Below are 56,115 nucleotides of genomic sequence, written 5' to 3'. Positions count from 1 at the left end.
TCCAGCAGTTCATCAGAGGCCAGTCGTTCACGGGCCAGTGACTCGGTTCTGCGTGCTTCACGCTGTGCCAAAGCGGCGGTGTCACAGAGGGCGCTGGCATGAATTTCGCGGGCCTTGAGGGTGGCAGCCACTTCATCCATGCGTGCCTTGATATCGCGGTTCCAGAGTTCCAGCAGGGCTTGCCCCTGTTCCACGTGATCGCCTTCGTCAACCAAAAGGCGCTCGACGCGACCACCCTGAGGCATCGACAGGCGGGAGCGGCGACAGGCACGCACGGTGCCGGCACGGCTGTTGGCGGCGAGCTGTTCCACAACGCCGGTTTCAACGGTGGTCAGTGAGACTTCAATGGGCTTGGGCCGGTTGAACCAGTAAAAGGCCATGCCGGCAAGGATTAACAATAACAGGAAGGTGAGCAGCTTTTTCATCCGGCGGGGCTCCTTGTGTCACGGATGCAGTATAGGCAACTCAGCTGCGGTGACGCATGTCGGTTCGGTGCAGCTCAAGGCCATGGTCGCGGCAGCGCGCATAGTTTTCGCGGGTTGCGGCCAACACCTCGGGGGTCTGAATAACGATCTCGACAATGCGTTCGAATTCGAATGCGGTATCGGGAAGTCTGCCAGACAGGTTGATAAAGACTTCACGGTGATTCGGCAGCTGCTCTCCCCAGCCGATCTCGATCGGTGAGGCGGGCAGTCCACCCAGCAGAACATGGGGGACGAAACTCTGTGGACGTGCGGTCCACAACTGCTGGTCCAGCTGGCGTGCCGCTGTCTCATGCTCGGTACTGATGAACACACGCATACCGAGCCCGAGAATTTTTTCGCACAGGCGGCACAGAAAGGCCGCCCGGCTTTCGGGCTCGGTGTCCGGCAGAATGTAATAGTCTGCGCGGGACACGCTTATTCCCCGTGGTCGTGGTCGTGCTCGTCAATCTCGACCTGCTCGGCCAAATCCAGCAGGTACTGACACAGCATGGGCACGCAGCGTCCGGTTGCGCCCTTCTCCTTGCCGTTGCTGTTCCAGGCAACACCGGCGATATCCAGGTGAGCCCAGTTGTACTCCTTGGTAAAGCGGGACAGGAAGCAGGCTGCGGTGATGGTGCCTGCCGCTCGGCCACCGATGTTGGCGATATCAGCGAAGTTGGAGTCCAGCTGCTCCTGGAACTCATCCCACAGCGGCAGCGGCCAGCCGCGGTCGGCTGCATAGTCACCGGCTTCCAGCAGTGCGGAGGCGAGTTCCTCGTTGTTGGACAGTACACCGGTAGCCTGATGGCCCAGGGCGATGATGCAGGCACCGGTCAGGGTGGCAATATCGACCACGGATTGAGGCTCGAAACGACCGGCATAGGTGAGTGCATCACACAGCACCAAACGGCCTTCGGCATCGGTGTTGAGAATCTCAACGGTCTGTCCGGACATGGTGGTGACGATGTCACCCGGCTTGGTGGCCTTGCTGCCGGGCATGTTCTCGGCGGCGGCAATGATACCAACTACGTTGATCGGCAGCTGCATCTCGGCCAGCGCTTCCATGGTACCGAGTACGCTGGCCGCACCGCACATGTCGAACTTCATCTCGTCCATGCCGGCGCCCGGCTTCAGGCTGATGCCGCCAGTGTCAAAGGTGATGCCCTTGCCGACCAGTGCATGGGGCTTTTCATCGTCCTCGCCGCCACGGTATTCGATTACGATCAGCTGTGAAGGCTGGGCGCTGCCTTTGCCAACAGCCAGCAGTGCGTTCATGCCCAGCTCGGCCATCTGCTCTTCATCCAGCACATTGACCTGCAATTCCTCGAACTCTTCCGCCAGTGCTTGTGCCCGCTCGGCCAGATAGACAGGTGTGCAGATGTTACCCGGCAGGTTGCCCACTTCGCGGGCTGTATCAACGCCGTTGGCGATGGCCACGCCATCGAGCAGGGCGCCTTCACCCAGTTCGATGTCCTCTTCGTCAAGCTTGATCATGATCTGTTCAAGCTTGATCGGATCGGCTTTCTTGCTCTTGGTCTCATCGTACTGATAGAAATCAGCCGAGATCCATTCCACCAGCTGACGGGTTTCGCGGTACACATCGTCCTGTTCGCTGGCGCAGCCATCGAGTGCAAACAGTACTGAGCCGATGCCCGATTTTTTCAGGGTGGCGGTGATGCCCTTGATCAGCTTGCGGTAATGACGATCCTTGCGCTCCTCAGGCTTGCCCAAACCCACCAGCAGGACACGATTGGCCTTGATGCCCGGTACCTTGAACAGCAGCAGCTGTTCACCGGCCTTGCCACTGATGTCGCTACTGTTGATCAGGTCGCTCAGGTAGCCGTTGGCAGCCGTGTCGATCGCCTCTGCGGAGGGGCAGAGTTTACCCTCGGCTTCCAGTGCAACTACGATGCATTCGGTTTCCAGTGTTTCGACACTGCCGTTGATAATCTCAAAATCCATGACGACTCCGTACAAGACATTGCAGACTGATTGGGTGATAATGCGGGGCTTGCTTGATGTCAGGCATCCCGGTGATGTAGCCGGTCCGGTGCCGAACGTTGTGCCGCGCAGTTCATAGCTAGATCCAACGCGCACTATAAACCATTTCTCCGATTGGAAACCATGGCGGTGAAAGGGAATCTGTTTTGATTATCTTCCGTTACCTCGCCCGTGAGGCGTTGATTTCAACTCTGGCTGTAACCTCTGTACTGCTGCTGATTATCACCAGTGCACGCCTGATTAAATATCTGGCCGATGCTGCGACCGGCAAGCTGGATGCAGCTTTTGTGTTCTGGGTCCTGCTTTGGCGTATTCCCGGTTTTCTCGAGCTTTTGCTGCCGCTGGGACTTTTTCTCGGCATTCTGCTGGCGTTCGGACGTCTCTATCTCGACAGCGAGATGGTGGTGTTGAGGGCCTGTGGCATCAGTCAAAAAAGGCTGGTGCTGTATGCACTTGGGCCGGCTTCGCTGGTGGCACTGCTGGTAGCGGTGATGACGCTCTGGCTTGCTCCCCTTGGGGCTACCAAGTCGGAAGAGATCTTCAGTATTCAGGAGTCCAGAAGCGAACTGGAACTGCTGACACCGGGCCGGTTCCAGTCTCAGACGGGCGGCCGGCAGGTCACCTATGCTGAATCGTTTGACAGCGAAAGCGGCCAGCTGCGCGAGGTGTTTATTGCGCAGCGAAACGAGAACGGCGAACCGGTGGTACTGTTGGCTGAGCAGGCTGAACGCGTCATTTTGCCGGAGTATGGTGGCCGCTTTCTGGTGCTGCAGCAGGGGTATCGCTTTGATGGTGTGCCCGGCTCAGCGGAGTATACCCGCACCGGTTACCGGGAGTACGGCATAAGCCTGCCCGAGGCAGAGTTGGCGCGTGAGGTGACGGAGCTGGATGCACAGCCGACGCTGGCTCTGGTAGACAGCGTGCAGCCGCGTGAACAGGCCCGGTTGCACTGGCGTCTGTCTTTGCCGGTGCTGGCCTTTATCGTGACACTGATTGCGGTGCCGATGAGCCGAACCAATCCACGTCAGGGCCGCTTTGCCAAACTGATTCCGTCCATTGTCTTGTACCTGCTCTATCTATCATTGCTGACCAGTGCGCGTTCAGCCGTTGAGGATGGTGAGGCTGGCGTGTGGCTGCTGTGGCTGGTGCATGCGATATTCCTGACACTGGCTGCCAATCTGATTCTGGCGGAGCGTTTCTGGGGCGCACAGATCAATCGTGTCCGGAAGCGTCTGCCGCATGTCAGTTGGAGGAAGTCTGCATGATGAAGCTTGAGTGGTACATTGCCCGTCATGTTATTGGCGCCATTCTGGCTGTATTGCTGGTGGTGGTCGGTCTAGACCTTGTCTCGGCGCTGCTGGATCAGCTGGATGATGTCGATGATCACTACACCTTTGTGGGTGTGCTTGAATACCTGATGTTGACTACTCCGCGCCGGATTTATGAGTTTATCCCCTTGAGCAGTCTGGTGGGTTGCCTGATTGGCCTGGGTATGCTGGCCAGTCACAGTGAACTCACCGTCATGCGAGCGGCAGGTTTTTCTACCCGACGCATTCTTGCTGCGGTGTTCAAGCCGGTGCTGGTGTTGGCGCTGTTCGCGCTGGTGTTGGGTCAGTTCATCGCGCCCTATACTGAGCAGCGTGCCCAGAGTCTCAAGGCGCTTGCACAGGCCGGTGGTGGTGCGCTGAGTTCACGCTATGGTATCTGGCACCGTGAAGATCGCCTCTTTATTCATATCAATGCGGTAGAACCGGGGGGCGTGATTCATGGTGTCACCCGCTATCGGTTTGATGAGTCCCGCCAACTGGCGGAGGCGAGCTATGCGCGAATTGGGCGCTATGAGTCCGAGCGGTGGCAGTTAGAGGATGTCAGCACGACCGAGTTCACCGAAGGGCGTACCCAAGCGTCGCAGCAGTCTCAAGAGTCATGGAAGAGTGGACTGACGCCTGATCTTCTGTCGGTGATCGTGGTTGAACCGGTGGATCTTCCGATCAGTGGCCTCTGGTCCTATTCGAGTTATCTTCAGGCCCAGGGGGTCAATGCGGATACCTATCTGCTGGCGTTCTGGACCAAGCTGTTACAGCCCCTGGCAATTTTGGCACTGGTGCTGATTGGTGTTTCATTCATTTTTGGTCCACTGCGCAGCGTGACGGTCGGCCAGCGGGTGATTGCCGGGGTTGTGTTCGGTTTACTGTTCAAATTTGCACAAGACCTGCTTGGTCCGGCCAGTACCGTGTTTGGCTTTCCGCCCTTCATCGCAGTAGTGCTGCCAGTGCTGCTGTGCATGGTGGCAGGTGGCTGGCTGCTGCGTCGAGCGGGTTAAACTTCAGATTGATTACGGTTTTTGTGGTGAGGGTTTGGGCAGCTGAACAATACAGCTGCCTGACCAGCGGTCATGCCAGCTCAGGCGCTCATCCGTGAACAGCATCCAGAGCAGTCCGATGCCGCACAGGCCCAGGGATGGGATGGCGCAGAGGAATCGCACCAGCGCCTTGCTCCAGCTCAGGCGGCCGCCTTCAAGTGTCTGAACCCGGAGGCGCCAGGCGAGCATGCCCAGTGTCTGTCCATTGCGGGTCCAGAAAAAGCCGAAAAACAGAAATGTGATACAAAACAGCGCCGAGTTGAACAGGGCAACCGCTGACGGTGAACTGGTCTGGGCGCTGATCGCTTCGCCATCGTTCAGCATGACACCGACCCCACCTACAATCATCCAGATCGCAATTACCAGCAATGCGTCATACACCATGGCCAGCAGGCGCTTGACCAGTGAGGCCGGGCGGGTGTCGGTAAACTCTTCAGCAAAGGGGCGGTGCATCGGCATGTCCGGATCCATCGGTTGGGTTGGCGACGGATTGTAGCACCAGGGCGGTATCAGGGTGAAACCCTGCCAGCGGTGCTGGCAGGGAGAGGGCATTACTTGAATGGCGTGACGAACTTGGCCTTGTAGCGCTCGGCCAGAGACTGGGCTTCCTCCAGTTGAGATTCATCCAGCTTCATCAACAGGCGAGCCTCGATGGCGCGGGCAGTGCCGTTGCCCATTTCGGCCGCGTTGTGCATCCAGGCGTAGGCCAGAATGTTGGTATCGATGCTGGTGTCCTGTCCATGACTGTTGGAGTAAAGCGTGCCCAGGAAGAACATGGCATCCATGTGGCCCTGCTCAGCCGCCTTGCGATACCACTGTTCGGCCTGAGCGTAGTCCTGCTCAACACCTGTGCCGAAGTTGTAGCTGCGGCCCAGGTTATGCCAGGCAGCCACTACATCCTGATCGGCGGCACTGCGATACCACTTGAGGGCTTCGTCATTGTCGCGGGCAACGCCCTGGCCGAACTCATACATTTCGCCGATACGGTTCTGGGCTTCGGCGTCACCATTCTGAGCCTGAGGCAACAGGCGATCAAATTCGACCTTGTATTCCCGGTTCTTCAATGCACGCAGGCTGTTGACGCTATCCAGGTGCCCTTGCCGGGCACCGCTTTCATAGTAGCGACGGGCCATATCGGTGTTTTTTTCAACACCCCAGCCGTTCTCGTACATCTGGCCCTGCAGGTTCAGTGCGGCCGGGTCCTGATTCTTGACCAGGCTTTCCAGTTCGGAAAGGGCTTTGGTGTAATCGCCGGCATCGATGGCGCGTTGGGCTGCGTCGACGCTGGCGGCAAGTGCTGATGTGGTGTGCAGGGAAAACAGCAGGCCTGCTGCTGCAAGAAGGGTAGATTTGTTCATTGAAGCCATGCCTTCATCATCGTTATTGATGCATTTCAGGAAGTCGTGTTGCAACGGCTTCCACCGAATCGGGTGTACAGACGGATACAACAGTTGTGGCTGGACTGATAGTACAAGATAATGCTTCTACTTGAGTACGAGTTGAAATTTGAACTTTCATCCGTATAAGCCACTTCTAATATTTTTATTGTACAGGAAAAGATTGCTCAGCGGCACCTGCCCTGAATCTTCTGCTGAACGCCTGACAGGAGCCCTAAATGCTGAAACGAATGACCATCAGGAGCAAACTGGTGCTGGGGTCGGTGCTGCCGATTATCGGTCTGCTCGTTATTGTGATCACTTCCTTGATTGAATTGAACAAGGCTAACCAGGGCATTGATCAGCTCTATGTGGACCGGATCGTACCGCTTGAACTGCTGAAAAACGTGTCGGATAACTATGCAGTTAACATCATTGATACGGTTAATAAGATCGACAAGAGTCTGATGAAGGCCGAAGACGGCTTGGCCGTTGTCATCCAGGCGCGAGAAAAAATCAAGCAGGACTGGCAACTCTACACTTCCACTGACCTGACCCCGCAGGAGCAAAAACTGGTACAGGAAGCCGATGGTCTGCTAAAGCGTGCGGACAGTGCGATCGAAAAACTGATTGAGCGTCTGAAAACACTCAGCGGACTGACTTACGGTGACATGTACGGTTTTAACGGGGATCTCTACGCCGATGTTGACCCGATCAGCGAAAAGGTGGCAACGCTGGTTGACCTGCAATTGAGTGAAGCAGATCAGATGCGTCAGGAATTGCGCCAAAGGTATGAACGTCAGCGCGTATTTCAGATCGGCTTGTCAGCTGCCGTTGTGGTAGTGCTGGCGTTGCTGGGCTTGCTGATTTACCGCTCCATTCGACAGCCGCTTGAGCATTTACAGGATGTAATGGATAACGTCGCCACCAATTCTGATCTGCGTCTGCGTGCCGAAATCGAGGGTGACAACGAACTCAGCCATATCGCTGGCAGCTTTAACAAGATGTTGGCCCAGATGCAAAGTCTGGTAGGCCATATCTCCGGTGCGACTACCCAATTGGCGGCTGCGGCTGAAGAGATGAGCAGTATCAGCAGTCACTCAAGCCAGACGATCAACAGCCAGCGTGCCGAGGTGGAACAGGTTGCGGCAGCCATGAACGAAATGGTGTCGACGGTACAGGAAGTGGCCGGCAGCGCCGAACGGGCGGATCAGGAAGCGCGATCTACGTATGACGAGGCCGATTCCGGTAACCGGGTTGTCGTGGATGCGGTTCGTGCGACCAGTGATCTGGTCGACCAGGTGCGCAAGGTTGCAGCGCAGATAGCCGTGGTGGAGCAGGACAGTGAAAGCATCGGCAGTGTGGTCGATGTGATTCGCGGTATTGCAGAACAGACCAATTTGCTGGCCCTGAATGCGGCCATCGAAGCGGCTCGTGCAGGTGATCAGGGACGGGGCTTCGCTGTGGTGGCGGATGAGGTTCGCTCACTGGCTCAGCGCACCCAGGAGTCAACCGAAGAGATTCAGCAGGTGATCGGCCGTCTCCAGGTTGGAACGCGTGATGCCGTTACGGCGATGAAAGTGAGCCAGGAACGTGCAGAACTGACCGGCGAGCAGGCCGAGAAAGCTGGTGAGGCGCTGCGCCGCATTTCAGTAGCGGTCAAGCGCATCACCGACCTGAACGCCCAGATCGCAAGTGCATCTGAGGAGCAGAGCAGCGTTGCCGAAGAGATCAACCGCTCTTTGGTGACCATCAACGACAGCGCTCAGGAATCCGCAGCCGGGGCAACCCAGACCGAGACTGCTAGCCATGAACTGTCACGGCTGGCAGCGGAACTACAAAGCATGACGGCGAAATTCCGTACCTGATGCTATTAGGCTCAGTCCCCGCGCTGGGGGCTGAGCAGCTCGATCATGTACCCATCAGGATCGCGCACAAATGCCAGAATCGTACCTGAAGTTGAGTTCTTCATCGGACCGGCTTCTCGCACCACCTGTCCTCCTTTTGCCTTGATCTGGTCACAGGCCTCGTACACATCATCCACTTCGATGGCGATATGACCATAGCCGGTGCCAAGGTCATACTGATCGGTGTCCCAGTTGTGGGTGAGTTCCAGAACGGTATTGTCAGCTTCGTCACCAAAGCCGACAAATGCCAGCGTGAAACGGCCTTCCGGGTAGTCCTTGCGGCGTAGCAGACGCATCCCTAGGACTTCAGTATAGAAGGAAAGCGATTTTTCCAGGTCAGTAACCCGGTACATGGTGTGCAGCATGCGCATCGGTACACCTCGTGTTTAAGAGTGGAACTGAATTAGAATCTCAAGTCTAACGCACCAGACTTGCGGCTTTCAGTCTATAGTGATTAATTATGTATATTCACAACAAGTGCCAAGGGGGCAAACAATGTTTCAGGATATGACAAAGCAGATGACCGAATCGATGGGACCTTTCCGTGATCTGGTGAACATCCAGACCAAAATGCTGGAGGAGCTGACCCGCCAGCAGATGGAGTGTACCAAGGCCTGCATCGAAGCAACCATGCAGCAGACCAGCGAACTGCAGAAGTGCAAGACGCCGAATGACCTGATTGAACTGCAGCAGGCCTATGCCAAGGAGCTGGAAGAAACCCTGCGAGCGGCCAATGAACAGAATCTTAAAGCCCTGACCTCAGCTCAGCAGGCGATGCAGCAGCTGGCACAAGGCTCCATGGATGCCATGACCGGCAATAAGAAGTAAGCTGTACCAGGCGTTATCAAGCAGCCCGCAGGGCTGCTTTTTCATTTATGTACAGGACATGGTCACCTTTCCACCTGAGCGCATATGGATACGCGCAGGCGGCTGATAATCGAGAATTGCTATGAGTACCCCCATCGGCCTGTTTTATGCCAGCACCACGGGCAACACTGAAATGATTGCAGAGCAGATTGCGGCGCTGCTGCCTGAACAAATTCATTTGCATGACATTGCGATCGAGGGTGTGGTCGAAATGGCACAGTATCAATACCTGATCATGGGTATCCCGACCTGGGACTTTGGTGAGTTGCAGGAGGACTGGGATGAGCATTGGCCTGCCTTGCAGGCACTGGATTTCAGCGGCAAGAAGATCGCCCTGTTCGGCCTGGGGGATCAGCTTGGCTACGGTGAGTGGTTTCTGGATGCAATGGGAGCGCTCAACGAGGTGTTGCAGGAAGCAGGTGGGGAAGTGGTTGTACCCTGGCCGGTAGACGGTTACCGGTTCGAGGCGTCAAAAGCTTTAACTCAAGACAAGCGCTACTTTGTGGGCCTGGCATTGGATGAGGACGGTGAGCATGGCTTGAGTGAAGAGCGAATCCGTACCTGGATGCCTCAGGTATTGGCCGCATTTGAGGCCTGACGGGCTCCCCGCCAGCGACAGATCAGGTACCAGAGCAGGCCAGATAGCTGCAGCAGTGTTGCCCCTGCCAGAGCCCAGCGAAAGGCCGTGGCGGGATAATGTTGGCCATCTTCGGATGGCCACAGACTGATCACCGCACCCATTCCCCATTGCACAATGAATGCACCCAGAAAAATGCCCAGGTTCAGGCTGGTGCTGACCCGTGCACTGATCGCAACCGGAAACTGCTGACTAAGGCCAGCGAACATCAGCGTACCTGACGTCCCGAAAAAGCCGAATGCCGCCCAGGCCAGCAGGTTGGCCTCACCGGGCTGAATCTGGATCCACAGCAACGCGAGCGTGAAGCACAGCATGCCGGTAAAACTGACACTGGGCGTGCTGATGCCCAGCCGGTTCAGGCGGCCGGTGATGAACCCCAGTAACAGAAATCCGGCTACCATGCTGGCGGCAGAGACAAACAGCACGCCGGCAGCGGCACTGGCGCTCAGGGCGCTGACTTGCTGCAGCCACAGGCCGGCCCAGAGAGACTGGGTCGCGATAAAGACCGACTGCGACAGCATGCTGGCCGGTGCCAGTTGATAGAAGGCTGGTGTGCGCACGACGGCCCAAGTCTGGCTCAGCAGGGCCACGATGCCCTCTGAAGGCCTTTTCATTGCCGTTTTGGGTATGCACCCGCGTACCAGGGCTGCGATCAGGATGCTGAACACGGCCGTCGCCATGAAAATGCCACGCCAGTCGGTGAATGTCAGGGCAAATTCGACAGGGGCGGTAGCCGTGAGCGCGCCGAGTCCGCCACTGGTCAACTGCAGGCCGTTGATTGCGGGAAGCTGATCCCGCTTGAGCCAGCTGGTATAGCACTTGAAGGCCGCCATCAGGCAGGCCGAGACACCGATGCCGATCAGGCCTCGCCCGATCCAAAGCATAAGGCTGCTTTCGGCCATTGCGAAAGTGAGACTGCCGGCGGCGGCGAACAACAGCAGGGCGGATGCTACATCTCGAGTCTGATAACGGTCCAGCAGAATGCCCAGCGGAATCTGGCAGGCTGCGAAGGTCAGAAAGTAGGCACTGGAAATAAGACCCAGAGTGGCAGCGCTGATACCCAGCTCAGCCATGATCTCGGGGGCGACCACAGCATTGATGACACGAAACAGGTAGGACAGCCAGTAGCCCAGTGCAAAGGGGATCAACAGTCGCAGGGTGAAAAGAGTGGAAGTCTGCATGAAACGTGCTGTCTGCCAAAAGACTCAAAGTATACCCCTTAAATCGGGAACTTGTTTGATTAGGTTGCGCTCATATAGAATTGCGTTCAGACCATCAATGAAAAGGGAAATCGATATGAAAAAGATCGCAATGCTTGGATTGGCAGGGGTTATGGCGCTGGGCAGCACGGCTGCGCTGGCGGCAGAAGCGGAAGACGCCATCAAATACCGTCAGGGCGTATTCAGCGCTGTTAAATGGCACTTCGGCACTATGGGTGAAGTGGTCAAGGGTAAACAGGATTACAACGCAGAAGACTTTGCACGCCGTGCAGATATTGTGGCTCAGCTGAGCAAGCTTCCGCTGGAAGGTTTTATTGCAGGTTCCTATGAAGGTGATACCGACGCTCTGCCGGCGATTGAGCAGAACTGGGACAAGTTTGAAGGTGGCATGAACATGTTTGCCGAGAAGGCTGATGCGCTGGCGGCTGCGGCCAAAACCGGTGACATGGACCAGATTCGTCCGGCTTTCGGTGAGGTGGGCAAGACCTGCAAGGGTTGCCACGACAACTTCAAGGACTGAACTGCAAGCGGTTAGAACTTGAATTGAAACAGGGCGCCTATGTGGCGCCCTGTTTGTATTCAAAGCAGGTTGAGCAGGTTCCAGACAATGGCAGCTGCAACGAGGGCCAGCAGCAGTCCACGCAGGAACGGGGCGAACGGGTAGCTTGGCGCATCTGCTGAGGCTGGCTTGCGCCCGTGCAACATGGCCTGAACCAGCTTCTCGCGCTTGAACAGTTGATGGTAAATGACGCCCAGCAGGTGCAGGCCGATGGCGATCAGCAGAATATCAAACAGCCACTTGTGCCAGCGAGTGATCTCCACACTCAGGTCGTAACTGATCAGGTGTACCAGCGGTCCTTCGGTAATAATCTCATCATTGGCAAAGAGCCCCGTACTCGCCTGGGCTGCAGCCAGTAGCAACAAAGCCACGACCATCCAGCCTCCCAGCGGGTTATGGCCCAGATGGTGCGGTTCGCGGCGTTGCAGCATCTGAAGGGCGTAGCGGGCCGTGGTGATCGGTGAGCGTACGAATTCGCTGAAGCGAGCATGGTGGCTGCCGGCAAAGCCCCACATCAGGCGGAACAGAACCAGCCCAAGCACCGTATAGCCGGCATACATGTGCCAGCTCATCCAGTTGCCGCCCTGTTCGCTGGTCCACCAAGCAAACAGAATACTTGCGGCCAGGGTCCAGTGAAACAGACGCACATAAATATCCCAGACGGGTTTCCTTTCCAGTTTGGCAGAGTGTTCGGTCATGTCAGAGTCCAGTTAACCAAAGGTGACAGAAAATGCTGGCCACATAACCCAGCAGGATGGCCCAGCTCCATTTCAGATGGCTCATGAAGGTATAGGTTCCCTGGGCCTGCCCCATTAAAGCCACGCCGGCGGCTGAGCCGATTGAAAGCAGCGATCCACCCGTGCCGACAGTCAGGGTCGCCAGTAGCCATTGATCAAGCGTCATCCCCGGGTCCATCGACAGTACGGCAAACATGATCGGGATATTATCCACCAGCGCTGACAGCAGACCGATCAGGCTGTTGGCCAAGGGTATTCCAAGACTGCCATACAGCAGCGTGGAAAAATCAGCCAGGTAGCCCAGTGTGGCCAGGCCGCCCACACACAAAACGATACCGTAAAAAAACATCAGAGTGTCCCAGGAGGCACGCTCAACTACTTTGAAAATATCAAACCGACGCACTACGCCGGTGTGGTCGCCACGCAGCATGCTGTGGTTGCTTGTGTTCTCGGCATGGTGGTGAGTGATATGACCCTGTTCACGAAAGACGGGGTCATGCAGGCTCAGGTAGTAGCCGTACAGTTTCAAGACACCAAGCCCGGTCATCATGCCCAGAACCGGTGGCAAGTGCAGCATGCTGTGTACCAGTACAGAGGCGATAATGGTACCGAGAAACATCAGCATGATGGTAACACCGCCCTTTTTCATGCGTTGATGGCGCTGGCTGCCGGCAGGACGTCCATTTTTAATGGCAAGGCTCATCAGGGCTGCCGGTATCAGCCAGTTCACCAGCGCCGGCAACAGTAGATACGAGAACTGAGTGAAAGAGACATGTCCCTGCTGCCAAACCATCAAGGTGGTAATGTCTCCAAATGGGCTGAAGGCACCACCGGCATTGGCGGCTACAACCACATTAATGCAGCCCACTGAAATAAAACGATAATTATGGTTGCCGACAGCCAGCACAACGGCACCCATCAGCAGGGCGGTTGAAAGGTTGTCGGCAATGGGGGATATGCAGAAGGTCAGTACGCCGGTGATCCAGTAGATACTGCGCAGTGAAAAACCGCGTGAAACCAGCCAGGTACGCAGGGCCTCGAATACACGCCGTTCTTCGAGCATATTCACGAAGGTCATGGCGGCTAGAAGAAACAGGAACAGTTCGGCATAGTCCAGAATATACAGCCTCAGCTCGGCCCCGGCGGTGACTTGATCTCCCTGCTGGCGATAGGCGAGCCCGACCAGTACCCAGATCAGGCCTGCCGCCACGATGACCGGCTTTGACTTGCGCAACGCAAGCCGCTCCTCCATGACCACGAAGACGTAGGCCAGCAGGAAGATCAGCAGTGCCAGATAACCATAGACACTGGCTGTCAGATCCAGAAGTTGAGGCGTTTCCTGCACACCTGCCTGAGCCTGCGATGACAGCAGCGCCATAAATGCCGTTGGCAGAAGATGTTTCCCTATCATGCGGCCCTCCTGAGTCGATCAGGCCATTCTTGCTGACCTTGGCATGCAAGTCGAGTATACAGGCAGAGATTGAGGAACTGTTGCACAATCGTTCAAACAGGGCCGAGGATCAGTTAGAATACCTCCCTTTTTCCAAGCAGCGAGTTTGTAGCCCCACCATGGAAATCAATCCGATTCTCAACAGTCTGAAAGAGTTCAGCGAGCGCACTCAGTCGCTGCGCGGCTACCTTGATTATGATGGCAAGCGTGAACGGCTTGAAGAGGTTGAGCGTGAGCTGGAAGATCCGGGTGTGTGGAACAATCCAGAAAATGCACAGCAACTTGGCCGTGAGCGCTCTGGTCTTGAATCGGTGGTGAAAACCATCGACGAGCTGACCATTGGTATCAGCGATGCCCGTGATCTGCTGGATATGGCGGTAGAAGAAGACGACGAAGATACTGTCGCCGAAGTTGAAGCAGATGTCGAGCGTCTGCGCTCCCAGTTGGAACAGCTTGAATTCCGCCGCATGTTCTCCGGTGAGGCCGATGCGAACAATGCCTTCCTGGAGATACAGGCCGGGTCAGGGGGAACCGAGGCACAGGACTGGGCCAACATGATGTTGCGCATGTACCTGCGCTGGGGCGAGAGCAGAGGCTTCAAGACCGAGTTGCTGGAAGTGTCCGGCGGTGAAGTTGCCGGCATCAAATCTGCCACTATCCGATTTGAGGGCGAATACGCCTATGGCTGGCTGAGAACCGAAACCGGTGTTCACCGTCTGGTGCGTAAATCGCCGTTCGACTCCGGTGGTCGACGCCACACCTCTTTCTCCTCGGTATTTGTCTCGCCGGAAATTGACGACAACGTGGACATTGAAATCAATCCGGCTGATCTGCGTGTGGATGTATACCGTGCATCCGGTGCCGGTGGTCAGCACGTTAACCGAACCGAGTCAGCCGTGCGTATTACCCATGAGCCTTCCGGCATTGTGGTGCAGAGTCAGTCGGCGCGTTCGCAGCACCAAAACCGTGATACCTGTATGAAGCAGCTGCGTGCCAAGCTCTACGAAATGGAGATGATGAAGCGTCGTGAAGCGGCACAGGAGCTGGAAGACTCCAAGGCTGATATCGGCTGGGGCAGTCAGATCCGTTCCTACGTGCTGGATGATCAACGCATCAAGGATCTGCGCACTGGCGTACAGACTTCCAACTGTGATCGCGTGCTTGACGGCGATCTGGATCAGTTTATCGAAGCCAGCCTCAAGGCCGGCTTGTAAGCATTCGTTTTAAGGTAACCCCGATGTCAGACAACAACGTGCAGCAAACCGTGCAGCAAGATGAAAACCGCCTGATCGCCGAGCGTCGCGAAAAACTCGCCGCCCTGCGTCAGGAAGGCAATGCCTTCCCCAATACCTTCCGCCGTGACAGCTACGCCGAAGATCTGCAGCAGGCGCATGGTGACAAGAGCAAGGAAGAGCTGGAGCAGGCCGGTATCCGGGTCGCCGTGGCGGGCCGTGTGATGCTCAATCGCGGCGCCTTTATGGTGTTGCAGGACATGAGTGGCCGTATTCAGCTGTACGTGAACAAGGAAGCGCGTGCCTTTGCCAAGACCGTCGACCTGGGGGATATCATCGGCGTCAGCGGCGTGCTGCACAAGTCCGGCAAGGGTGACCTGTATGTGGATATGGCTGAGTTTCAGCTGCTGACCAAGAGCCTGCGTCCGCTGCCCGACAAGTTCAAGGGGCTGCAGGACATGGAGATGCGCTATCGCCAGCGTTATGTCGACCTGATCATGAACGATCAGTCGCGCAAGGTGTTCGAGATGCGCTCGAAGATCGTCGCCGGCATTCGCAAGTACCTGATCGATCGACGTTTCATCGAAGCCGAAACGCCGATGCTGCACCCGATTCCTGGTGGTGCCACGGCGCGTCCGTTTACTACGCATCACAATGCGCTGGACCTGCAAATGTACCTGCGTATCGCACCGGAGCTGTATCTCAAGCGTCTGGTGGTGGGTGGTTTTGAACGCGTGTTCGAGATCAACCGCAACTTCCGTAATGAAGGGCTCTCGACCCGGCATAACCCTGAGTTCACCATGATCGAGTTCTATCAGGCCTATGCCGATTACAACGATCTGATGGACCTGACCGAAGACATGCTGCGTACTGTGGCCCAGGATGTATTGGGTACCACAGTGGTGGTCAACACTGTGCGTAACGAAGAAGGCGAAGTGCTGGAAACCTTCGAGTACGACATGGGCAAACCGTTTACCCGCATGAGCGTGTTCGATTCCATTCTGCACTTTAATCCGGAGATTACCGCCGAAGCACTGGCCGATGATGCGGCTGCTCGCCAGATCGCCGAGCGCATGGATATTGATGTTAAGGACAGCTGGGGGTTGGGCAAGGTACAGATCGAAATTTTCGAGAAGACTGTCGAACACCGCCTGCATCAACCGACCTTTATCACTGAGTACCCGACTGAAGTCAGCCCGCTGGCGCGTTGCAATGACAACAACCCGCACGTGACCGACCGATTCGAGTTCTTCGTGGCCGGCCGTGAACTGGCCAACGGCTTCTCGGAGCTGAACGATGCCGAAGATCAGGCCGAGCGTTTCCGCAAGCAGGTGGAAGAGAAGGATGCCGGTGACGATGAAGCGATGCACTATGATGCCGACTACATCAACGCTCTGGAATATGGTTTGCCGCCGACAGCGGGAGAGGGGATCGGTATCGACCGTCTGGTGATGCTGTTTACCGATTCAGCCTCCATTCGTGACGTGTTGCTGTTCCCGGCCATGCGTCCGCGTGGATGAGAACTGAAGGTGGGCAGTGAGTTATCCACAGGGCCACTTTAAAGTGGCCCTGTTTGTTTACGGCGTGAATTTTCGGGAGACCCCCATGGCACTGGACAAGGCACCCAGCTGGCAGCCCTGGCTGCAGCAGGAGTTTGAACAGCCCTATATGCAGACCTTAAAACGGTTTCTGCAGTCAGAGAAGGCTGCCCACAAAGTCATTTTTCCGCACTCCAGTGACTGGTTCCATGCGCTGGAAGCCACTCCGCTTGATCGCGTAAAAGTGGTGATTATTGGTCAGGACCCCTATCATCAGCCTGGACAGGCTCACGGCCTGTGCTTCTCGGTAAAGCCGGGTGTGCGCATTCCGCCTTCGCTGGTGAATATCTACAAAGAGTTGCAGTCCGACCTGGGTATTGAACCGGTCAACCACGGTTACCTGGAGCATTGGGCGCAGCAGGGTGTATTGTTGCTGAATGCGGTTCTGACCGTAGAGCAGAGTAATGCCAACGCGCATCAGGGCAAGGGTTGGGAGCAGTTTACCGACCGTGTCATCGAACTGGTGAACGCGCGGTGCGAGCATGTGGTGTTCATGCTCTGGGGCAGTTATGCACAGAAGAAGGGGGCCCGTATCGATCAGAACAAACACCGGGTGCTCAAGGCTCCGCATCCCTCACCACTTTCTGCCCATCGCGGTTTTCTGGGGTGTCGTCACTTCAGTCAGGCCAACCAATGGCTCTTGGAGCAGGGACGTGAGCCTATTGACTGGCAGTTGCCTTCATCCCCTGCGGCTTGACCTGAATGTGCTTCAGGCCCCGGGCTTTTAATATGGGGGACAATGCCAGAGTGAGCGGATCAGGACAGGGGGAGTATTGATCGAGTGTCTTAAGGGGTACAACTCAAACAGACCGGCTCCTTTGAGCCGATCCATTTGAAAGTTGTCATTGCTTAACGGCGTCGGGGCAGCATGGCCTTTATATCGCGATTCAGAGGCAAGCTGAAATCGTGGGAACCCAGGATAATGTTGTCGCTGGTACGCACCAATCGTACGTTAACATAAACGTAATTACCGCCCATGGCATAAGTGCCAAGCAGTACGGCTTGCGCATCGTGGGCTTCCACAAGGCTATTCAGTTTGCGTGAGAGAATCAGCTCTCCGGTACGCTCTTTGATAAAGAGGCTTTCGCGCATTTTGACTTCAATGACGGGCAGTCCCTTGCTGGTCAGCGCACTGGTAAACTGCTCGGTTAGCGCACGACCGAAAGTTGAAGACTGCTGAAGATCATCGATATCCGCAAAAGTTGCAGCCAGTAGAGGATCGTGGCTGTTGATGCCTGAGGATTTGCTGATCAACTGGTTGGATGCTTCACGTACTTCGCTGATCAGGTCAACTTCTGCGGAATGAGCTGAAGCTGTTGGCTGGCTGGTACTGCATCCTGCGGTGCCGAGCAGCATCACAGCTACCGCTCCCGCCGTCAGGTAGTGTTTGCAACGTTTAAGCATGTTGGGCTCCTCCCTGATTACCATTGATTGTTGACCTGAACGGTCTTGGTGGTTTTGGCGGGAACCTTGTAGTGATCGAAGTCACCCGGATTGATGTAGTAGATGCTTGAATTTGAGTAGACCACTTGATCAGACAGGGTAACCTGGGTGGTTATTACGACCTCTTGATTTGTCTCGCTGGTCCAACTGCCGCTGAACAGGTCTACAGCCCCTGCGGCCGGAATCAGCGCAAGAGCGGGCTCTGCCCAATGATTGAACGGAATTGTTGCAACGGCAATTCCTGCTGCCAGAGTCGTGATGGCGCCTTGAGGCGCACGGATGGGGCCACGGTCTTTGTGCTCTACCACTTGAACCTTGTAGCTGACCTCGGCAGCCTGGCTTGGGCTGGCTTTAATGTATGCGCCTTTGGAGACCAGTTGGCTGGTCAGCAGGTTGTCAAACGCCGTGCTGAAAGGTGTTGCCGTATCGGCACCTTTTATATAAAGCGGCTGGCTTTTGATCATGTCACTCTGGATCAGCATGTCAGCCTGGTGCTGTGCAAGCACATCCCAATGATGGGCTGCCTGCATTTTCTGCTGCTCAGTGATGGGGTAAGTGGTGGCGATGGGCGCCTGAGATGTGTGAGTGCCAAAGCATCCTGCAAGCAAAGTGCTGCCGATGCCCAGGAGGCATACCTTCCGAAGCATGGTGAGTTCCTTTATTTAGTGAGTCCAGAGCAAAGGATAGCGTAAAATTTACTCAGGAAATAAGCTCGTTCCGTAAAAAAACCAGATTTAAGGTTTTGTGAATCTGTTCAGTACAGTGTGAGAATAACAAAAAACTGTTTTATACACTTGGGTGTACATCAATAAACGTGATGCACGCCCAAGTTTGGAGTTGTACTGATCAGCGCTTGCTTTGGAATAAAGCTGGATCCAGCTCGTAAGGCAGCGGTAGCAGTTGGAGCAGTGGCCCCTCGGGGTTACCCAGATGCAGTGGCTGATTTTCAGCCTGATCCTTGGCGATGACAGCCAGCAGCCTGTAACCGCCTGGAATATGGGCTGCACGCACGACTTGACCCACATTGTCTTTCTGTTCAGAAGCCAGTGTATCGCCCGGACTGGGGGCGTCTTTGCAGTGGACCTCAGCAAGGTACATCGGTTTTTTTAGCTGGCCGCGATGCTGCAGGCGGGTGACGATCTCCTGTCCGGTGTAGCACCCTTTGGTGAAACTGACGCCGTTAATGGCTTGCAGATTTGTCATCTGGGGAATGAATGCCTCAGAGGTGACAGGTGCCAGCTCGGGTACGCCCGCATCAATTTCAAGAAGTTCCCAGTCATTGCGCTGTGCAGGGCTGGCGCTCTGCTCTACCAGTTCCAGCACTTGTGGCATCAGCCGGGTTTCAAACCAGCATTCACGCCGGGCTCCGGGGCGCTCCGTGACCAGCAGGTGTGCAATCCCGAAGGCGTTACTCAAGCGGTCGCCAATCTCGGATGCGTTGGGGCCCTGCAGCCCTATGCCGATCAGGTCTTCTTCCAGCTCGGCCTCTGCCTTGGAGAAAACAATGTATTTCTTGAGCAGTGTGAGGGCATTTTCAGCCATGTCGGTTCGAATACGCAGCCAATAGCCCGAGTCGCTGGCACGCATCACCTGATACAGGCTGTGCATGTGGCCCTTGATATTGCAATGAGCACCAGGCAAGGCCCCCATACGGTCCACTTCGCTCAGGTCACAGGTCAGCTGTCCCTGAAGGAACTTGTGAGCATCAGGTCCTTTCACTGAAATAATGCTGTAGTCGGTCAGGGGCACATAATGGGTACTGTGCTCGGCAGACGGCACCTTGATCAGTCTGTTGCCTTCCAGTTCGAACTCCGGCTGCTTGAGCCGATTAACCCAATGTGTATTCATGCTTTTCTCCGTTGCGACCTGATCTGGTTGCAGTGTAATGCATCGGCCAGCGCCTATCAGCCGACAATTGGCAGGGCTATTGGTTCTGCGTTGCCTGACCCAATTGCTCACCCATGCGAACCGCGCTGCCGGCCTTGAGTGTGTCCTGCCAGTTCATGCTGTCTTTGGGGAACAGTAGAATGACGGTTGATCCCAGCTTGAATCGGCCCATCTCGGCACCCTTTTCAAGCTGTGGCGGGGTGGTCGAATCAAATCGGTCCAGTCTCAATGGCTGACGTGGAAGCGGTGCGACTTGCCCGTTCCAGACGGTTTCGATACCGGCTACGATCATAGCGCCCACCAGCACCATTGCCATGGGGCCCAGTTCAGTTTCAAAGATGGCTACCAGGCGCTCATTACGGGCAAAGAGGTTATCGACACCCTCGGCCGTAGTGCCATTGACCGAGTATAGATCACCCGGAATATAGACCGTTTCCTTCAGCGTCCCCGTCAGTGGCATGTGTACACGGTGATAATCACGCGGTGACAGATAGATGGTTGCGAACTCGCCATTGATGAAGGGTTCGGCGCGCCTTGCATCCCCGCCCAGCAGGGTTGTCAGGGCATAGCCGCGTCCCTTGGCCTGAAAAATGCGGCCATGCTCAATCTTGCCCAGCTGACTGATGGCGCCATCGGCTGGTGACAGCACGGCGCCCGGTGTTGTGTCCAGAATACGCGCATCGGGTTTCAGGGCGCGTGTAAAAAAAGCATTGAAGTGTTCGTATGCTTCAGGATCGGGCTGCAAGGCCTCACTCATGTCTACGCCGTAGCGTTTGCGGAACCAGTTGATAAACAGGTTCTTGAACCAGGGGGTGCGGCACTCGGCGAGGCGCCCGACCAGTCGCGACAGCAGATGCTGTGGCAGGAGGTGTTGCAGCAGAATAAACAATGTATCTTTCAACGCGAATTTCACTTATGCAGTAGTGGATTGTTCAACGGGCAGTTCGGGGCGGTTGCCCCATTCAAACCATGAGCCGTCGTAGCAGGAAAGCTGTTGCATGCCCAGCCAGGTGCCGACCAGCCAAGTGAGGCCCGAGCGTCGATGGGTCTGGCAATGGGTCACGACGGGTTGGTCAAGGCTGATGCCAGCCTGTTGCAGCAGCTGCTTCAGTTCGGCTACGGGCTTTAGCCGCGGCACTGGGCCAGGCTGCACTAGATCGGTCCACTCCAGATGGCGTGCCCCCGGTATATGTCCGCCCTTGAGGGCATTGACCACTTTTTCACCGGAAAATTCGGCAGCCGAGCGAGCATCCCACACGGTCAACCGCTCCTGTTCCAGAGCGGCCACAATGTCCTGAGCGCTCATGAGCAGTTCGGGACGGCTGAAACTGACCTGGCGTATGGCTGGGGTTGGGATATTGGCCGATGTCTCCAGCTCAAGGCCAGCTGCCTGCCAGGCGGGCAGTTGCCCGTTCAAAACCGATGCGTGGCTGTGACCGATGCAGTTAAGTGTCCAGACCAATCGTCCAGCCCAGGGGCCCATCTGGTCATCATAGGCAACGACCTGGGTTTCGGGGCGGATGCCAAGCTCTGAGCACAGATCGGTAAGCTGCTCTTCGGTCGGTATCAGGTTGGGGACGGGGCCAGCACCGCGCAAAAGTTTGGCCGCATCCAGCCGAACAGCGCTGGGTACATGGCCCCGATCGTAATGTTCCTGGCTGGAAAGGTCGATGATCAGCAGGTCAGGGTGGCTCAGTTGAGCCTGTAACGCCAGCGGCTCAATCACCAGAGGGAGTGTCAGCATAGTATGGACGACCGTTCGGATGTGATGGAGTTGATCATAACGAAGCCTGCGATAAGTCTCAAAGGCTCTGCCTATAGATGTTTCAGCGCAAGGGTTGCCGCGGCGCAGAGCTGGCGGAATTGCTCATACTGGAACTCCGACAGATGCTCGGCATCATCGCCGTCATCGGCATACAGTATCGCCAGCGGCTCGCCCTTGTGGAAAACAGACATCAGTAAATAATCACCGCTGTGTGCCGCCTCAATAAAGGGATCCGGCAGCATCGGGCGCAGGGTTTTGCGTTTGGCTCTGTCCAGCCATATGCCGGCAGGCTTGTCGGTCAGGCGCTTGAACAGGCTCGGAATTTCGATGTCGATTATGAGCTGGTTAATCGCAGCCGTATCAGCTATCCCCAGCGTGCGAGCACAGTGTAAAAGCCGTTTTTTAGGGTTGATCAGCAACAGGGCGATGCGACCAAGACCGAGGCCCTGGTGTAACCCCCGCAGCAACGCCTGCAGTATGTGTGCCGGCTTGGTATAGAGTGAGTAGCCATCCTGAAGACGCTGCAGGATCTGTGTGTAGAGACCCTCACTCGCATGAGTGGTGACTGCGGGGCGCTCACGTGTATGGTGCTCTTTGCGGGGCGGCTCGGGTTTCTTGAGCACGGGTTTCTCGGGTGGCGGGTAATGCTGCTTAAGTTGTTGCAGTTCCCGGCTCTCGATCAGCCCCGAGAGGGTTTCTTCAGAGGGAAGAAAAAGCATCTGTGCTGCCGGGCTCAGGGTTCCGGGTATATGATACTGGCGTGAGGCCTCGGCACAGGTCTGGTGCAACTGTGCGACCAGTCTGTCGCGTGGCCAGCTCAGAAAGTCAGCGGCGATGTCGTAGAGGCGAAGAGTTTTCTTGCTTTGCCAGCCGCGGGTGCTGGTCAGAGCCAGCCAGTTGCCCAGTTTGACCGGGAAAAAGCGCTCCTGAGTCAGCTGATTGATTTCGCGTTGCTCCAGTTGGCCCAGTCTGGGGTCTTTCAAGGCGCGACGATGCAGCAGCTGCAGGTCGGAACGCGATGGGGAGGTATCGTGGTCCAGCGCAGCCAGGGTAAGCTCTGGCAGGCCCCAGTGTTTTGCCAACTCGGCACTGAGTGCCTGTACCGTGCAACCAAACACATCCTGCTCTGCCAGTGCAACATCCACTTTTTCCAGCAGTACCTTTTTCTGATATTCATGCTTGTGTAGCGGCGCATGCAGCCACAGCAGCCAGTGGCCAAAGCCATACAGCAGAGCAGCCAGCCGTACCTCCTCGACGAAAGGCAATCCGCGTTGTCGGCACAGTTCGGCTGCCTGGCTGGAGGCGTGCAGGCTGTCGGCGATGGCACGGAAGTACATTTTTTGCTGCATGTTGCGTGGGCTGATTTTGAGGCTTTGCAGGCCCTCTGCCAGCAAGGCTAGTTGATCGAGCCCCACTGAGTTGACAGCGTGGTCGATGCTGGTAACGCTTGAGCCCTTGGCTGCATGTAATTTTTGCGCAATGCGCGTGACCTGAAGGCTCAGTACTGGGTCGGAACGGATCAGTTGCGACAACTGTCGCAGCGTTGTGTTGTCATCTTGCAGCAGGCGCTGGAATCGGGTCAGTATGCTGACCCGGACCGGCAGGGTGCGTTCGGCCAGATACTCAGTCCAGGCTTCGGATCCGTAGAGGCATGGGGTGCTGCTCATGACTGTGCCGAGCCCTCCATTGTTCAGCGGTTGTCCTGCATGGAATTGAGAATCTGGCGGTAGCTGTTGAAGCGCTGCTCACTGATACTGCCGTTATCGACCGCTTCAAGGAATGCGCACCCCGGCTCCTGCTCGTGCCGGCAGTCTCTGAAGCGACAGTGCCCCTGCAGATCCGCCAATTCACGAAAGCCGCTGAGCACCTGATCTTCAGTCATGTGCCAGAGGCCGAATTCGCGGATGCCGGGTGAGTCAATCAGGTCCCCGCCATCCGGGAAGTGGAACAGCCGTGCAGTGGTGGTAGTGTGCTTACCCTTGCGGGACTGTTCTGAAAGCGCGCCGACACGCAGATCGGCACCGGGAAGCAGGCTGTTGATCAGGGATGATTTGCCCACGCCGGACTGGCCTACAAACACGCTGATGTGATCGGCCAGCAGGGCCTTCAATTCATCCAGGCCATGGCTGCTGGCCGTCGATGCCTGCAGCGTGCGGTAGCCGAGTGAACGGTACTGCTCCAGCAGAGGCTCAAGCCGCTGGCGGTTCTCGTCATTGAGCAGATCGGCCTTGTTCAGCAGCAGCACCGGCTCAATGTCGCTGGCCTCGGCCGCAACCAGATAGCGATCAATCAGGTTTGCATGCGCATAAGGCTCCACGGCGATAACAATGACGATAAAGTCGATGTTGGCAGCGACCGGTTTCAATTCGCCATGGTTGTTGGGGCGCAGCAGTTCACTGTGACGATCAAGTGCGGCCACTACAACACCGCTGTCAGGGGATCGACGCCAGATGACGCGGTCGCCTGTGACCAGTTGGCCCAGATGGGTACGCAGATGGCAACGCAGGATCTCGCCCTTGCTCTCACCCTCAAGTGCCTCCACATCGACCTGGCGGCCAAAGTGGGAAATGATCAGACCATGCTGCTCAGGGCCCAGTTCGCCCCCTTCCAGTTGATCCTCAATCAGGGCGTCTTTACGCTCTGCGCGGGCAGCTCGTTCAGACTGAATCTTGTCGATGCGCCAAGCCTGGCGACGATTAACCTTGCGTTTTCCCATCCTGCGGGTATCACTCGCTCACAGCTTTATTCATTGACGTGCTAAGGTATTCTAATCCGAGAAAAATTGACAGTCTTGCCAGGGGAGAAAGGGTGCATGGCGCTGAAGGAAAATCTGGTTTGGGTGGATCTGGAAATGACCGGCCTGAATCCGGACACAGACCGGATCATTGAAATGGCTGCCATCGTGACGGATGCGGATCTGAATCTGATTGCGGAGGGGCCGGTGATCGCGGTACACCAGCCAGACGCCGTATTGTCGCGCATGGATGAGTGGTGTACTCGCCAGCATGGCCAGTCCGGGCTGACTGACAGGGTGCGTGCCAGCACTATATCCGAGGCCGAGGCGGAACAGCAGATGCTGGCATTTCTGCTGCAATACAGTGAAAAGGGTGCATCACCCATGTGCGGTAACAGTATTGGTCAGGATCGCCGCTTTCTCTGGCGTCATATGCCTGAACTGGAGGCTTTCTTCCATTACCGAAACCTTGATGTGAGCACGATCAAGGAGCTGGCCAAGCGCTGGAAGCCTGGCATTCTGGATGGCTTCAAAAAGCAGGGTGCGCATTTGGCGCTTGATGATATCCGCGAGTCGATCGAAGAGCTGCGCCACTATCGTCGGCATTTCTTCCGCCTTTGATGTCGGGGCTGTGGTCGATCTACTCGGGCAAGCGGCCTGCGCCGGGGTGATCGAGCAGCGGCAGCGAGCGTGGTGCATGGCGTTCGCTCAGCTGCTGCAGGGCCCAGTCGATATGTTCGATCAGCATCTCTGAAGCTGTTGCTCGGCGGTTGCGCAGCGCTTCCATGACAGCGTCACTTCCATTGCTGTTGCCCAGCGCAACCGCCAGATTTCGCTGCCAGCCTTCATAACCGGTACGGCGAATCGCCGACCCCTCAGTACGTTTCAGGAAAGTGGCCTCGTCCCAAAGAAACAGTTCCAGCAGCGATGCCGTGTCGAGTCCGTGACGGGGCTGAAAGTCAGGTTCGCTGGAGCGGCGGGCAAAGCGGTTCCAGGGGCAGATCAGCTGGCAGTCGTCACAGCCAAAAATACGATTGCCCATCAGGGGGCGCAGCTCGTGCGGGATGCTGCCCTTGTGCTCAATGGTCAGATACGAAATACAGCGGCGGGCATCCAGTACGTAAGGTTCGGGAAAGGCGTTTGTTGGGCAGACATCCAGACAGGCACGGCAGCGGCCACAGTGCTGCTCTGTCTCAGGTGCGTCCACAGGCAGAGGCAGGTCGATGAACAGCTCCCCCAGCAGGAACCATGAACCTGCATGGCGATTGAGCAGCAGAGTGTGTTTGCCGATCCAGCCCAGCCCGGCATTGCGAGCCAGCGGCCGCTCCAGCACCGGGGCACTGTCCACAAAGGGTCTGAACTGTACTTCGATTCCCTCTATCTGGCTGTTAAACCACTGGCCCAGCTGCTTCAGCCGCTTGCGCATCAGTTTGTGATAGTCGCGCCCAAGCGTGTAGCGGGCGATGTAAGCCTTGTCAGGGTTGCGCAATACGCCGGTGATCGGGGCTTCTGTCGGCAGATAATTCATTCGCAGCATGATGATGCGGCGTGTGCCTGGCAGCAGCAATGTTGGATCGAAGCGCTTGTCCAGGTTTTCGTTCAGGTACGCCATATCGGCCTGGTAGCCTGCTTCAAGCCATCGCGTGTAGGACTCACTTTCGGCACTGGCGTCGGGCAGGGTAATCGCACAATCGTGAAACCCCAGTTCTCGGGCCTTTTCTTTAAGGGCCAGGCTGAGCTGTTGCAGTTGTGCGGTTGTATAGTCAGACATGGGGAACCGGTTGCCATGGCACTCAGTCCATCCACTATAATGAACTGATAACAAAAAGGAGTTCGTGAATCATGAGCAGATCAGACCTGCCCGGTGCATTATACACGGCTGCCCAGAGTCGTGCCCTGGATCGAACCGCAATAGAGCAGTTCGCTGTCCCCGGTTTTCGGCTGATGCAGCGAGCAGGTCATGCCGCCTTTGCCGAACTGTTGGGGCGCTGGCCGGGAGTGCGCAGTCTGACCATCGTCTGTGGTACCGGGAATAATGGTGGCGACGGCTTGATTATGGCTGGTCTGGCCTGGCAACAGGGCATTCAGGTTCAACTGCTGGTGCTGGCGGAAGATTACGTTGATCGTTTGCAGGGTGAGGCGCTGGACGCCTGGCGCTGGGCGGACGCGGTGGGTGTGCAGTTGCAGTGCTGGCGGCCTGGCATGGAATTGGCCGGTGAAGTGCTGGTAGATGCGCTTCTGGGGACTGGTATCAGCGGTGAAGTCACTGGAGAAGCAGCTGAGTTGATTACACATATCAATCGAAGTCATCGGCCCGTACTGTCGGTGGATATTCCTTCAGGCCTCTGCAGTGATACCGGTGCCGTATTGGGTGTGGCGGTCAGGGCAGATATGACGGTTACCTTTATTGCCCTCAAGCAAGGGCTGTTGACCCATGCCGGTGTGGACCATTGTGGTGAGCTTAAATTTGATGGGCTGCTGTTACCTGATGAAGTGTATGAGGAGATATCGCCCAGCGCTTTTCGTACCGATCGCGACGATCTGGCCAAACTGCTGCCGCCACGCAGACGGTCGTCGCATAAGGGGCTGTTTGGGCATGTGTTGGTAATCGGTGGCGATTACGGCATGGGCGGTGCTGCTTTGATGGCAGCTGAGGCCGCTGCGCGCAGTGGTGCGGGGCTGGTATCGCTGGCGACCCGGCCCGAGCATGTAACCGCGGCGCTGACCCGGGCACCGGAGGTGATGGCGTCAGGGGTCAACTCGGGACAAGACCTGCAGCCGCTGCTGGAGCGGCCTGATGTGCTGGTAGTAGGCCCTGGCCTTGGGCAAAGTGCGTGGGCCGATCAATTACTGCAAAAGGCACTTGCCAGTGGCAAGCCGCTGGTTCTGGATGCGGACGCACTCAATCTGTTACAGCAGCGCCAACATCTGCAGGCGGGTCGTCACGACTGGGTTCTCACCCCACATCCGGGGGAGGCGGCGCGCCTGTTGGGACAGGAAACCGCACAGGTGCAACAAAACCGTTTTGACGCAGTACGTGAGCTCCAGCAGCAGCTCGGTGGTACGATTGTACTGAAAGGAGCGGGTAGTCTCAGCTTTGATGGTGATGGCATGCACCTGTGCAGTGCCGGTAATCCGGGTATGGCCTGTGGTGGCATGGGGGATGTGCTCTCCGGTATCATCGGTGCCTTGCGGGCGCAGCGGCTCAGTGCCATCGATGCTGCGCGTGCCGGTGTGTATGTACATGCGCGTGCAGCTGACCTCTGTGCTTTGGAGCAGGGGGAGCGCGGGTTGCTTGCAACTGATCTGATCACCCGAGTAAGGCGTGTGCTCAGTGGGCTTGACTGAGGGTAACAAGGGGATGGAGTTTTTTCTGGCCGATGAAGCCGAAATGGTACGCTGTGGTGAACAGCTGGCTCAGGCCGTCGATGCTGGTGGTGTAGTCTTTTTGCATGGCGACCTGGGCATGGGGAAAACCACGTTCAGCCGTGGTGTGCTGCGTGGCTGCGGTCATCAGGGTTCGGTGAAAAGCCCGACCTACACGCTGGTCGAACCCTACGAAACGCCGGCAGGCCAGGTGTATCACTTTGATCTGTATCGCTTGGGTGACCCGGAAGAGCTGGAATATCTGGGTATCCGAGACTATTTTGCCAACGATGCTCTTTGCCTGATCGAATGGCCGGAAAAGGGGGCGGGGCTGCTGCCGACGCCGGATCTTGAGATCCAGATTACGGTTGATGGCATGGGGCGCAGGTTAAGTCTGGTGAGTAATACTCAAAAAGGGGCCGCTGTTGCCGATACACTATTGAAAATCCGCAATACGGATACGGGTTGATGAATACATTGCGCATACTGAGCTCACTGCTGTTGATGTTGCTGCTTGTGCCGCTTGCTCAGGCAGCGCAGGAAATCCAGAATGTTCGTGCCTGGCTGGCACCGGACAACACACGTCTGGTGTTTGACCTCAGCGGCCCGGTTGAACATAAACTGTTCACGCTGTCAGGCCCTGATCGAGTGGTTATTGATATCGACAAGGTCCAGTTGCAGGCTTCCCTGAATGATCTTGGGCTGGAGGATAGCCCGGTCAGTCAAATCCGTCACAGCACCCGCGGTGATGGTCTGCGCATTGTGCTGGATCTCAAGAGTGATGTGCGCCCCAAGAGCTTTGACCTGAAACCGAATGAACAGTATGGCTATCGGCTGGTGGTGGACCTGGCGATGCGCGAAGAAGCGATAGTCACCAAATCCGTTGTACCGGTGCCGGGCGAGGAGAACAAACGGGATGTTGTCGTGGTCATAGACGCTGGACATGGCGGTGAAGACCCGGGCGCCATCGGTCCTGGCGGGGTCAGAGAAAAGGATGTGGTGATCAAGATCGCTCAGGAGCTCAAGCGCCTGATTGATGCTGAGCGTGGCTACCGTGCAGTACTGACCCGTACCGGAGACTACTATATCAGCTTGCGTGGCCGTACAGGCAAGGCGCGCAAGAGCAACGCTGACCTGTTTGTATCCATTCATGCAGATGCCTTCAAGGATCCTCGCGCCCGTGGTGCTTCGGTTTGGGTGCTTTCTGGCCGAGGTGCGACCAGTGAGATGGGTCGCTGGCTGGCTCAGCGTGAAAACAGCGCCGACTTGATCGGTGGTGTGGGCAGTCTGAGTTTGGGTGACAAGGATGACGTGCTGGCCAGCGTTTTGCTCGACATGTCGATGAACGCTAGTCGCAAGGACAGTCATCAGGTAGCGTCCAGAATCCATGCCAACATGGCCAGCTTTGCGCGCATGCACAAAAAGCATGTTGAGCAGGCCGGTTTTGTGGTGTTGAAGTCACCCGATATTCCCTCGATTCTGGTTGAAACCGGCTTCATTTCCAACCCGGAGGAGGCGCGCAAGTTGAAAACTGCCAGCTATCAGCAGCAGATGGCGCAGTCGATCTTTCGTGGCATAACAGGTCATTTCTGGGAAAAGCCTCCCACTGGCAGCTATATCGCCTGGGCAAAACAGTCCGGCAGTCAGCTGGCGGGTGGTGAGCGTCTGTATAAGGTGGTCTCGGGTGATACTCTTTCCGTCATTGCGCAGCGTAATGGAGTGTCACTGCAGCGCCTGCGGCAGGCTAACCAGCTAAGCAGTGACAGTATCCGCATCGGTCAGGTATTGCGTATCCCGACCGGCTAACCCTTTCAGGTTTCTGATGACACGAATACATCTTCTTTCCCCTCAGCTGGCCAACCAGATTGCCGCTGGTGAGGTCGTTGAACGTCCCGCATCCGTAGTGAAAGAGTTGCTGGAAAACAGTCTGGATTCGGGGGCTGATCGAGTTGATCTGGACATCGAGCAGGGTGGTGTCAAGCTGATCCGTCTGCGTGACAATGGTGGCGGTATCGACAAGGCTGACCTGCCGTTGGCGCTGAGCCGGCATGCCACCTCCAAAATTGGCATGCTTGAAGATCTGGAGGCCGTAGGCAGCCTCGGCTTTCGTGGCGAGGCGCTGGCCAGTATCAGCTCCGTATCACGGCTTACGTTGACCTCTCGGCCGCCAGAGCAGGAGAGTGCGTGGGCGGTGTCTGCCCAGGGGCGTGAGATGTTGGCAGAAATTATTCCTGCGGCACACCCAGTCGGTACCACGGTTGAAGTACGTGATCTGTTTTTCAATACACCAGCACGGCGCAAGTTCCTGAAAACTGAAAAAACCGAATTCCGCCATCTGGAAGAGGTTGTGAAACGGCTGGCCCTGAGTTGCTACCGGGTAGGTTTTAGCCTGCGCCATAATGGCAAAGTAGTGCATCAATTGCGTGCCGCCGACAGTGAAACGGCACGTGAGCAACGTCTGTCCCAATTGCTGGGCAAGGCGTTCGTGGCCGAGTCAGTGGCACTGGATGTGCAGGCCGAAGCATCGGGATTGCGCCTTTGGGGCTGGATGGGGCTGCCAACCTTTTCCCGTGCGCAGCCTGACCAACAGTATTTCTTCGTTAATGGCAGGGTTATTCGCGACAAGGTAGTGACCCATGCCGTGCGCCAGGCCTACCAGGATGTGCTGTACCACGGCCGTCATCCGGCTTACGTATTGTATCTGGAACTCGATCCGGCGCTGGTGGATGTCAATGTGCACCCGACCAAGCATGAGGTGCGTTTCCGTGAAAGCCGACTGGTACACGATTTTATATTCCGCACCCTTTATCGCGTAATTGCAGACATGCGTCCGCAGGATACTCCTCCGCCTGCCGGCTCGACCGAAGCGCCAGTACAGTCGGCCCCAGCGAGCTGGTTCCAGCCGGGTATGACTGATGCGGCGGTCGGTCCGGCTGCCGGTCATGCAGCTCAGTCTGGTATTGCGGGCTATGCCGGGAATGCCGGGCGCGCCCCAAGCGGTCCACAGGTGCGCGAGCAAATCAGTGCCTATGGCGCTCTGCACCGGCCTTCTGGTGTTGCACCGCAGCCTTTACAGGCAATGCCTGCGGTCGAGCAGGGGGTTGAAATGCCACCGCTGGGCTATGCGCTGGCGCAGCTGCACGGTATCTATATTCTGTCTCAGAATGCACAGGGGCTGGTGTTGGTGGATATGCATGCGGCACATGAGCGCATCGTTTACGAACGCATGAAGCTTGCGTTCGAGCAGGACCGTATCCGCAGCCAGCCCCTGTTGGTTCCGGTCAGTGTGGCTGTCAGTGGTCGTGAAGCGGATCTGGCAGAGGAGCAGCCCGAATATTTTGAGCGTTTGGGCTTTCGGCTGGAACGTATGGGTGAAGAAACGCTGGTGATTCGTGAAGTGCCGATAGCTTTGGCCAAGGCGGATGTGGCGCTGTTGTTGCGTGATGTGCTGGCGGATCTGTCCCAGGTGGGAGCCAGTGATCGAATTGAGGCGCATCTGAATGAACTTTTGGCCACAATGGCCTGTCATGGTGCAGTACGTGCCAATCGACAACTGACACTGCCCGAGATGAATGCACTGCTGCGTGATATGGAGCAGACTGAGCGCAGTGGACAGTGCAATCATGGGCGACCAACCTGGACGCAGTTGAGCCTGGGGCAACTGGATAAACTCTTCATGCGGGGCGAATAATGCAACAGTTGAGCGTGAACCGGCCTCGGGTGATTTTTGTGATGGGACCGACTGCGTCGGGCAAGACGGATCTGGCCATGAGGCTGTGTGACACATTGCCCTGTGATCTGATCAGCGTCGACTCGGCCATGATCTACCGAGATATGGATATCGGTACCGCCAAGCCCACCCCGGATGAGCTGCGAGCCTATCCTCACAGACTGGTGGATATTCTGGATCCGGCAGGGGCTTACTCGGCGGCGCAGTTCAGGGCGGATGCATTGGCAGAGATTGCCGATATTCAGTCGCGTGGGCGGATACCACTGTTGGTGGGGGGGACCATGCTGTATTTCAATGCTCTTCAGCAGGGCTTGGCCAACCTGCCAGAGGCGGATCCGAAATTGCGTGCTCGGCTTGAGGCTGAAGCTGCCGAGCTGGGCTGGCCGGCCATGCATAAGCGCCTGGCTGAGGTGGATCCCGAGGGTGCGCGTCGACTCAAGCCAACCGATGCTCAGCGGCTGCAGCGGGCGCTGGAGGTGTTTGAATTGACGGGCAGGCCGATCAGCGATCACTGGCGAGAACAGGCTGAGGCAAAGCTGCCATTTGATATTTTGCCGCTGGCGCTCATGCCGCAGGATCGCTCCAGGTTGCATCAGCGAATTGAACAGCGTTTTGATCTGATGCTGGCAGCCGGTTTCGAAGAGGAGGTGCGGCAGCTATGGGAGCGAGGTGATCTGCATGAACGGATGCCATCAATTCGTTGTGTTGGCTATCGACAGATGTGGTCCTGGTTCAGCGATGAATATGATCGCGACACCATGCGTTACAAAGGGGTAGTAGCTACGCGACAGTTGGCAAAGCGGCAATTGACCTGGTTGCGCAGTTGGCCGGATGTGAATTGGCTTGACAGTGAGGCGTCGAATTTAGTTTCCCATGCCTTGAAACTCGCGGACCCTGCCGTTATATAATGAATTGCGGTATGATCGCGCGCAAACTCTGTGCATACAGGTGTATGATGCCGGGTCAGTAACAATAGAATTAATTACAACTACATAAACAGCTATCCATTCTGGAAGGAGTTTGCAATGTCAAAAGGGCAATCACTACAAGACCCTTATCTTAATGTTCTGCGTAAGGAACGCGTTCCGGTATCCATTTTTCTGGTAAACGGCATCAAGCTGCAGGGACAGATTGAGTCTTTCGATCAGTTCGTGATTTTGCTGAAAAATACCGTCAGTCAGATGGTTTATAAACATGCCATTTCCACAGTAGTGCCTTCGCGTCCGGTCAAGCTGCCCGTGGCCGATGAAAAGCCTGCTGAATGAGGTATTAATTGTTTTTCGAACGTCCTGAATCTGGCGAGCGCGCGATCCTCGTCCATATCGAACTGGCCCGTGAGGCTGATCGCGAAAACCCCCGTGAACTTGAAGAGCTGGCATTGTCAGCCGGGGCCGATCCGGTTGAGTTTCTGACCGGGTCGCGCGCCGATCCCAGTCCCAAATTCTTTCTTGGTAAAGGCAAGGTGGAGGAGCTTGGTAATCTTGTGCGTGAGCACGAAGCCGAGCTGGTGATCTTCAATCATTCCTTGAGCCCGGCACAGGAACGTAACCTGGAGCGTGAGCTGCAGTGTCGTGTGCTGGACCGTACCGGCCTGATTTTGGATATTTTTGCCCAGCGTGCGCGTACCCATGAAGGTAAGCTGCAGGTCGAGCTGGCTCAACTTGAGCACATGTCCACCCGACTGGTGCGAGGCTGGACTCACTTGGAGCGACAGAAGGGCGGTATCGGCCTGCGTGGTCCTGGTGAAACCCAGCTCGAAACCGACCGTCGTCTGTTACGCGTTCGCATCAAGTCCATTCTCAAGCGACTGGAAAGGGTGCGCAAGCAGCGTGAGCAGGGGCGGCGGGCACGAAAACGCTCGGAAATACCCACCATCTCTCTGGTGGGGTATACCAACGCTGGCAAGTCTACCCTGTTTAATCGTCTAACTACGGCCAGTGTCTATGCGGCTGATCAGCTGTTCGCAACGCTGGACCCAACGCTGCGCAAGATTGAACTGGCTGATGTGGGGCCGGCTATTCTGGCGGATACGGTGGGATTCATTCGTCACTTGCCGCACAAGCTGGTCGAGGCTTTTCGTGCTACCTTGCAGGAAACCACTGAAGCGGGTCTTCTGCTGCACGTGATCGATAGCTATGACGAAGAGCGCCTGGGTCACATCGAGCAGGTTGAAGCGGTGCTGGAAGAGATCGGTGCGGCAGAAGTCCCTGTACTACAGGTGTACAACAAGATTGATCAATTGCCGGATGCGCAGCCGCGCATAGACCGAGACGAGAACGGCGTGCCTTGGCGTGTGTGGGTGTCGGCGGTTAGCGGTGAAGGTATTGACCTGTTGCTGGCGGCAATCAGCGAACGCCTGGGTGAAGAGATGTTCCACCAGAAGCTGACCCTGACTCCAAGGCAGGGAGGTCTGCGTTCGCAGCTGTATGCGCAGGGCGCAGTGGTTACTGAAGAGGTGGATGACAGCGGCCAGATGCAGCTGGAGGTAAGGCTGCAGGTGAAAGATTTCAGACGGATACTCAGTCGTCTGGGGATTGATCAGGAACAATACCTGCCGCAAGGGGTCGACTAAGCGGGTCGGTTGCGGCGACAATGATATCCAATACAGTTAATCAAGCGGTTTAGTACGGAGAGCACTATGGCCTGGAATGAGCCCGGCGGGAATGGCAATAACCATGACCCCTGGAGTGGCGGCGGTGATAATCGCGGCAAGCGTGGTGGTGGCAATGATCAGGGTCCGCCTGATCTCGATGAGGCGCTGCGCAAGCTGCAGGATCGCCTGGGCGGTATCTTTGGGGGCGGCAAGAAGAAAGGTGGCTCCGGTGGCGGTTCGGGCAAGGGGCCGAGCAAGGCTGCAGGTGGCGGCTTCTTTGTTGTCATCATCGTACTGGCAGCCCTGTTTTGGGCAGGTATGGGGTTCTACACCGTCGACCAGCAGGAGCGTGGTATCGTGCTGCGCCTTGGCAAATACCACGACACGGTACAGCCGGGTCTGCAGTGGAATCCGCCGCTGATCGATGATGTTACCAAGGTGAATACCACCCGTATCCGTTCCTATGACCATCGCTCGTTGATGCTGACTGAAGATGAAAATATCGTTGATGTCGATATGACCGTTCAGTATGTGGTGGCGGACCCGGTCATGTACATTCTCAAGATTCGTGACCCGAGCGACAGTCTGGCACAGTCTTCGGAGTCGGCGCTGCGTCATGTGGTCGGTACTTCCGAGATGCACGGTATTCTGACGGAAGGGCGTGACACCCTCGCCCTGCAGGTGCAGGCACGCTTGCAGCGCTACATGGAAGATTATTCGACGGGTCTGCAGATCTCCAAGGTTAACATCAAGAATGCTCAGGCACCTCGCCAGGTGCAGGATGCGTTTGATGATGTGATCAAGGCGCGAGAAGACGAACAGCGTGTAATCAACGAAGCTCAGGCCTATGCCAACGGTATTATTCCTGAGGCAAGGGGTCAGGCGCAGCGTTTGATGGAAGAATCCAATGCCTACCGTGAGGAGGTTGTTGCCAAGGCAACGGGTGAAGCCAGTCGCTTCACGGCACTTCTGACCGAGTACACCAAGGCGCCAGAGGTAACGCGTGAGCGTCTGTACATCGATACCTTGCAGGATGTGCTGAGCCGTACCGGTAAGGTGATGGTCGATGTGGAAGGGGGTAATAACATGATGTACCTGCCACTGGATCGCTTGACGGAGCAGCAGCCGTTGCGCGATACGTCTGGAAGGCCGGTCAGGTTGGATGAAAATACCCTGAATCAGCTGGCTGAGCAGGTACTGCAGGAGGCGCGTCAGCGTGCTCAGACAACCTCTGGCCTGAGGGAGGGACGCTAATGAAACCGACAACATTGTTTGGGCTGATCGCCCTTCTGCTGGTCGTCATGGTGGGCTCCAAGTCCGTTTACATCATCAAGGAAACCGAGCGGGCAATTAAGCTGCGCTTTGGCGAGGTGGTTGAGGCTGATATCAAGCCGGGCCTGCATTTCAAAATTCCGTTCGTGAACACCATTCGCAAGTTCGAAGGGCGTATCATGACGTTGGATGCGCGTCCACAGGCGTTCCTGACGCTGGAGAAAAAACGTCTTATCGTGGATTCCTTCGTCAAGTGGCGCATTGATAATGTAGAGAAATACTATACTGCGACATCCGGTGATGAGTTCCGGGCGGCTGATCTGCTATCAAGCCGCATCGAAACCAGTCTGCGTAACCAGTTCGGTGAGCGCACGTTGACCGAGGTGGTTTCAGGTGCTCGTGAAGAGGTGATGGGTGCGGTCATTCGTGCACTGAGCCAGCTGGCGCAGAATGAGCTCGGTATCGAAGTCATCGATGTGCGTGTCAAGCGTATCGAGCTGCCGCAGGAAGTTTCTTCCTCCGTATATGAGCGTATGCGGACCGAGCGTCTGCGTTTGGCGCGAGAGTTGCGCTCACGCGGTAAAGAGCTTGCCGAGGGTATTCGTGCTGATGCGGATCGTCAGCGTACGGTGATCCTGGCAGATGCTTTCCGTGAAGCCGAAATTGTGCGCGGTGAAGGTGATGCCGAGGCAGCGGGAATCTATGCTGAGGCGTTTAATCGTGATGCTGAGTTCTACGGCTTTTACCGTAGCCTCAATGCCTACCGTGAGGCTTTCTCTGGAGCAGGTGACCTGTTCGTGCTGGATCCGAAGAGCGAATTCTTCCGTTATCTGAACAGTGCGACCGGAAACCAATAAGGCAAAGTGACTGTTGCCCAAAACCGGGTGCCTTTGGCACCCGGTTTCATGTATAGTTGAACAACCGGGTTTGTGCCCGGTTTTTTTGTGATTCAGATCAACTGATGACAGCGGAGTAATGCATGGCCTTGGCAGATCGCTGGTTGCTGCCCGACGGAATTATGGAGCTGCTGCCGCCGCAGGCGCGGCAGGTGGAGCTGATGCGGCGCAAAGTGCTGGATCTTTATGACAGCTGGGGTTACGACCTGGTCATGCCGCCCATTGCAGAGCATCTGGAGTCCCTGCTGACTGGCGTAGGGCATGATCTGGATCTCAATACCTTCAAGGTCACCGATGGTATCAGTGGGCATACACTGGGCGTACGCGCTGACATGACACCCCAGGTAGCACGCATTGATGCCCACCGTCTTCGTACGGAAGGCCCCAGCCGCCTCTGCTACTGTGGCTCGGTACTGCACACTCATCCCACCAACATGCTGGCTTCTCGCAACCCGGTCCAGCTGGGTGCGGAGCTTTACGGCCATGCGGGCCCCGACAGTGATGTTGAGGTGATTGCACTAATGCTGGAAACGCTGTCGGCGGTAGGTGTTGCCGGGCCAATCAGCCTGGACCTGGGTCATGTAGCGGTATTCAGCCGGCTGATGCAGCTGTGTCAGTTGAATCAACAGCAGCAGGCTGACTATCAGGATATGCTGCAGCGCAAGGCACTGCCTGAGATTGATCGGTTTGTTGCCGCACTCGGGCTGGATGATCGCTCAACTACCTGGTTACAGACGTTGCCTCGCTTGAATGGCTCGGTGGATGTCTTGGCGCGTGCGCGTGACTTGTTTGCCAGCGATGTTGAGCTTGTGCGTGCAGTTGATGCGCTGGACACATTGGCGCAACGCGTTGTGCTGCGCTGTGAGGGTGTATCAACCTATTTTGATCTGAGTGAGTTGCGCGGCTACCACTACCACACAGGCGTGGTGTTCGCGGCATATACTCCCAGCTATGGTCAGGCGCTTGCCAAGGGTGGACGTTATGACAACATCGGTCGTGATTTTGGCCGTGCTCGTCCGGCAACCGGCTTCAGTGCTGACCTGAAAACTTTGATTGACCTGTCTGCTTCCCGGCCTGCTGCCAACACCAACGCTGTGCTGGCTCCCGCAGGTGAGGATCAGACGTTGCAACAGGCGATTCGTCTGCTGCGTACCTCCGGTGAGCGAGTTGTACAGCAGCTGGATGGTGAGATTTCCGAACCCGGTCGCTTCCGGCGGCAGCTGGTTCCAAAGGGTGGTGACTGGGTCGTTATCGACCTTTGAGCGCATTTTTTTCTGATATCTAACGAGCATTCGAGACAGCAATGGGTAAAAACGTCGTTGTTCTGGGCACCCAGTGGGGTGATGAAGGCAAGGGTAAGATCGTTGATCTACTGACCGAGCAGGTCGCTGCCGTAGTCCGCTTCCAGGGAGGTCATAACGCAGGCCATACACTGGTGATTGATGGTGAAAAGACAGTCCTGCACCTGATTCCATCCGGTATTCTGCGTCAAAATGTACTTTGTCTGATCGGCAACGGAGTGGTGCTGTCACCGGAGGCTTTGCTGAAGGAAATTGCTGAGCTGGAAGGGCGTGGTGTGCCGGTGCGTGAGCGTCTGCAGCTGAGTCCGGCCTGTCCGTTGATTTTGCCCTACCACGTTGCGCTGGATCAGGCGCGTGAGTTGGCGCGCGGCAATGCCAAGATCGGTACTACTGGTCGTGGTATCGGCCCGGCATACGAAGACAAGGTCTCCCGGCGTGGTCTGCGCTTGGGTGATATGGCCGATCCTGAGCGTTTCGCCACCAAACTGCGGGAAGTGCTGGAGTACCATAACTTCGTGCTGCAGAACTACTACAAGGTAGATGCCGTCGATTTCCAGCAAACGTTTGATGAAGCCATGGAAATGGCCAAGACGCTGGTGCCGATGATGACGGATGTGACGGCCAAGCTGCATCAGTTGCGCAAACAGGGTGCGAGCATCATGTTTGAGGGCGCACAGGGCTCCTTGCTGGATATTGATCACGGCACCTATCCTTACGTGACATCGTCCAACACCACTGCAGGCGGCACTTCGACCGGAAGCGGCTTTGGTCCTCTGTATCTGGACTATATTCTGGGTATCACCAAGGCCTACACCACGCGCGTTGGTGGCGGGCCTTTCCCGACCGAGCTGCATTGTGGTGTGGGGCAGCGGTTGGCTGAGCGCGGTCACGAGTTTGGCTCAACCACGGGGCGTGCTCGTCGCTGTGGCTGGTTTGATGCGGTGGCACTGCAGCACGCTATTCAGATCAACTCGGTTTCCGGTATCTGCCTGACCAAGCTGGATGTTCTGGATGGTCTTGAAGAGATCAATATCTGTACGGGCTACCGTGACAGTAACGGCAACAGTGTGAGTTCGCTTAACGGCAGTGAAGACTATGAGCAGATTCAGCCGGTTTACGAGACCGTGCCGGGCTGGCAGGAGTCGACCCTTGGTGCACGTACACTGGAAGAGTTGCCGGCTAATGCGCGGGCATACATCGCCCGTCTTGAGCAGCTGATTGAAGCGCCGATCGATATTATCTCGACCGGCCCTGACCGTAACGAGACCATCGTACTGCGTGATCCGTTCGATGCCTGAGATTCACTGATCTGCAGCTGAAAAAAACCGCATCCAGGGATGCGGTTTTTTTTGGCTTAAAGCAAGCTCGATCAGGAGCGAGCTGAATGAATCAGCGTAACCCTTCGGCAGTGGCCGGGTGCAGTGTGCGCAGCAAGGCCTTGAGAATCTTGGAGTTGGCCGTGACCAGGTTGCCGCGTTCGCTGTAGCTGTTGCCGCCAGAGAAGTCGCCGACCAGGCCTCCAGCCTCACGGATCAGCAGCAGTCCTGCCGACAGCTCTGAAGGGCTGAGACCGATCTGGTAGAACCCATCCAGCCGTCCTGCTGCCGTGTAGGCCAGGCTCAGTACAGGAGATCCGCTGTTGTGGAGGGTTGCGCCTGCCTGCATGATTTCCTGCATCATGCGAACATGAGATTCCAGCCAGGGCTTGTCGCTCTTGCGTGCGTGATAGCCGGTACCGATGATGGCGCCTTCCAGTGAAGTGCGGTTGCTTACTCGCAGGCGCTTGCCGTTCAGCTGTGCGCCCTTGCCGCGGCTTGCGGTGAACTCTTCGCCAAACATGGGGTTGAGTACCACGCAGTGTTCAGCCTTGCCGTTGACGAAACCGGTGATGCTGAGCGCGAACATTGGCAGGGCGTTGGAGAAGTTGGTCAGGCTGTCAATCGGGCTGATATGCCATTCACAGTGGCCTGGGCCTTCACCAATCGGTGCATGTTGACCCGTATACTCACCGATCAGGCTGTGGTGCGGGTACGCCTTTTGAATGGTGTTGGTAATCGTGCGTTCAGCCTGCTGGCACAGATCACTGATGAACTCAGCAACATCGGCCTGTTCGGACTTGATCAGGTCAAGGCGTTCGAGGGTGCGGGAAATCTGTTCGCCTGCGAGTCGTGCTGCCCGCAGTGCTATATTAACCATCGGTTGCATCAGTGTCGGTTTCCGGTCTTCGTGGTTGTCAAAGTCCTATTGTAGCTTAGTCGGAGCCTGCGCTGAACAGGTGGTCTGCAACTCGGTGATGTTCTGATAGAATAGCCAGCTTTTAACGGCGTGCCTCCCTATGTCTGATCACATCAGAATCGTACTGGTTAACACAACCCATCCCGGTAATATCGGTGGTGTCGCGCGAGCGATGAAGAATATGGGTGTCAGTGATCTTTGTCTGGTAGAGCCCAAGAGCTTTCCACATCCTGATGCCGATGCCAGAGCCTCGGGTGCGACCGATATCCTTGAGAAGGCCCGCGTGGTGTCTACCCTGGATGAGGCATTGGCGGATTGTGGGCTGATTTTCGGTACCAGTGCACGTGAGCGTCATATTCCCTGGCCGCTGGTAAATCCTCGCGAGCTGGCTGCCATCGCGATTCCGCTCGAAGGTAAGGCGCGTGTTGCCATTCTGTTTGGCCGCGAAGACCGGGGATTGACCAACGAGGAACTGCAGCGTTGTCACCACCATGTACATATCCCGGCTGTTGAAAGTTTTAGCTCGCTCAATATTGCAGCGGCTGTACAGGTTATTACCTACGAGTTGCGAATGGCACAAGTGGCCGATCAACAGGCGGCCCGCCCCCAGTGGGGGACTGACTGGGATATAGAGCTGGCAGAGCAGCGTGAGCTGGAACTGATGTTTGAACACCTTGAGCGTACGTTGGTGGAGATTGAGTTTCTTGATCCGAATAACCCGCGTCAGTTGATGCCTCGCTTGCGACGTCTGCTTCAACGTGCTGTGCCGGATAAAGTCGAAGTGAATGTATTACGCGGTATCCTTACGGCCATCGAGCGCCGTTCGGGGCAAGTGAAAAAGGACAAATCCGATGTTTGATCAGGTTCGTGAAGATATTCGCTCGGTATTTCACCGGGACCCTGCTGCACGTAATGCCTTCGAGGTGTTGACGGCCTACCCTGGATTGCACGCAATCTGGTTTCACCGTATTGCCAACTGGTTCTGGCACAAGGGCTTGAAATGGCTGGCGCGAATGATTTCCAATCTTGCGCGTTGGCTGACAGGTATTGAAATTCATCCAGGTGCGACCATTGGACGGCGTTTTTTCATCGATCACGGCATGGGGGTTGTGATCGGGGAAACCGCCGAGATTGGTGATGATGTAACGCTCTATCATGGCGTGACTCTGGGCGGCACCACCTGGAATAAGGGGAAGCGCCATCCCACGCTTGGAAATAACGTGGTATGCGGTGCAGGTGCGAAGGTGCTGGGTCCCATTATGATCGGCGAGGGTGCGCGTGTTGGCTCCAATGCCGTAGTTACGCGTGACGTGCCAGCGGATGCCACAGTGGTCGGTATTCCCGGGCGCGTGATTCGACGCCATCCCGATGAAGACTCTCCTGAAGAGCAAAAACGGCGCCAAATGGCAGATAAGGTTGGGTTTGATGCCTATGCGGTTTCCCGTGAAGTGTCTGATCCGGTGGCACATGCCATTCGTTGTCTGCTGGATCACATGCAGGCGATGGATCACAAGGTTGAAACCATGGGTAAGGCGCTGTGTGAGCTCAAGCCGGGCTATTGCAACGAGGAGCTGCCTGAGCTGAAGTCGGAAGATTTTGAAGCCGCGGTGGATGAGCCTGAAACGTTGCGTCCTGCAGCGGAGCGCAAAGACCCGGTGAACATGTCGGACAAATAGTTGACTAATTTAGTAGGAATTTGCATAATACCCACAGACTCGCAAGAGTGGGTGTGAGGGATAATTATGCGATTGACAACTAAAGGGCGTTACGCCGTAACGGCGATGCTTGATCTGGCATTACACGAAGGCAAGGGGCCGATCAGCCTGGCTGATATCTCCGAACGGCAGGGAATCTCTCTGTCTTATCTGGAGCAGCTGTTTGCCAAGCTTCGCCGCAACGAGCTTGTGCGCAGTGTGCGTGGGCCTGGTGGAGGATATCAGCTCAAGCGAGAGCAGGGTCTGATCAATGTGGCTGAAGTGATCGATGCGGTCAACGAGTCGGTGGATGCAACCGGCTGCCAGCACAACGGTGGCTGTCAGGGTGGTGAAGTATGCCTGACGCATCATCTCTGGTGCGACCTGAGTGATCAGATTCACGGCTTTCTGAGTAGCATCAGTCTGGCTGATCTGGTTGCACGACGAGATGTCCAACAGGTGGCAGATCGTCAGCAGCGGCTGATCGCCAGTACTACCGAACAATCAGTGCGCCACAAAGCCGCTGTGTGAGAGTTTTTTGGAGAGATGAGATGAAACTGCCGATCTATCTTGATTACGCTGCAACCACACCGGTTGATCCGCGCGTGGCTCAGAAGATGACCGAGTGTCTGACACTGGACGGGAACTTTGGTAACCCGGCGTCCCGTTCCCACCTGTTCGGCTGGAAAGCTGAAGAAGCGGTGGAAAATGCGCGTCGTCAGGTGGCTGATCTGCTGGGTGCGGACCCGCGTGAAATTGTTTGGACATCCGGTGCCACCGAGTCTGACAACCTTGCAATCAAGGGTGTTGCCCACTTCTATAACAAGAAGGGTAAACATATCATCACCTCGAAAATTGAGCACAAGGCGGTGCTTGACCCCTGCCGTCAGCTGGAACGTGAAGGTTTTGAGGTGACATATCTGGAACCGGACAGCAACGGTATTATCAGTCCGCGCCAGGTTTCCGAAGCGCTGCGTGATGACACTATTCTGGTGTCCCTGATGCACGTGAATAATGAAATCGGCACCATTACCGATATCGCGGCCATCGGCGAGATTACCCGTGAAAAGGGTGTTCTCTTCCACGTCGACGCGGCTCAGAGCGCTGGCAAACTGCCAATCAATCTCAACGAGCTAAAGGTGGATCTGCTGTCGGTCTGCGCACACAAGATTTATGGCCCCAAGGGTGTTGGTGCTCTTTATGTACGCCGCAAGCCGCGTGTACGCATCGAAGCACAGATTCATGGCGGTGGTCACGAGCGTGGCATGCGTTCCGGTACCTTGCCGACCCATCAGATTGTAGGGATGGGTGAGGCTTTCCGTATCGCAGGTGAAGAGATGGCGGCTGAAACTGCCCGGCTTGAAACACTGCGCGCACGTCTTTGGGATGGTGTGCAGAATATGGAAGAGGTTCACGTTAACGGCTCCACCGAGCAGCGCGTACCGGGAATCCTGAATATCAGCTTTGCCTTCGTGGAAGGCGAGTCGCTGCTAATGTCGATAAAGGATCTGGCGGTTTCCTCAGGCTCTGCCTGTACCTCAGCAAGCCTTGAACCGTCCTATGTGCTGCGTGCACTGGGGTTGAATGATGAGCTGGCACACAGCTCCATCCGTTTCTCGCTGGGTCGATTCACCACTGAAGAAGAGGTGGATTATGCAGTTGAACAATGCCGTCACGCAGTGGAAAAACTGCGTGAACTGTCGCCGCTGTGGGATATGTATAAAGACGGCGTCGATTTGAGCAAGGTTGAGTGGGTTCACCACTAACACCGCTAAAGTTTTTGGAGGTTTATCATGGCTTACAGCGAACAGGTAATTGATCATTACGAAAATCCGCGCAATGTCGGTAAAATGGACGCCGATGACCCGCATGTAGGCACCGGTATGGTTGGTGCCCCGGCGTGTGGTGACGTAATGCGACTGCAGATCAAGGTCAGTGACGAGGGTGTAATTGAAGATGCACGCTTCAAGACCTACGGCTGCGGGTCAGCCATTGCATCCAGCTCTCTGGTGACCGAGTGGGTCAAGGGGATGACACTGGATCAGGCATCCGAGCTGAAAAACTCTCGTATTGCCGAAGAGCTGGCATTGCCGCCGGTGAAGATCCACTGCTCGGTTCTGGCCGAAGATGCGATCAAGGCTGCAGTAGAAGACTACCGCAAGAAACAGCAGAAGTGAGTGAAAGCGGGGGCTGGTGCCCCCGTTACTGGGGTGATTATGGCGATTAGCATGACACAGGCCGCGGTTGACCATGTCGCGCGCTACCTGGAACAGCGAGGCCACGGGGAAGGTATACGCCTTGGCGTCAGAACCTCGGGCTGCTCCGGCATGGCTTATGTGCTGGAATTTGTTGATTCCGGCGAGCCTGAAGATGAGGTGTTTGAGTTCGGTGGAGTGAAGGTAATGATTGACCCCAAAAGCCTGACTTACCTTGACGGTACTGAGCTGGACTTTGTTCGAGAAGGGCTCAACGAAGGGTTCAAGTTCAACAACCCGAACGTACGAAGTGAATGTGGTTGCGGTGAAAGCTTCAACATCTGACCCGTTCGGGGTTATTGAGGTCGGTTGATGGATATCACGCGCAACTATTTTGAATTTCTCGGCCTGCCGGTCGGTTTTGATATCGATCAGGCCGAACTCTCCTCGCGTTACAGGGAGCTGCAAAAGCAGCTTCATCCTGACAGACATTCACATCAGTCTGACCGAGAGCAGCGTCTTGCGGTTCAGTATACTGCCTATCTGAATGAAGCCCTCTCTACTCTCAAGTCACCGTTGCGGCGAGCGCAGTATCTATTATCCCTCCAAGGTATCGATACACTGCATGATTCACGCGTACAGCTCGATCCCATGTTTCTCATGGAGCAGATGGAACTGCGTGAGCAGGTAGCTGAAGCGCCTGAATGCAGTGACCCCGAAGCGGAGTTGGAGCGTTTGACGGCGTTGGTAGAGGATGAGCTGCGCTCGCTGGAGTCCGGCTTTGCTCGTGCCTGGGAAGCCCAGTCGCTGGAGCAGGCGGAGCTACAGGTGCGCAAGATGCAATTCATGTCCAAGCTGCAGACGGAAGTCGCAGCGCTCGAAGACAGACTGTTCGAAGACTAACGGAAGCACTATGGCACTACTGCAAATAGCTGAACCCGGACAGAGTCCGGAGCCGCACGCGCGCAAGCTGGCGGTCGGAATTGATCTGGGTACGACGAACTCACTGGTAGCATCGGTGCGCAGTGGGGCTGCTGTTACCCTGGCGGATGCGCAGGGGGTACATCTGTTGCCCTCAGTTGTGCGCTATCGCGCCGGCGAGGCTCCTCTGGTAGGTGCTGGAGCGCTGGCAGGTGCAGCCCAGGATCCACACAATACCATCAGTTCAGTCAAGCGCTTGATGGGGCGTGGCGTAGAGGCGATGAAAGGGCTGGGTGACGAAATGCCGTATCATCTGGTCGCGTCCGATTCTGGCATGCCCTATCTGCAAACGGCGGCCGGGAACAAGAGCCCGGTAGAGGTATCGGCTGATATATTGTCTGAATTGGCTGAGCGTGCGCGTGCGGCGCTGGGTGGTGAATTGGAAGGTGCCGTTATTACGGTCCCTGCCTATTTTGATGATGCTCAGCGTCAGGCAACGAAGGATGCGGCGCAGCTTGCCGGACTTAAGGTGCTTCGCCTGCTGAACGAACCGACGGCTGCAGCGGTTGCTTATGGTCTGGATCAGGAAGATGAGGGCGTGATCGCCGTCTATGATCTGGGCGGTGGAACCTTTGATATCTCCATTCTGCGACTGAACCGTGGAGTGTTTGAAGTGTTGGCTACCGGTGGCGATACGGCGCTGGGTGGTGATGATTTCGACCGCATGCTGGCGGAATACCTGTTGCAGCAGAGTGGTTTGGCTGAGCAGTTGGATGCGTCATCGGCACGCAGCGTTTCAGCCCTTGCGCGACGCATAAAAGAGCGCCTTACGAATGAAGCTGAGATAACTGAGACCCTTTCGGCCGGTGGTCGGGAGGTGGAGGTGCATGTTTCCCGTGCCCAGTTTGATGCGCTGATCGAACCGCTTGTGAGCCGTACCCTGCGTACCTGTCGACGTACATTGAAGGATGCGGGCATAGATAAGGCTGATATCGCTGAAGTTGTCATGGTGGGCGGCTCAACCCGCGTACCGCGTGTACGCGATGCGGTGGGCGAGTTCTTTGGTCGAGCGCCACATATTGATATAGATCCGGATCGTGTGGTGGCGATCGGAGCGGCGCTGCAGGCGGATGTGCTGGTTGGCAACAAACCTGACAGTGACATGCTGCTGCTGGATGTCATTCCCCTGTCCCTCGGACTTGAAACCATGGGTGGGCTGGTTGAAAAGATTGTACACCGTAATACGGCGATCCCGGTTGCAAGGGCGCAGGAGTTCACCACCTATCAGGATGGTCAGACCGCAATGGCGATCCACGTGCTTCAGGGCGAGCGTGAACTGGTCAGTGACTGCCGTTCACTGGCACGCTTTGTTCTGCGCGATATTCCGCCGATGGCCGCGGGTGCAGCCAAGATTCGTGTGACTTTTCAGGTTGATGCCGACGGTTTGCTCAATGTGTCCGCACAGGAGCTTTCAACAGGTGTGGTCAGCAGCATTCAGGTGAAGCCGTCCTATGGCCTGAGCGATGACGAAATTGCACGTATGCTGAAGGAGTCCTACAGTCATGCGGCAGAAGATCTTGAGGCTCGAAATCTGCGAGAGCAGCAGGTTGAGGCCGAGCGTATTATTGCTGCACTGAGGGCGGCCATGTCGCAGGATGGAGGCCTCCTGAATGAGGCTGAAGTCTCCATGCTGCAGTCCGAAATTGCAACGCTTGAGCGACTGGTTGCAGAGGCTGATTACCGTCGCATCGAAGCGGGGGTTGAGCAGTTGGCCAAGGCCAGTGACTTCTTCGCTTCACGTCGGATGGACCAGAGCATTTCCCGTGCCCTGTCCGGCCATACCATTGATGAAATCGATAAGGAGACCCGCTGATGCCACAGGTAATCTTTCTTCCGCATGAGGAATTGTGCCCTGAAGGCAAGGTCATAGAGACAGAAGGCGGCATCACAATCTGTGATCTGGCACTGGCCAACGGCATCGAAATTGAACATGCCTGCGAAAAATCCTGCGCCTGTACCACCTGTCATGTCATTGTACGCGAAGGCTTTGATTCTCTTAATGAGGCGGATGAGCTCGAAGACGACATGCTCGACAAGGCCTGGGGGCTTGAGCCGGAGTCGCGTCTCAGTTGTCAGGCGGTTGTGGATAGTATGGATCTGGTAGTTGAAATTCCCAAGTACACCATTAATCAGGTGTCAGAACAGCACTGAGGTGAGTTATGGGTCTCAAGTGGACGGATGTAAACGATATTGCCATAGAGCTGGTTGAGCGCTTTCCGGAACAGGATCCGCTGAGAATCAGTTTCCCCGACCTTTATAGTCGGGTGATGGAACTCGATGAGTTTGATGATGATCCTGATCACTGTGGCGAAAAAATCCTCGAAGCGATCCAGATGGCCTGGATCGAGGAAATGGATTGACAGCTTTGAGAGTCGCTGCTGTTCAGTAAGAGGTGCTTTGCGTATAATGTTGCGCCTTATTGACCTTAGTACTATAGATTGGGGATGTTACCTATGGCAGTTGAACGCACACTTTCCATCATCAAACCGGACGCAGTGGCAAAAAACGTAATTGGCGAAATCGTTAGCCGTTTTGAGAAAGCTGATCTGAAAATTGTCGCCATGCAGATGAAGCAGCTGAGCAAGCAAGACGCTGAAGGCTTCTACGCTGAGCATAAAGAGCGTCCGTTCTTTGCTGACCTGGTTGCCTTCATGACTTCCGGTCCGGTTGTTGTTCAGGTGCTGGAAGGCGAGAATGCAATTGCTCTGAATCGCGAACTGATGGGCACGACTAACCCGAAAGAAGCGGCTGAGGGCACCATTCGCCGTGACTTCGCCGAGTCCATTGATGCCAATGCGGTACACGGCTCCGACTCTGCCTCTTCTGCCGAGCGCGAAATCGCCTATTTCTTCGGCGCCTGATAGACCCTTCGGGCTGCCCGTCCGGGCAGCCTGTTACCCCAAAGATGAGTAAACATCCGATGTCCGAGTCCCCCACCAAGATCAATCTGCTGGGACTGTCGCCCACCAAGCTGGAAGACTTTTTTGAGCAGATGGGCGAAAAGCGTTTTCGTGCCACTCAGGTACTTAAATGGCTGCATCAGCAGGGCGCATCCAGCTTCGATGAGATGACCAATATCAGCAAGGCGTTGCGTGCTCGATTGGCTGAAATGGCTGAAATTCGCGAGCCTGAGATCCTGTTGGACAAGGTGTCCAAGGACGGGACCCGCAAATGGGTCATTCGGATGGATGGTGGTTCGGCGATCGAAATGGTACTCATACCTGATGGCGACCGACGTACGCTGTGTGTGTCATCACAGGTCGGGTGCTCACTTGATTGCAGTTTCTGTTCGACCGGCAAGCAGGGTTTCAACCGTAACCTGTCAACGGCTGAAATTATTGCTCAGCTCCGTGTGGCTATTCGTGCCTATGGCCCGTTTGATCCGTCAGAGCGCCGGGTCAGCAACGTGGTGTTGATGGGCATGGGTGAGCCGCTTATGAACTTCGACAATGTTGTTGATGCGACTCAATTGATGATGGATGACAATGCCTACGGTCTGTCTAAACGTCGCGTTACGCTGAGTACGGCGGGTGTGGTGCCTGCACTGGACAGGCTGCGTGAAGTCAGTGACGTATCATTGGCCATTTCGCTGCACGCACCAAACAATGCATTGCGTAACGAACTGGTTCCAATCAACAAGCGTTACCCAATTGAAGAGCTGATCGCCGCCTGCAATCGTTATCTTGAGGGATTGAATGACAAGCGTGTAATTACGGTCGAGTACACTCTTATTGAGGGTGTTAATGATCAGCCTGAGCACGCGCGGGAGCTGGTTAAGGTGCTGCGCCAGGTGCCCTGTAAGTTGAACCTCATTCCGTTCAACCCTTTCCCCAATTCTGATTATCGTCGCCCATCGGAAGGGGCGATTCAGCGCTTCAAGGATATTATGCTGAAAGCTTCGATCATTACGACGGTAAGGCGTACCCGTGGCGATGATGTGGATGCAGCTTGTGGGCAGCTTGTGGGTCAGGTTGAAGACCGTACCCGGCGTAGCCAAAAGTATATTCCTGTGGTACAAGAAGAGCCTGTTCACGGAAAGAGTCAAAGGTTATAAGGGGGTAGAGTGAAACGATCCGGTGTGTTGATGTGGCTGCTTGCAGTAACGCTGATGGCTGGCTGCGCGAGCCAGACCACCGGTTCCGGCAATGCTGCCAATTCACCTCAGGATGCACTGGAGGCCTATACCAATCTTGGTCTGCAGTATCTTCAGGCGGGCAATACCGTCAATGCCAAAACGTCGGTTCAGCGTGCCATAGCAATCGATTCCGGCTATGCCCCGGCCTATAACGCAATGGCGCTGATTTTTCAGACCGAGCAGGAATTCGAGCTCGCTGAAGAATATTTCCGCAAGGCGATGTCGGCTGACAGAACCTCCGCCATGATTCATAACAACTACGGAGCCTTCCTGTTCTCGCAGCAGCGTTATGGAGAGGCATGTGAGCAGCTTAACCAGGCAACCACTGATCCTTTTTATCAGCAGCGTGCGCAGGCATTCGAGAATCTGGGCCGATGTTACCTTTTGATCGATTCACCTGAGAAAGCGGAAGAGGCCTTCAGGCGCTCTCTGGCAATTAATGGTAACCGGCCGGTTGCGTTGGTCGAGCTGTCTGGGTTGTTGCTGGATAAGGGCGAGAATGCAGCATCCAATCGTCTGTTTGAACGTTTTCGTGAACTGGTTGATCAGCAGCGTACAGAGCACAGCTCCAGAAGTCTTTGGTTGGGGATACGGCTGGCTCGCGCAGAGCGTAATGTGTCCCGTGCTGCAACCTATGCGCTGCTGCTCAAGAATTTGTACCCGAAGTCGCAAGAATATCGGCTTTATGAGGAGACAGCTCAGTGAGCGAAGAAGCCCGGTCCGAAAGCACAAGCAGCGATTTTCCAGCAGTTCAGTTCACTCAGGCCCGTGAGCAGCAAGGGCTGAGTGTTGAACAGGTATGCAGGCAGCTGAATTTATCCAAGGCGGTTGTACAAGCGATTGAAAAGGGGGACCTGCAGTACCTGTCTGACCCTGTTTTTTCGCGTGGCTATATACGTTCCTATGCCAAGTTTCTCAGGCTTGACGCAGATGCAATCGTTGCCAGTTATAATCGTGCAAGCGGTAATGTCCAAATGGCCAGTGCGGTTAAGGCCATCGGTACGGTTTCAACCGTACCGGGTCGTCATCAGGGGCGTCCATTGCTCAAGATTGGCAGTTGGCTTTTTGTACTGGCACTGATTGCAGCCAGTGTCTGGTGGTGGCAAACCCAGCAGGGCCTCACGACAGCAGATCGTGAACCACTGGATAACAGGCCTTTATCAATAGAAACCAGCGATGGAAACACCTTGATTTTACCTCAGTTGGATGATGTTGCCCCTGAGGGGTCTGCTTCAGACAAGAGTGAGGACGTTATTGCCGCGCCCATCGCAGCGGCCGATGAGGAAGAACCGGTCTACCTTACTGAAGAGCAGATCGAACAATTGCAGGACGAGCAAGGGGCGGCGTCCTCTGCGGCTGAGCAGGAGCGGGAGTCTACTCCTGCTACGTCGGTTTCCAACGGTCTCGAAGTGGCATTCAGCGATGACTGCTGGATCAGCATTCGTGAGGTTGGTGGGCGCACGTTGTTCAACGGTGTGGCGCAGGCAGGCCAGTCGCTCAATTTCCAGAGCGACTCCACGTTGGCTGTGGTTATCGGTAAGGTCAATGCCGTACGTATGCTCAGCTATGAAGGGGAGTCCATTGATCTTGCCGTGTTGAGCAAGGACAATGTCGCCCGTTTTAGTCTACCTCTTTAAAAGTTCCCACATATTCTCATCGAAACAGGAAAGCTGACGTTTTGAGCAAAATTAAAGCCATTCGCGGCATGAATGACATCCTGCCGGACCAGACACCGGTTTGGCAGTACCTTGAAAGCACTGTAAAAAATGTACTTGGTAGCTATGGCTATGCTGAAATTCGCATGCCGGTGGTAGAGCAAACTGATCTGTTCAAGCGCTCAATAGGTGAAGTAACCGATATTGTTGAGAAAGAAATGTATACCTTTGAAGATCGCAATGGCGAAAGTCTGACATTGCGGCCAGAGGGGACGGCATGTTGTGTTCGTGCCGGTGAAGAGCATGGCCTCCTGTACAATCAGACGCAGCGTCTCTGGTATCAGGGGCCCATGTTTCGTTATGAAAAACCACAAAAAGGTCGTTATCGCCAGTTCCATCAAGTAGGTGTTGAAGCTTTTGGTATGGCCGGACCGGATATTGATGCTGAAATTATTCTCATGAGTGCCGCTTTGTGGCGTCAACTGGGCCTGGACCAGTCTGTAACGCTGCAGCTGAACTCACTGGGCAGCAACGAAGCGCGCGCACGTTACCGCGATGCACTGGTGGAATATCTTAGCAGGCATTCTGACCAGCTTGATGAAGACAGCCTGCGCAGGCTGGAATCAAACCCTCTGCGTATCCTGGACTCCAAGGACGAGGGTACGCGCAAACTGCTTGAGCAGGCCCCGGTACTGACAGACTACCTCGATCAGGAGTCTGCGGCTGACTTCGAGCAGCTGTGCGCAATTCTGGATGCTGCCGGAGTGCAGTATGAGGTTAACCCTTATCTGGTTCGTGGTCTGGACTATTATTGCAAAACCGTTTTCGAATGGGTAACAGACCAACTGGGGGCTCAGGGTACTGTATGTGCCGGTGGTCGCTATGATGGGCTGGTAAAGCAGCTTGGCGGGAAACCAACACCTGCGGTTGGTTTTGCAATGGGTGTTGAGCGTTTGATTCTTCTGCTTGAGACTCTGGCGTTGGTTCCCGATCATGTGCGTCAGACCTTTGATCTTTACCTGGCGGCAGAACACAAGGGGTTGCAGGCGGACCTGATTTTGCTGGCCGAGCAGCTGCGTGAATGCCTGCCGGGGCTCCGTATTCGAACCCACTGCTCGGGACTGAAAAATATCGCGGCCAAAGCTCGTCAGACCGGAGCGCCGGTAATAGCGCTACTCAAGCAAACCGAGTCCGATGAGATGCAGGCATCTCTTTGGTATCAGGAACAGACAGTATATGATCTTGGCATTCAGCAGCTGACAGACCAGCTGAAACAAATCTTTACACGCTGAAGTTTAGCCAGGCGATTCAATTTAGCAGGAGTGGACAGTGGCAGAATTGCGTACCGAAGAAGAGCAGGTGCAGGCGCTCAAGGATTGGTGGAAGGAAAACGGCAAGGCATTGGTAGTTGGTGTCGCGGCTGCGGTGGCAATCGTGCTCGGCTGGAAAGCCTGGCAGAGTAATCAGGAGCAGAAAGCAGCCAATGCGTCTGCCCTTTACCAGAATCTGACAGAAGCGGTACAGCTGTCTGCCGGTGGTGTGAATGACTCTCAATATGCAACAGCGGTTCATCTGAATGAGCAGCTTCGCTCTGACTACGCTGACACGGCTTATGCACGCTATGGTGCCCTCATGATGGCAGCAATGGCCGTTGGAAATGGAGAGGTTGAGCGCGCGTTGCAGGAGCTGGACTGGACCTTGGGCGCAACGGATGAAGTCGATAATATTGTTCGTGTGGCTACACTGCGAAAGGCAATGCTGTTGAGCCAGCAGGGGAACGCGGATACTGCTATTAGCCTGCTGGAGAATGCTGATGCGGGTACTTATGAGGTGCAGTATCAGGAACTTCTGGGAGACCTTCATGCCAATAACGGTCGACCGGCTGAAGCTTTCGCAGCCTATGATCGAGCCCTGCAGCTGGGCGGCGGCGAACAGCTGCGTCCGCTTCTGAAAATGAAACGGGATGACCTTGCAGGAGCCGAGTCATGAAATGCTGGGTAAAAACAGCCGCAGCGATTGCCGTGAGTGTTTCCCTTGCTGGCTGTGGGTTGTTCAGTAGCGAAGAAACCGTTGAGCCAAATCCACTGGTTGACTTCGAAGCCGAACAGCAATTTCAACAGCTGTGGAGTCTGAGTACCGGTGGTAGTTTGGGCTCCAAGTTTCATCAACTGGTTCCTTCCATTGATGAACAGCAGATTTTTGCAGTCAATGTTGAAGGTGATCTGGTTGCAGCGGATCTGGCATCCGGGCGTATCAATTGGCGTGTCGAGTTGGAAACTCCGATAGGAGGTGGTGTTGGTGCCGGAAACGGTATCGTGGTCCTCGCGACAGAGTCGGGTGAAGTGATCGCTTTCGATACCACAGACGGTAGTGAGCGTTGGCGCTACCAAGCTTCCTCCGAAGTGATTTCCCAGCCGCAGATGAATGCGGAGCTCGTTGTTGTACAGCAGCTGGATGGCAAGATTACGGCACTTGAAGTGGGCAGTGGTGAACGGCGCTGGAGTTATGACAGTCAGATACCACGTCTCAGTCTGCGCGGTACAAGCGCCCCCATTGTGGCTGCTGACCTGACTCTGGCCGGTTTTGCCAATGGCAAGCTTGTTGCCGTCGAGAATGCATCGGGGCGGCCTGTCTGGGAGCAGCGTATTTCGCTGGCTGAGGGGCGGTCGGAGCTTGAGCGTATCGTTGATATTGATGGTAAACCGCTTGTCTACAACCGTATCGTTTATGTTGGCAGCTATCAGGGACGCTTGGTGGCACTGAATCCAGGTAATGGACAGGTTGTCTGGAGTCAGGATTTGTCTACCTATCGTGGGCTTGCTGGTGGTTTCGGTAATGTGTACGCAATTTCGGATGAAGACCATGTGCATGCATTCGATGCGCGTAACAGTGCCAGTGTGTGGAGCCAGGATGGTCTTCAGTATCGACGCCTGACTACACCGGTTGTGCTCGGTAACTCTCTGGTTACGGCTGATGCAGATGGTTATCTGCATGTGTTGTCTCAGGTTGACGGTCATTTTACAGCTCGCCATCGCGTCAGCTCCTCCGGTGTCCAGAGTGATCTGCTGGTACGTGATGATGTGCTTTATGTGCTCAGCAATGATGGTCGTCTGACTGCGCTGAAATTTAAATAATCCGGATCTGTGGGTCCATTATCGGCGGCCGCTGTTATCCACAGTGGCCGCCGAGTTGTTTTCAGGTGAAATCCTATGTTGCCCGTAATTGCACTGGTTGGTCGTCCCAACGTTGGCAAATCCACACTGTTCAATCGTTTGACACGCTCGCGTGATGCACTTGTTGCAGATTTGCCGGGTTTGACCCGTGACCGCAAGTACGGAGAAGGCCGTGTTGGCGATTGTGACTACATTGTTATCGATACTGGTGGTATTTCAGGGGATGAGGCCGGCATTGATCAACGGATGGCCGAGCAGTCACTGTTCGCGATAGAGGAAGCGGATGTAGTTCTGTTCCTTGTAGATGGTCGTGCAGGCCTCAACCCGGCTGATGAAATGATTGCCGATCACCTGCGGCGCAACAATAAGTCATGCTGGCTGGTTGTGAACAAGACCGACGGGATCGACCCGGATACCGCAATGGCTGATTTTCATGCGCTCGGTATTGGTGAGCCTGTTGCCATAGCCGCTTCACACGGGCGTGGTGTCAGTCAGCTGATTGACGAAGTGCTGGCGCCCTTTGTTTCTGAGGAAGAGGAGGGCGGCGAAGAGGCGGCTAAGGAAGCCTATACAGATAATATTCGAATTGCCGTGATCGGACGCCCGAACGTGGGTAAGTCAACCCTGGTTAACCGGATGCTGGGCGAAGACCGCGTGGTTGTCTTTGACCAAGCGGGCACAACACGTGACAGTATCTACATTCCTTATGAACGTGATGAGCAGAAATATATTCTGATCGACACAGCGGGTGTACGAAGGCGGAAAAATATCAAAGAAGCGGTGGAGAAGTTCTCCATCGTAAAAACGCTGCAGGCAATCAAGGATGCAAATGTTGTTATCAGCGTGATTGATGCGCGTGAGGGTGTAACCGAGCAGGACTTGAGCATGCTTGGGTTTGTCATTGACTCTGGGCGGGCATTGGTTGTTGCACTTAATAAATGGGATGGCATGAGCCCGGACGATCGTGCCGATGTTAAAAAGCAAGTAGAACGAAAACTGGAATTTGCTGCATTTGCTCGCTTTCACTTTATTTCTGCGCTGCATGGCTCGGGTGTTGGTGATCTGTATATCTCTGTTAACGAAGCTTTCGATTCAGCAATGGCGAAATGGTCTACCAATCAGCTGACTCGACTGCTGGAAGATGTAGTGGCTGACCACCAGCCGCCGGCAGTAAACAATCGACGCATCAAGTTACGCTATGCACACCAGGGTGGCTCCAACCCGCCAATCATCGTAGTGCATGGTAATCAGACGGATGCGTTACCCGGCTCTTACAAGCGCTATCTTGAAAACCGCTTTACCAAATATTTGAAAGTACGTGGAACACCGATTCGATTTGAGTTCCGTACGGGCGACAATCCTTTTGCTGGACGCAAAAATACCCTGACTGCTCGTCAAGAAGCCAAAAAGGAGCGCAGTCGTCAACACATCAAAACGCTGAAGCATAAAGCCAAGAAGCGAGCTCGACGTGATGGCTAAGTCTGTAGATTCACGATCAGAATATGCCATTGGTGTATTTGACTCCGGTGTTGGCGGCTTGACCGTCCTTAATGCGCTCAGGCAAGCCTTACCGGAAGAACATCTTGTCTATCTCGGCGATACCGCAAGGGTGCCGTACGGTACAAAAAGTGCCTTGTCGGTCCGGCGTTATGCCGAGCAGGCTGTCTGTGCTCTGAGTAGTCGCCAGATAAAGGCTATCGTTGTTGCCTGCAACACAGCCTCGGCCATGGCGCTTGAGCATTTGCAGGCCTGCTACCCGGATCTTCTGGTACTGGGTGTAATCGAGCCAGGTGCTGATGCGGCGTGCAGAGTGAGTCAACAGGGGCATATCGGTGTTATCGCGACCGAAAGTACAACAAACAATCAGGCATATCAGAAAGCTATTCTTCGTTTGAGGCCCGATGCACGTATTCGTGCTCAAGCATGCTCTCTGTTTGTTGCTTTGGCGGAAGAAGGTTGGCATGAAGGCGACCTGGTAGAGCAGATAGTCGCGCGTTGTCTTCAGCCCCTGCTGGTGGCTGATAGTCAGTTTCCGTTGGATACGCTGGTATTAGGCTGTACTCATTTCCCTGCATTGAGGGGTGCTATAGCAGCAGTGACTGGTGACGATATTCAGTTGGTTGATTCAGCTCAGACCACCGCTGAAGCGGTAAAGTGCGAGCTGGAAGCCAAAGCGCTGCAGAACAAGAACCAAATACGGGGCAGTCTGACTTTTTTGGTGACAGATGGGCCAGAGCGCTTTGCACGAGTGGCGACGAACTTTTTCAATGAGCGAATCGATCCGGGTTCGGTTGAACTGATCGATATCCAGCACTACGCTTCTGAGTGTTAAAAAAGTTTTGACAGGGCGTTGACAGCGATCCGAATCGCTGTAGAATACGCCACCTCATCAGCGCTGACCGCGCGTTGTTTTCTCCGCCAAGGCAGTGAAAACAAACGAAAAAATGGTTGACACTGAAACGGGTTGCGGTAGAATACGCGCCTCGCTTGAGACAACAGGTTGCACCGAACGGTGCGGTTGGCCAAGCCCGCTCTTTAACAAATTGATCAGGTAATATGTGTGGGCGCTTGTCAGGATTGAGCACACAAAGCTTAATCAAGGCAAGCAACCTAACTGAATATTCATTTAGCGTTGTGTAATACCTTGAGC

58 protein-coding genes (1 of these 58 only partly in view) are annotated in these 56,115 nt (G+C 55.6%); 40 read left to right on the top strand and 18 right to left on the bottom strand.

Annotation, left to right across the window (positions count from 1 at the left end; all coding sequences use genetic code 11):
* The 3 genes in view from BLV48_RS16225 to BLV48_RS16215 are tightly spaced (at most 40 nt apart) and all read right to left on the bottom strand, a layout consistent with a single transcriptional unit that may run on beyond the window.
* Positions 1–425, bottom strand: the beginning of a protein-coding gene (locus BLV48_RS16225) for an efflux RND transporter periplasmic adaptor subunit (protein ID WP_091827838.1). 706 nt of this gene lie to the left of the window's left edge; 425 of the gene's 1,131 nt are visible here — the first part of the coding sequence; it begins with the start codon at positions 423–425; its stop codon lies beyond the left edge, outside the window.
* Between the two features lie 40 nt (positions 426–465).
* Entirely contained in the window at positions 466–897 is a 432-nt protein-coding gene (locus BLV48_RS16220) for a DNA polymerase III subunit chi (protein WP_091827837.1), read from the bottom strand.
* Positions 898–899: 2 nt separating this feature from the next.
* Complete coding sequence (locus BLV48_RS16215) at positions 900–2,426, bottom strand: leucyl aminopeptidase (protein ID WP_091827836.1); 1,527 nt, start codon at positions 2,424–2,426, stop codon at positions 900–902.
* Positions 2,427–2,611: 185 nt separating this feature from the next.
* On the opposite strand from BLV48_RS16215, the gene lptF reads away from it, so the two are divergent.
* Both lptF and lptG read left to right on the top strand, forming a co-directional pair.
* Positions 2,612–3,730, top strand: coding sequence for an LPS export ABC transporter permease LptF (gene lptF, locus BLV48_RS16210; RefSeq protein WP_091827835.1), 1,119 nt, complete (start codon positions 2,612–2,614; stop codon positions 3,728–3,730).
* The gene (lptG, locus tag BLV48_RS16205; protein ID WP_091827834.1) at positions 3,727–4,788 is read left to right on the top strand and encodes an LPS export ABC transporter permease LptG; all 1,062 of its coding nucleotides are present in this window, start codon (positions 3,727–3,729) and stop codon (positions 4,786–4,788) included. Before lptF ends, lptG begins: the two co-directional genes overlap by 4 nt.
* Positions 4,789–4,800: 12 nt before the next feature.
* Here lptG and BLV48_RS16200 read toward each other — a convergent pair whose 3' ends face one another.
* Positions 4,801–5,286, bottom strand: a complete 486-nt coding sequence (locus tag BLV48_RS16200; RefSeq protein ID WP_242530004.1) for an RDD family protein — start codon at positions 5,284–5,286, stop codon at positions 4,801–4,803.
* A gap of 92 nt (positions 5,287–5,378) precedes the next feature.
* Entirely contained in the window at positions 5,379–6,185 is an 807-nt protein-coding gene (locus BLV48_RS16195) for a tetratricopeptide repeat protein (protein ID WP_091827845.1), read from the bottom strand.
* A 257-nt stretch (positions 6,186–6,442) separates the two neighbouring features.
* On the opposite strand from BLV48_RS16195, the gene BLV48_RS16190 reads away from it, so the two are divergent.
* Positions 6,443–8,071, top strand: coding sequence for a methyl-accepting chemotaxis protein (locus tag BLV48_RS16190; protein WP_091827833.1), 1,629 nt, complete (start codon positions 6,443–6,445; stop codon positions 8,069–8,071).
* Between the two features lie 11 nt (positions 8,072–8,082).
* Here BLV48_RS16190 and gloA read toward each other — a convergent pair whose 3' ends face one another.
* Positions 8,083–8,481 (bottom strand): lactoylglutathione lyase, encoded by a 399-nt coding sequence (gloA, locus tag BLV48_RS16185; protein ID WP_091827832.1) that lies wholly within the window; start codon positions 8,479–8,481, stop codon positions 8,083–8,085.
* Between the two features lie 124 nt (positions 8,482–8,605).
* Here gloA and BLV48_RS16180 point away from each other — a divergent pair, with 124 nt between their 5' ends.
* Together BLV48_RS16180 and fldB are read left to right on the top strand one after the other, a co-directional pair.
* On the top strand, positions 8,606–8,938 hold the full coding sequence (locus tag BLV48_RS16180; protein WP_091827831.1) for a phasin family protein: 333 nt from the start codon (positions 8,606–8,608) through the stop codon (positions 8,936–8,938).
* A gap of 121 nt (positions 8,939–9,059) precedes the next feature.
* Positions 9,060–9,575, top strand: coding sequence for a flavodoxin FldB (fldB, locus tag BLV48_RS16175; protein ID WP_091827830.1), 516 nt, complete (start codon positions 9,060–9,062; stop codon positions 9,573–9,575).
* Here fldB and BLV48_RS16170 read toward each other — a convergent pair.
* Positions 9,548–10,795 carry an MFS transporter gene (locus BLV48_RS16170; protein ID WP_091827829.1) on the bottom strand — a complete coding sequence of 416 codons (1,248 nt, stop codon included), beginning with the start codon at positions 10,793–10,795 and terminating at the stop codon, positions 9,548–9,550. The genes fldB and BLV48_RS16170 overlap by 28 nt on opposite strands.
* A gap of 115 nt (positions 10,796–10,910) precedes the next feature.
* Between BLV48_RS16170 and BLV48_RS16165 the strand changes: the two genes are divergently transcribed.
* The gene (locus tag BLV48_RS16165) at positions 10,911–11,354 is read left to right on the top strand and encodes a c-type cytochrome (protein ID WP_091827828.1); all 444 of its coding nucleotides are present in this window, start codon (positions 10,911–10,913) and stop codon (positions 11,352–11,354) included.
* Positions 11,355–11,413: 59 nt separating this feature from the next.
* On the opposite strand, the gene BLV48_RS16160 is transcribed toward BLV48_RS16165, so the two are convergent.
* Positions 11,414–12,091 (bottom strand): cytochrome b/b6 domain-containing protein, encoded by a 678-nt coding sequence (locus BLV48_RS16160; protein WP_091827827.1) that lies wholly within the window; start codon positions 12,089–12,091, stop codon positions 11,414–11,416.
* Between the two features lies 1 nt (position 12,092).
* Positions 12,093–13,541: a sodium:proton antiporter NhaD gene (gene nhaD, locus BLV48_RS16155; RefSeq protein ID WP_091827826.1), complete on the bottom strand. Its 1,449-nt coding sequence runs from the start codon at positions 13,539–13,541 to the stop codon at positions 12,093–12,095.
* A 158-nt stretch (positions 13,542–13,699) separates the two neighbouring features.
* Between nhaD and prfB the strand changes: the two genes are divergently transcribed.
* The 3 genes from prfB (at position 13,700) to ung (ending at position 17,107) form a co-directional block, all read left to right on the top strand.
* Positions 13,700–14,794 (top strand): peptide chain release factor 2, encoded by a 1,095-nt coding sequence (gene prfB, locus BLV48_RS16150; protein WP_091827825.1) that lies wholly within the window; start codon positions 13,700–13,702, stop codon positions 14,792–14,794.
* Between the two features lie 23 nt (positions 14,795–14,817).
* Positions 14,818–16,332, top strand: a complete 1,515-nt coding sequence (gene lysS, locus BLV48_RS16145; protein WP_091827824.1) for a lysine--tRNA ligase — start codon at positions 14,818–14,820, stop codon at positions 16,330–16,332.
* An 85-nt stretch (positions 16,333–16,417) separates the two neighbouring features.
* A complete protein-coding gene (ung, locus tag BLV48_RS16140; protein ID WP_091827823.1) occupies positions 16,418–17,107 on the top strand; it encodes a uracil-DNA glycosylase in 690 nt (229 codons plus the stop codon).
* Positions 17,108–17,259: 152 nt separating this feature from the next.
* Here ung and BLV48_RS16135 read toward each other — a convergent pair whose 3' ends face one another.
* From BLV48_RS16135 to rsgA, 7 genes are all read right to left on the bottom strand, one after another.
* Complete coding sequence (locus BLV48_RS16135; protein WP_091827822.1) at positions 17,260–17,814, bottom strand: FlgO family outer membrane protein; 555 nt, start codon at positions 17,812–17,814, stop codon at positions 17,260–17,262.
* A 17-nt stretch (positions 17,815–17,831) separates the two neighbouring features.
* Positions 17,832–18,500, bottom strand: a complete 669-nt coding sequence (locus tag BLV48_RS16130) for a hypothetical protein (RefSeq protein ID WP_091827821.1) — start codon at positions 18,498–18,500, stop codon at positions 17,832–17,834.
* Between the two features lie 199 nt (positions 18,501–18,699).
* Positions 18,700–19,701, bottom strand: coding sequence for a CAF17-like 4Fe-4S cluster assembly/insertion protein YgfZ (gene ygfZ / locus BLV48_RS16125; protein ID WP_091827820.1), 1,002 nt, complete (start codon positions 19,699–19,701; stop codon positions 18,700–18,702).
* A gap of 76 nt (positions 19,702–19,777) precedes the next feature.
* Positions 19,778–20,641: an archaetidylserine decarboxylase gene (gene asd, locus BLV48_RS16120; protein ID WP_091827844.1), complete on the bottom strand. Its 864-nt coding sequence runs from the start codon at positions 20,639–20,641 to the stop codon at positions 19,778–19,780.
* Positions 20,642–20,653: 12 nt separating this feature from the next.
* The gene (locus BLV48_RS16115; protein ID WP_091827819.1) at positions 20,654–21,484 is read right to left on the bottom strand and encodes a sulfurtransferase; all 831 of its coding nucleotides are present in this window, start codon (positions 21,482–21,484) and stop codon (positions 20,654–20,656) included.
* Positions 21,485–21,555: 71 nt separating this feature from the next.
* Entirely contained in the window at positions 21,556–23,172 is a 1,617-nt protein-coding gene (locus BLV48_RS16110; RefSeq protein ID WP_091827818.1) for an HDOD domain-containing protein, read from the bottom strand.
* 23 nt (positions 23,173–23,195) lie between these two features.
* On the bottom strand, positions 23,196–24,221 hold the full coding sequence (gene rsgA / locus BLV48_RS16105; protein WP_091827817.1) for a small ribosomal subunit biogenesis GTPase RsgA: 1,026 nt from the start codon (positions 24,219–24,221) through the stop codon (positions 23,196–23,198).
* Between the two features lie 96 nt (positions 24,222–24,317).
* Between rsgA and orn the strand changes: the two genes are divergently transcribed.
* Positions 24,318–24,860 carry an oligoribonuclease gene (orn, locus tag BLV48_RS16100; protein WP_091827816.1) on the top strand — a complete coding sequence of 181 codons (543 nt, stop codon included), beginning with the start codon at positions 24,318–24,320 and terminating at the stop codon, positions 24,858–24,860.
* Between the two features lie 19 nt (positions 24,861–24,879).
* On the opposite strand, the gene queG is transcribed toward orn, so the two are convergent.
* Positions 24,880–26,010: a tRNA epoxyqueuosine(34) reductase QueG gene (gene queG, locus BLV48_RS16095; protein ID WP_091827815.1), complete on the bottom strand. Its 1,131-nt coding sequence runs from the start codon at positions 26,008–26,010 to the stop codon at positions 24,880–24,882.
* Positions 26,011–26,081: 71 nt separating this feature from the next.
* Here queG and BLV48_RS16090 point away from each other — a divergent pair, with 71 nt between their 5' ends.
* The 11 genes from BLV48_RS16090 (at position 26,082) to BLV48_RS16040 (ending at position 38,695) form a co-directional block, all read left to right on the top strand.
* Entirely contained in the window at positions 26,082–27,587 is a 1,506-nt protein-coding gene (locus BLV48_RS16090) for an NAD(P)H-hydrate dehydratase (protein ID WP_091827814.1), read from the top strand.
* A gap of 13 nt (positions 27,588–27,600) precedes the next feature.
* Positions 27,601–28,074, top strand: a complete 474-nt coding sequence (gene tsaE, locus BLV48_RS16085) for a tRNA (adenosine(37)-N6)-threonylcarbamoyltransferase complex ATPase subunit type 1 TsaE (protein ID WP_091827843.1) — start codon at positions 27,601–27,603, stop codon at positions 28,072–28,074.
* Positions 28,074–29,411 carry an N-acetylmuramoyl-L-alanine amidase gene (locus tag BLV48_RS16080; RefSeq protein ID WP_091827813.1) on the top strand — a complete coding sequence of 446 codons (1,338 nt, stop codon included), beginning with the start codon at positions 28,074–28,076 and terminating at the stop codon, positions 29,409–29,411. Before tsaE ends, BLV48_RS16080 begins: the two co-directional genes overlap by 1 nt.
* 16 nt (positions 29,412–29,427) lie before the next feature.
* Complete coding sequence (mutL, locus tag BLV48_RS16075; RefSeq protein ID WP_091827812.1) at positions 29,428–31,296, top strand: DNA mismatch repair endonuclease MutL; 1,869 nt, start codon at positions 29,428–29,430, stop codon at positions 31,294–31,296.
* On the top strand, positions 31,296–32,243 hold the full coding sequence (miaA, locus tag BLV48_RS16070) for a tRNA (adenosine(37)-N6)-dimethylallyltransferase MiaA (protein WP_091827811.1): 948 nt from the start codon (positions 31,296–31,298) through the stop codon (positions 32,241–32,243). The genes mutL and miaA overlap by 1 nt, the downstream gene beginning before the upstream one ends.
* 117 nt (positions 32,244–32,360) lie before the next feature.
* Positions 32,361–32,600, top strand: a complete 240-nt coding sequence (gene hfq, locus BLV48_RS16065) for an RNA chaperone Hfq (RefSeq protein ID WP_091827810.1) — start codon at positions 32,361–32,363, stop codon at positions 32,598–32,600.
* Between the two features lie 8 nt (positions 32,601–32,608).
* Entirely contained in the window at positions 32,609–33,907 is a 1,299-nt protein-coding gene (gene hflX / locus BLV48_RS16060; RefSeq protein WP_091827809.1) for a ribosome rescue GTPase HflX, read from the top strand.
* Between the two features lie 66 nt (positions 33,908–33,973).
* On the top strand, positions 33,974–35,182 hold the full coding sequence (gene hflK / locus BLV48_RS16055) for an FtsH protease activity modulator HflK (RefSeq protein WP_091827808.1): 1,209 nt from the start codon (positions 33,974–33,976) through the stop codon (positions 35,180–35,182).
* Complete coding sequence (gene hflC, locus BLV48_RS16050; protein WP_091827807.1) at positions 35,182–36,057, top strand: protease modulator HflC; 876 nt, start codon at positions 35,182–35,184, stop codon at positions 36,055–36,057. Before hflK ends, hflC begins: the two co-directional genes overlap by 1 nt.
* Before the next feature lie 122 nt (positions 36,058–36,179).
* Complete coding sequence (locus BLV48_RS16045) at positions 36,180–37,358, top strand: ATP phosphoribosyltransferase regulatory subunit (protein ID WP_091827806.1); 1,179 nt, start codon at positions 36,180–36,182, stop codon at positions 37,356–37,358.
* A 41-nt stretch (positions 37,359–37,399) separates the two neighbouring features.
* Complete coding sequence (locus tag BLV48_RS16040) at positions 37,400–38,695, top strand: adenylosuccinate synthase (RefSeq protein ID WP_091827805.1); 1,296 nt, start codon at positions 37,400–37,402, stop codon at positions 38,693–38,695.
* 91 nt (positions 38,696–38,786) lie between these two features.
* On the opposite strand, the gene BLV48_RS16035 is transcribed toward BLV48_RS16040, so the two are convergent.
* Entirely contained in the window at positions 38,787–39,602 is an 816-nt protein-coding gene (locus BLV48_RS16035; RefSeq protein WP_091827804.1) for an inositol monophosphatase family protein, read from the bottom strand.
* A gap of 130 nt (positions 39,603–39,732) precedes the next feature.
* On the opposite strand from BLV48_RS16035, the gene BLV48_RS16030 reads away from it, so the two are divergent.
* From BLV48_RS16030 to murI, 19 genes are all read left to right on the top strand, one after another.
* Complete coding sequence (locus BLV48_RS16030; RefSeq protein ID WP_091827803.1) at positions 39,733–40,491, top strand: RNA methyltransferase; 759 nt, start codon at positions 39,733–39,735, stop codon at positions 40,489–40,491.
* Positions 40,484–41,308 (top strand): serine O-acetyltransferase, encoded by an 825-nt coding sequence (gene cysE, locus BLV48_RS16025; protein WP_091827802.1) that lies wholly within the window; start codon positions 40,484–40,486, stop codon positions 41,306–41,308. Before BLV48_RS16030 ends, cysE begins: the two co-directional genes overlap by 8 nt.
* Before the next feature lie 66 nt (positions 41,309–41,374).
* Positions 41,375–41,857 (top strand): Fe-S cluster assembly transcriptional regulator IscR, encoded by a 483-nt coding sequence (iscR, locus tag BLV48_RS16020; protein WP_091827801.1) that lies wholly within the window; start codon positions 41,375–41,377, stop codon positions 41,855–41,857.
* Positions 41,858–41,877: 20 nt separating this feature from the next.
* Positions 41,878–43,092, top strand: a complete 1,215-nt coding sequence (locus BLV48_RS16015) for an IscS subfamily cysteine desulfurase (RefSeq protein ID WP_091827800.1) — start codon at positions 41,878–41,880, stop codon at positions 43,090–43,092.
* A 27-nt stretch (positions 43,093–43,119) separates the two neighbouring features.
* Positions 43,120–43,503 carry a Fe-S cluster assembly scaffold IscU gene (gene iscU / locus BLV48_RS16010; RefSeq protein ID WP_091827799.1) on the top strand — a complete coding sequence of 128 codons (384 nt, stop codon included), beginning with the start codon at positions 43,120–43,122 and terminating at the stop codon, positions 43,501–43,503.
* A 39-nt stretch (positions 43,504–43,542) separates the two neighbouring features.
* Positions 43,543–43,866: an iron-sulfur cluster assembly protein IscA gene (iscA, locus tag BLV48_RS16005; protein WP_091827842.1), complete on the top strand. Its 324-nt coding sequence runs from the start codon at positions 43,543–43,545 to the stop codon at positions 43,864–43,866.
* 27 nt (positions 43,867–43,893) lie between these two features.
* On the top strand, positions 43,894–44,424 hold the full coding sequence (hscB, locus tag BLV48_RS16000; RefSeq protein ID WP_091827798.1) for a Fe-S protein assembly co-chaperone HscB: 531 nt from the start codon (positions 43,894–43,896) through the stop codon (positions 44,422–44,424).
* Positions 44,425–44,434: 10 nt separating this feature from the next.
* The gene (gene hscA / locus BLV48_RS15995) at positions 44,435–46,315 is read left to right on the top strand and encodes a Fe-S protein assembly chaperone HscA (protein ID WP_091827797.1); all 1,881 of its coding nucleotides are present in this window, start codon (positions 44,435–44,437) and stop codon (positions 46,313–46,315) included.
* Positions 46,315–46,653 carry an ISC system 2Fe-2S type ferredoxin gene (fdx, locus tag BLV48_RS15990; protein ID WP_091827796.1) on the top strand — a complete coding sequence of 113 codons (339 nt, stop codon included), beginning with the start codon at positions 46,315–46,317 and terminating at the stop codon, positions 46,651–46,653. The genes hscA and fdx overlap by 1 nt, the downstream gene beginning before the upstream one ends.
* Before the next feature lie 8 nt (positions 46,654–46,661).
* A complete protein-coding gene (gene iscX, locus BLV48_RS15985) occupies positions 46,662–46,862 on the top strand; it encodes a Fe-S cluster assembly protein IscX (protein ID WP_091827795.1) in 201 nt (66 codons plus the stop codon).
* Between the two features lie 93 nt (positions 46,863–46,955).
* A complete protein-coding gene (gene ndk, locus BLV48_RS15980) occupies positions 46,956–47,363 on the top strand; it encodes a nucleoside-diphosphate kinase (RefSeq protein ID WP_091827794.1) in 408 nt (135 codons plus the stop codon).
* 59 nt (positions 47,364–47,422) lie between these two features.
* Positions 47,423–48,556: a dual-specificity RNA methyltransferase RlmN gene (gene rlmN / locus BLV48_RS15975; protein ID WP_091827793.1), complete on the top strand. Its 1,134-nt coding sequence runs from the start codon at positions 47,423–47,425 to the stop codon at positions 48,554–48,556.
* A 9-nt stretch (positions 48,557–48,565) separates the two neighbouring features.
* Entirely contained in the window at positions 48,566–49,342 is a 777-nt protein-coding gene (gene pilW, locus BLV48_RS15970; RefSeq protein ID WP_254775068.1) for a type IV pilus biogenesis/stability protein PilW, read from the top strand.
* Positions 49,339–50,274, top strand: a complete 936-nt coding sequence (locus BLV48_RS15965; RefSeq protein ID WP_091827791.1) for a RodZ domain-containing protein — start codon at positions 49,339–49,341, stop codon at positions 50,272–50,274. Before pilW ends, BLV48_RS15965 begins: the two co-directional genes overlap by 4 nt.
* Positions 50,275–50,342: 68 nt before the next feature.
* Positions 50,343–51,584: a histidine--tRNA ligase gene (gene hisS, locus BLV48_RS15960; RefSeq protein WP_217633040.1), complete on the top strand. Its 1,242-nt coding sequence runs from the start codon at positions 50,343–50,345 to the stop codon at positions 51,582–51,584.
* A 37-nt stretch (positions 51,585–51,621) separates the two neighbouring features.
* On the top strand, positions 51,622–52,281 hold the full coding sequence (locus tag BLV48_RS15955; protein WP_091827789.1) for a YfgM family protein: 660 nt from the start codon (positions 51,622–51,624) through the stop codon (positions 52,279–52,281).
* Positions 52,278–53,426, top strand: a complete 1,149-nt coding sequence (bamB, locus tag BLV48_RS15950; RefSeq protein ID WP_091827788.1) for an outer membrane protein assembly factor BamB — start codon at positions 52,278–52,280, stop codon at positions 53,424–53,426. Before BLV48_RS15955 ends, bamB begins: the two co-directional genes overlap by 4 nt.
* Before the next feature lie 75 nt (positions 53,427–53,501).
* Positions 53,502–54,944 carry a ribosome biogenesis GTPase Der gene (gene der, locus BLV48_RS15945; RefSeq protein WP_091827787.1) on the top strand — a complete coding sequence of 481 codons (1,443 nt, stop codon included), beginning with the start codon at positions 53,502–53,504 and terminating at the stop codon, positions 54,942–54,944.
* The gene (murI, locus tag BLV48_RS15940) at positions 54,937–55,797 is read left to right on the top strand and encodes a glutamate racemase (protein WP_091827786.1); all 861 of its coding nucleotides are present in this window, start codon (positions 54,937–54,939) and stop codon (positions 55,795–55,797) included. The genes der and murI overlap by 8 nt, the downstream gene beginning before the upstream one ends.
* Positions 55,798–56,115 lie beyond the last annotated feature (318 nt).

Source organism: Marinobacterium iners DSM 11526 (assembly GCF_900107855.1).
GTDB lineage: Bacteria > Pseudomonadota > Gammaproteobacteria > Pseudomonadales > Balneatricaceae > Marinobacterium > Marinobacterium iners.
This window is presented reverse-complemented; position numbering and strand designations above follow the sequence as displayed.

Coding starts and splice junctions, on each gene's coding strand:
- BLV48_RS16160 (WP_091827827.1), bottom strand. CDS start 12,091: ATGACCGAACACTCTGCCAAACTGGAAAGGAAACCCGTCTGGGATATT.
- iscX (WP_091827795.1), top strand. CDS start 46,662: ATGGGTCTCAAGTGGACGGATGTAAACGATATTGCCATAGAGCTGGTT.
- lysS (WP_091827824.1), top strand. CDS start 14,818: ATGTCAGACAACAACGTGCAGCAAACCGTGCAGCAAGATGAAAACCGC.
- BLV48_RS16170 (WP_091827829.1), bottom strand. CDS start 10,795: ATGCAGACTTCCACTCTTTTCACCCTGCGACTGTTGATCCCCTTTGCA.
- BLV48_RS16080 (WP_091827813.1), top strand. CDS start 28,074: ATGAATACATTGCGCATACTGAGCTCACTGCTGTTGATGTTGCTGCTT.
- hflK (WP_091827808.1), top strand. CDS start 33,974: ATGGCCTGGAATGAGCCCGGCGGGAATGGCAATAACCATGACCCCTGG.
- lptG (WP_091827834.1), top strand. CDS start 3,727: ATGATGAAGCTTGAGTGGTACATTGCCCGTCATGTTATTGGCGCCATT.
- gloA (WP_091827832.1), bottom strand. CDS start 8,481: ATGCGCATGCTGCACACCATGTACCGGGTTACTGACCTGGAAAAATCG.
- ndk (WP_091827794.1), top strand. CDS start 46,956: ATGGCAGTTGAACGCACACTTTCCATCATCAAACCGGACGCAGTGGCA.
- BLV48_RS16035 (WP_091827804.1), bottom strand. CDS start 39,602: ATGCAACCGATGGTTAATATAGCACTGCGGGCAGCACGACTCGCAGGC.
- fdx (WP_091827796.1), top strand. CDS start 46,315: ATGCCACAGGTAATCTTTCTTCCGCATGAGGAATTGTGCCCTGAAGGC.
- BLV48_RS16110 (WP_091827818.1), bottom strand. CDS start 23,172: ATGAGCAGCACCCCATGCCTCTACGGATCCGAAGCCTGGACTGAGTAT.
- BLV48_RS16200 (WP_242530004.1), bottom strand. CDS start 5,286: ATGCCGATGCACCGCCCCTTTGCTGAAGAGTTTACCGACACCCGCCCG.
- queG (WP_091827815.1), bottom strand. CDS start 26,010: ATGTCTGACTATACAACCGCACAACTGCAACAGCTCAGCCTGGCCCTT.
- BLV48_RS16165 (WP_091827828.1), top strand. CDS start 10,911: ATGAAAAAGATCGCAATGCTTGGATTGGCAGGGGTTATGGCGCTGGGC.
- prfB (WP_091827825.1), top strand. CDS start 13,700: ATGGAAATCAATCCGATTCTCAACAGTCTGAAAGAGTTCAGCGAGCGC.
- bamB (WP_091827788.1), top strand. CDS start 52,278: ATGAAATGCTGGGTAAAAACAGCCGCAGCGATTGCCGTGAGTGTTTCC.
- rlmN (WP_091827793.1), top strand. CDS start 47,423: ATGTCCGAGTCCCCCACCAAGATCAATCTGCTGGGACTGTCGCCCACC.
- mutL (WP_091827812.1), top strand. CDS start 29,428: ATGACACGAATACATCTTCTTTCCCCTCAGCTGGCCAACCAGATTGCC.
- BLV48_RS16215 (WP_091827836.1), bottom strand. CDS start 2,426: ATGGATTTTGAGATTATCAACGGCAGTGTCGAAACACTGGAAACCGAA.
- iscU (WP_091827799.1), top strand. CDS start 43,120: ATGGCTTACAGCGAACAGGTAATTGATCATTACGAAAATCCGCGCAAT.
- der (WP_091827787.1), top strand. CDS start 53,502: ATGTTGCCCGTAATTGCACTGGTTGGTCGTCCCAACGTTGGCAAATCC.
- hflC (WP_091827807.1), top strand. CDS start 35,182: ATGAAACCGACAACATTGTTTGGGCTGATCGCCCTTCTGCTGGTCGTC.
- hscB (WP_091827798.1), top strand. CDS start 43,894: ATGGATATCACGCGCAACTATTTTGAATTTCTCGGCCTGCCGGTCGGT.
- hscA (WP_091827797.1), top strand. CDS start 44,435: ATGGCACTACTGCAAATAGCTGAACCCGGACAGAGTCCGGAGCCGCAC.
- BLV48_RS16030 (WP_091827803.1), top strand. CDS start 39,733: ATGTCTGATCACATCAGAATCGTACTGGTTAACACAACCCATCCCGGT.
- iscR (WP_091827801.1), top strand. CDS start 41,375: ATGCGATTGACAACTAAAGGGCGTTACGCCGTAACGGCGATGCTTGAT.
- ung (WP_091827823.1), top strand. CDS start 16,418: ATGGCACTGGACAAGGCACCCAGCTGGCAGCCCTGGCTGCAGCAGGAG.
- hfq (WP_091827810.1), top strand. CDS start 32,361: ATGTCAAAAGGGCAATCACTACAAGACCCTTATCTTAATGTTCTGCGT.
- BLV48_RS16130 (WP_091827821.1), bottom strand. CDS start 18,500: ATGCTTCGGAAGGTATGCCTCCTGGGCATCGGCAGCACTTTGCTTGCA.
- BLV48_RS16090 (WP_091827814.1), top strand. CDS start 26,082: ATGAGCAGATCAGACCTGCCCGGTGCATTATACACGGCTGCCCAGAGT.
- BLV48_RS16190 (WP_091827833.1), top strand. CDS start 6,443: ATGCTGAAACGAATGACCATCAGGAGCAAACTGGTGCTGGGGTCGGTG.
- BLV48_RS16045 (WP_091827806.1), top strand. CDS start 36,180: ATGGCCTTGGCAGATCGCTGGTTGCTGCCCGACGGAATTATGGAGCTG.
- miaA (WP_091827811.1), top strand. CDS start 31,296: ATGCAACAGTTGAGCGTGAACCGGCCTCGGGTGATTTTTGTGATGGGA.
- orn (WP_091827816.1), top strand. CDS start 24,318: ATGGCGCTGAAGGAAAATCTGGTTTGGGTGGATCTGGAAATGACCGGC.
- hisS (WP_217633040.1), top strand. CDS start 50,343: ATGAATGACATCCTGCCGGACCAGACACCGGTTTGGCAGTACCTTGAA.
- BLV48_RS16040 (WP_091827805.1), top strand. CDS start 37,400: ATGGGTAAAAACGTCGTTGTTCTGGGCACCCAGTGGGGTGATGAAGGC.
- BLV48_RS16015 (WP_091827800.1), top strand. CDS start 41,878: ATGAAACTGCCGATCTATCTTGATTACGCTGCAACCACACCGGTTGAT.
- nhaD (WP_091827826.1), bottom strand. CDS start 13,541: ATGATAGGGAAACATCTTCTGCCAACGGCATTTATGGCGCTGCTGTCA.
- BLV48_RS16115 (WP_091827819.1), bottom strand. CDS start 21,484: ATGCTGACACTCCCTCTGGTGATTGAGCCGCTGGCGTTACAGGCTCAA.
- ygfZ (WP_091827820.1), bottom strand. CDS start 19,701: ATGAATACACATTGGGTTAATCGGCTCAAGCAGCCGGAGTTCGAACTG.
- iscA (WP_091827842.1), top strand. CDS start 43,543: ATGGCGATTAGCATGACACAGGCCGCGGTTGACCATGTCGCGCGCTAC.
- BLV48_RS16135 (WP_091827822.1), bottom strand. CDS start 17,814: ATGCTTAAACGTTGCAAACACTACCTGACGGCGGGAGCGGTAGCTGTG.
- cysE (WP_091827802.1), top strand. CDS start 40,484: ATGTTTGATCAGGTTCGTGAAGATATTCGCTCGGTATTTCACCGGGAC.
- BLV48_RS16180 (WP_091827831.1), top strand. CDS start 8,606: ATGTTTCAGGATATGACAAAGCAGATGACCGAATCGATGGGACCTTTC.
- tsaE (WP_091827843.1), top strand. CDS start 27,601: ATGGAGTTTTTTCTGGCCGATGAAGCCGAAATGGTACGCTGTGGTGAA.
- rsgA (WP_091827817.1), bottom strand. CDS start 24,221: ATGGGAAAACGCAAGGTTAATCGTCGCCAGGCTTGGCGCATCGACAAG.
- fldB (WP_091827830.1), top strand. CDS start 9,060: ATGAGTACCCCCATCGGCCTGTTTTATGCCAGCACCACGGGCAACACT.
- murI (WP_091827786.1), top strand. CDS start 54,937: ATGGCTAAGTCTGTAGATTCACGATCAGAATATGCCATTGGTGTATTT.
- BLV48_RS16195 (WP_091827845.1), bottom strand. CDS start 6,185: ATGAACAAATCTACCCTTCTTGCAGCAGCAGGCCTGCTGTTTTCCCTG.